46 protein-coding genes and 2 pseudogenes are annotated in these 57,477 nt (G+C 70.4%); 11 read left to right on the forward strand and 37 right to left on the reverse strand.

What is annotated here, in order from left to right; genetic code table 11:
• The 5 genes and pseudogenes from BMW67_RS09020 to BMW67_RS09040 all read right to left on the reverse strand — a co-directional run.
• Positions 1-273, reverse strand: a pseudogene (locus tag BMW67_RS09020) (IS110 family transposase); the annotation flags it as partial.
• 144 nt (positions 274-417) lie between these two features.
• Positions 418-1,601, reverse strand: a pseudogene (locus BMW67_RS09025) (transposase); the annotation flags it as partial.
• 355 nt (positions 1,602-1,956) lie between these two features.
• Positions 1,957-2,634 carry a GntR family transcriptional regulator gene (locus BMW67_RS09030; RefSeq protein ID WP_256598372.1) on the reverse strand — a complete coding sequence of 226 codons (678 nt, stop codon included), beginning with the start codon at positions 2,632-2,634 and terminating at the stop codon, positions 1,957-1,959.
• A gap of 194 nt (positions 2,635-2,828) precedes the next feature.
• The gene (locus tag BMW67_RS09035; RefSeq protein ID WP_072747224.1) at positions 2,829-3,662 is read right to left on the reverse strand and encodes a Gfo/Idh/MocA family protein; all 834 of its coding nucleotides are present in this window, start codon (positions 3,660-3,662) and stop codon (positions 2,829-2,831) included.
• Positions 3,659-4,750, reverse strand: a complete 1,092-nt coding sequence (locus tag BMW67_RS09040) for an isocitrate/isopropylmalate dehydrogenase family protein (RefSeq protein ID WP_072747225.1) — start codon at positions 4,748-4,750, stop codon at positions 3,659-3,661. The genes BMW67_RS09035 and BMW67_RS09040 overlap by 4 nt, the downstream gene beginning before the upstream one ends.
• Positions 4,751-4,885: 135 nt before the next feature.
• Here BMW67_RS09040 and BMW67_RS09045 point away from each other — a divergent pair, with 135 nt between their 5' ends.
• The 7 genes from BMW67_RS09045 to otnC all read left to right on the forward strand — a co-directional run bounded on the left by BMW67_RS09045 (position 4,886) and on the right by otnC (position 11,215).
• Positions 4,886-5,893, forward strand: coding sequence for a Bug family tripartite tricarboxylate transporter substrate binding protein (locus BMW67_RS09045; protein WP_072747226.1), 1,008 nt, complete (start codon positions 4,886-4,888; stop codon positions 5,891-5,893).
• A gap of 87 nt (positions 5,894-5,980) precedes the next feature.
• On the forward strand, positions 5,981-6,733 hold the full coding sequence (locus BMW67_RS09050) for a hypothetical protein (RefSeq protein WP_072747227.1): 753 nt from the start codon (positions 5,981-5,983) through the stop codon (positions 6,731-6,733).
• A gap of 1 nt (position 6,734) precedes the next feature.
• Positions 6,735-8,246 (forward strand): tripartite tricarboxylate transporter permease, encoded by a 1,512-nt coding sequence (locus tag BMW67_RS09055; RefSeq protein ID WP_072747228.1) that lies wholly within the window; start codon positions 6,735-6,737, stop codon positions 8,244-8,246.
• The gene (locus tag BMW67_RS09060) at positions 8,246-8,533 is read left to right on the forward strand and encodes a putative quinol monooxygenase (RefSeq protein WP_072747229.1); all 288 of its coding nucleotides are present in this window, start codon (positions 8,246-8,248) and stop codon (positions 8,531-8,533) included. The genes BMW67_RS09055 and BMW67_RS09060 overlap by 1 nt, the downstream gene beginning before the upstream one ends.
• On the forward strand, positions 8,530-9,342 hold the full coding sequence (locus BMW67_RS09065) for an N-acyl homoserine lactonase family protein (protein WP_072747230.1): 813 nt from the start codon (positions 8,530-8,532) through the stop codon (positions 9,340-9,342). Before BMW67_RS09060 ends, BMW67_RS09065 begins: the two co-directional genes overlap by 4 nt.
• A gap of 8 nt (positions 9,343-9,350) precedes the next feature.
• Positions 9,351-10,568 carry a 3-oxo-tetronate kinase gene (gene otnK / locus BMW67_RS09070; protein WP_342707606.1) on the forward strand — a complete coding sequence of 406 codons (1,218 nt, stop codon included), beginning with the start codon at positions 9,351-9,353 and terminating at the stop codon, positions 10,566-10,568.
• Positions 10,565-11,215 carry a 3-oxo-tetronate 4-phosphate decarboxylase gene (gene otnC / locus BMW67_RS09075; protein ID WP_072747232.1) on the forward strand — a complete coding sequence of 217 codons (651 nt, stop codon included), beginning with the start codon at positions 10,565-10,567 and terminating at the stop codon, positions 11,213-11,215. The genes otnK and otnC overlap by 4 nt, the downstream gene beginning before the upstream one ends.
• A gap of 488 nt (positions 11,216-11,703) precedes the next feature.
• On the opposite strand, the gene BMW67_RS09085 is transcribed toward otnC, so the two are convergent.
• The 19 genes from BMW67_RS09085 to BMW67_RS09175 form a co-directional block, all read right to left on the reverse strand.
• The gene (locus BMW67_RS09085; protein WP_125459020.1) at positions 11,704-12,918 is read right to left on the reverse strand and encodes a hypothetical protein; all 1,215 of its coding nucleotides are present in this window, start codon (positions 12,916-12,918) and stop codon (positions 11,704-11,706) included.
• Positions 12,845-16,681, reverse strand: a complete 3,837-nt coding sequence (locus tag BMW67_RS15830; protein WP_072747235.1) for a peptidoglycan-binding protein — start codon at positions 16,679-16,681, stop codon at positions 12,845-12,847. Before BMW67_RS15830 ends, BMW67_RS09085 begins: the two co-directional genes overlap by 74 nt.
• Before the next feature lie 358 nt (positions 16,682-17,039).
• Positions 17,040-17,756, reverse strand: coding sequence for an LrgB family protein (locus tag BMW67_RS09095; protein ID WP_072747236.1), 717 nt, complete (start codon positions 17,754-17,756; stop codon positions 17,040-17,042).
• Positions 17,753-18,106: a CidA/LrgA family protein gene (locus BMW67_RS09100; RefSeq protein WP_072747415.1), complete on the reverse strand. Its 354-nt coding sequence runs from the start codon at positions 18,104-18,106 to the stop codon at positions 17,753-17,755. Before BMW67_RS09100 ends, BMW67_RS09095 begins: the two co-directional genes overlap by 4 nt.
• Before the next feature lie 266 nt (positions 18,107-18,372).
• Complete coding sequence (locus tag BMW67_RS09105; RefSeq protein ID WP_072747237.1) at positions 18,373-19,134, reverse strand: XdhC family protein; 762 nt, start codon at positions 19,132-19,134, stop codon at positions 18,373-18,375.
• Positions 19,135-19,147: 13 nt separating this feature from the next.
• Positions 19,148-20,329 carry a vWA domain-containing protein gene (locus BMW67_RS09110; RefSeq protein WP_177174498.1) on the reverse strand — a complete coding sequence of 394 codons (1,182 nt, stop codon included), beginning with the start codon at positions 20,327-20,329 and terminating at the stop codon, positions 19,148-19,150.
• Positions 20,329-21,195, reverse strand: a complete 867-nt coding sequence (locus BMW67_RS09115) for an AAA family ATPase (protein WP_072747238.1) — start codon at positions 21,193-21,195, stop codon at positions 20,329-20,331. The genes BMW67_RS09110 and BMW67_RS09115 overlap by 1 nt, the downstream gene beginning before the upstream one ends.
• 81 nt (positions 21,196-21,276) lie before the next feature.
• Entirely contained in the window at positions 21,277-23,697 is a 2,421-nt protein-coding gene (locus BMW67_RS09120; protein ID WP_072747239.1) for an aerobic carbon-monoxide dehydrogenase large subunit, read from the reverse strand.
• A complete protein-coding gene (locus BMW67_RS09125; RefSeq protein WP_072747240.1) occupies positions 23,694-24,188 on the reverse strand; it encodes a (2Fe-2S)-binding protein in 495 nt (164 codons plus the stop codon). The genes BMW67_RS09120 and BMW67_RS09125 overlap by 4 nt, the downstream gene beginning before the upstream one ends.
• Positions 24,189-24,199: 11 nt before the next feature.
• Positions 24,200-25,033, reverse strand: a complete 834-nt coding sequence (locus BMW67_RS09130; protein WP_072747241.1) for an FAD binding domain-containing protein — start codon at positions 25,031-25,033, stop codon at positions 24,200-24,202.
• A gap of 144 nt (positions 25,034-25,177) precedes the next feature.
• On the reverse strand, positions 25,178-26,368 hold the full coding sequence (locus BMW67_RS09135) for an MHYT domain-containing protein (RefSeq protein ID WP_342707607.1): 1,191 nt from the start codon (positions 26,366-26,368) through the stop codon (positions 25,178-25,180).
• A 441-nt stretch (positions 26,369-26,809) separates the two neighbouring features.
• Positions 26,810-28,357: an acyl-CoA synthetase gene (locus BMW67_RS09140; protein ID WP_072747242.1), complete on the reverse strand. Its 1,548-nt coding sequence runs from the start codon at positions 28,355-28,357 to the stop codon at positions 26,810-26,812.
• A 3-nt stretch (positions 28,358-28,360) separates the two neighbouring features.
• Complete coding sequence (locus tag BMW67_RS09145) at positions 28,361-29,377, reverse strand: zinc-dependent alcohol dehydrogenase family protein (protein WP_072747243.1); 1,017 nt, start codon at positions 29,375-29,377, stop codon at positions 28,361-28,363.
• 3 nt (positions 29,378-29,380) lie between these two features.
• Complete coding sequence (locus BMW67_RS09150; RefSeq protein WP_072747244.1) at positions 29,381-30,550, reverse strand: acyl-CoA dehydrogenase family protein; 1,170 nt, start codon at positions 30,548-30,550, stop codon at positions 29,381-29,383.
• Positions 30,547-31,503, reverse strand: a complete 957-nt coding sequence (locus BMW67_RS09155; RefSeq protein ID WP_072747245.1) for a branched-chain amino acid ABC transporter permease — start codon at positions 31,501-31,503, stop codon at positions 30,547-30,549. Before BMW67_RS09155 ends, BMW67_RS09150 begins: the two co-directional genes overlap by 4 nt.
• Positions 31,503-32,360, reverse strand: a complete 858-nt coding sequence (locus BMW67_RS09160; RefSeq protein ID WP_072747246.1) for a branched-chain amino acid ABC transporter permease — start codon at positions 32,358-32,360, stop codon at positions 31,503-31,505. Before BMW67_RS09160 ends, BMW67_RS09155 begins: the two co-directional genes overlap by 1 nt.
• Positions 32,361-32,485: 125 nt before the next feature.
• Positions 32,486-33,709: an ABC transporter substrate-binding protein gene (locus tag BMW67_RS09165; RefSeq protein ID WP_245728501.1), complete on the reverse strand. Its 1,224-nt coding sequence runs from the start codon at positions 33,707-33,709 to the stop codon at positions 32,486-32,488.
• A 31-nt stretch (positions 33,710-33,740) separates the two neighbouring features.
• Positions 33,741-34,451, reverse strand: coding sequence for an ABC transporter ATP-binding protein (locus tag BMW67_RS09170; RefSeq protein WP_072747247.1), 711 nt, complete (start codon positions 34,449-34,451; stop codon positions 33,741-33,743).
• A gap of 1 nt (position 34,452) precedes the next feature.
• Complete coding sequence (locus tag BMW67_RS09175; RefSeq protein ID WP_072747248.1) at positions 34,453-35,220, reverse strand: ABC transporter ATP-binding protein; 768 nt, start codon at positions 35,218-35,220, stop codon at positions 34,453-34,455.
• 139 nt (positions 35,221-35,359) lie between these two features.
• On the opposite strand from BMW67_RS09175, the gene BMW67_RS09180 reads away from it, so the two are divergent.
• Positions 35,360-36,259, forward strand: coding sequence for a LysR substrate-binding domain-containing protein (locus BMW67_RS09180; RefSeq protein WP_072747249.1), 900 nt, complete (start codon positions 35,360-35,362; stop codon positions 36,257-36,259).
• Positions 36,260-36,759: 500 nt separating this feature from the next.
• On the opposite strand, the gene BMW67_RS09185 is transcribed toward BMW67_RS09180, so the two are convergent.
• The 12 genes from BMW67_RS09185 to BMW67_RS09240 all read right to left on the reverse strand — a co-directional run bounded on the left by BMW67_RS09185 (position 36,760) and on the right by BMW67_RS09240 (position 52,513).
• On the reverse strand, positions 36,760-39,225 hold the full coding sequence (locus BMW67_RS09185; RefSeq protein ID WP_072747250.1) for an arsenate reductase (azurin) large subunit: 2,466 nt from the start codon (positions 39,223-39,225) through the stop codon (positions 36,760-36,762).
• 14 nt (positions 39,226-39,239) lie between these two features.
• Positions 39,240-39,764: an arsenate reductase (azurin) small subunit gene (locus BMW67_RS09190; protein WP_072747251.1), complete on the reverse strand. Its 525-nt coding sequence runs from the start codon at positions 39,762-39,764 to the stop codon at positions 39,240-39,242.
• Between the two features lie 148 nt (positions 39,765-39,912).
• Entirely contained in the window at positions 39,913-41,130 is a 1,218-nt protein-coding gene (locus tag BMW67_RS09195) for a sigma-54-dependent transcriptional regulator (RefSeq protein WP_072747252.1), read from the reverse strand.
• Positions 41,127-42,536: an ATP-binding protein gene (locus tag BMW67_RS09200; RefSeq protein ID WP_072747253.1), complete on the reverse strand. Its 1,410-nt coding sequence runs from the start codon at positions 42,534-42,536 to the stop codon at positions 41,127-41,129. Before BMW67_RS09200 ends, BMW67_RS09195 begins: the two co-directional genes overlap by 4 nt.
• A gap of 3 nt (positions 42,537-42,539) precedes the next feature.
• Positions 42,540-43,385 carry a substrate-binding domain-containing protein gene (locus tag BMW67_RS09205; RefSeq protein WP_072747254.1) on the reverse strand — a complete coding sequence of 282 codons (846 nt, stop codon included), beginning with the start codon at positions 43,383-43,385 and terminating at the stop codon, positions 42,540-42,542.
• 134 nt (positions 43,386-43,519) lie between these two features.
• On the reverse strand, positions 43,520-44,305 hold the full coding sequence (locus tag BMW67_RS09210; protein WP_072747255.1) for an ABC transporter ATP-binding protein: 786 nt from the start codon (positions 44,303-44,305) through the stop codon (positions 43,520-43,522).
• A complete protein-coding gene (locus BMW67_RS09215; protein WP_072747256.1) occupies positions 44,302-45,165 on the reverse strand; it encodes an ABC transporter ATP-binding protein in 864 nt (287 codons plus the stop codon). Before BMW67_RS09215 ends, BMW67_RS09210 begins: the two co-directional genes overlap by 4 nt.
• Positions 45,162-46,082, reverse strand: a complete 921-nt coding sequence (locus tag BMW67_RS09220; protein ID WP_072747257.1) for an ABC transporter permease — start codon at positions 46,080-46,082, stop codon at positions 45,162-45,164. The genes BMW67_RS09215 and BMW67_RS09220 overlap by 4 nt, the downstream gene beginning before the upstream one ends.
• On the reverse strand, positions 46,079-47,092 hold the full coding sequence (locus BMW67_RS09225; protein WP_072747419.1) for an ABC transporter permease: 1,014 nt from the start codon (positions 47,090-47,092) through the stop codon (positions 46,079-46,081). The genes BMW67_RS09220 and BMW67_RS09225 overlap by 4 nt, the downstream gene beginning before the upstream one ends.
• Before the next feature lie 198 nt (positions 47,093-47,290).
• Complete coding sequence (locus tag BMW67_RS09230; RefSeq protein WP_072747258.1) at positions 47,291-48,895, reverse strand: ABC transporter substrate-binding protein; 1,605 nt, start codon at positions 48,893-48,895, stop codon at positions 47,291-47,293.
• Positions 48,896-48,955: 60 nt separating this feature from the next.
• Complete coding sequence (locus BMW67_RS09235; RefSeq protein ID WP_083581273.1) at positions 48,956-50,170, reverse strand: dipeptidase; 1,215 nt, start codon at positions 50,168-50,170, stop codon at positions 48,956-48,958.
• A gap of 429 nt (positions 50,171-50,599) precedes the next feature.
• Positions 50,600-52,513, reverse strand: coding sequence for an alkaline phosphatase PhoX (locus BMW67_RS09240; RefSeq protein WP_072747259.1), 1,914 nt, complete (start codon positions 52,511-52,513; stop codon positions 50,600-50,602).
• A gap of 250 nt (positions 52,514-52,763) precedes the next feature.
• Here BMW67_RS09240 and BMW67_RS09245 point away from each other — a divergent pair, with 250 nt between their 5' ends.
• Both BMW67_RS09245 and BMW67_RS09250 read left to right on the forward strand, forming a co-directional pair.
• Positions 52,764-53,477, forward strand: a complete 714-nt coding sequence (locus tag BMW67_RS09245) for a GntR family transcriptional regulator (protein ID WP_072747260.1) — start codon at positions 52,764-52,766, stop codon at positions 53,475-53,477.
• A 99-nt stretch (positions 53,478-53,576) separates the two neighbouring features.
• Positions 53,577-54,521: a dihydrodipicolinate synthase family protein gene (locus BMW67_RS09250; protein WP_072747261.1), complete on the forward strand. Its 945-nt coding sequence runs from the start codon at positions 53,577-53,579 to the stop codon at positions 54,519-54,521.
• Positions 54,522-54,716: 195 nt separating this feature from the next.
• On the opposite strand, the gene BMW67_RS09255 is transcribed toward BMW67_RS09250, so the two are convergent.
• A complete protein-coding gene (locus tag BMW67_RS09255; RefSeq protein ID WP_072747262.1) occupies positions 54,717-55,748 on the reverse strand; it encodes an Ldh family oxidoreductase in 1,032 nt (343 codons plus the stop codon).
• Between the two features lie 117 nt (positions 55,749-55,865).
• On the opposite strand from BMW67_RS09255, the gene BMW67_RS09260 reads away from it, so the two are divergent.
• Positions 55,866-57,380 carry an aldehyde dehydrogenase (NADP(+)) gene (locus BMW67_RS09260; protein WP_072747263.1) on the forward strand — a complete coding sequence of 505 codons (1,515 nt, stop codon included), beginning with the start codon at positions 55,866-55,868 and terminating at the stop codon, positions 57,378-57,380.
• Positions 57,381-57,477 lie beyond the last annotated feature (97 nt).

The raw sequence follows: 57,477 nt of genomic DNA on the forward strand, positions 1-57,477 counted from the left end.
GTCGTTCTTCTGACGCTTGACGAACGGTTTTACATAGGCGGCCGGGACAAGCCGCACCTCGTGGCCATGTCGTTGAGCCACCCGGCCCCAGTGATGGGAAGTTGCGCAAGCCTCCATGGCCACGATGCAGGTTGGCTGTTCGGCCAAAAGTGCGGCCAACCGTGTCCGCGATAGCGCCCGATCGTATAGAACCGGCCCATCCGGCCCGACCGCACAGACCTGAAAACTGCCCTTCGCCAAGTCGATCGCCAGCATGCTGATCTTCGTCGTCATCGATGTGCCCTCCAAAATTGGTTCCGATAGAACCGTCATGGCATACAAGATGCCGTTGGTGGGGGCATCCACCGCATCAATTCAGCCCCATTGGGTGGTCCTCCTTTCCCTCTATCGAACGAAAAGAAGGTTAAGGGAACACCCAATGTAGGCCGGCACGTCGTCGCGGGAGGCGTCCATCAGGGTTCCGAGCTTCGGATGCTTCTCGCGCAAGGGTGAACGGGGACCGTGGCCGCCGTGCGGCCGCGAAAGCCCCGTGAACGCCACGATTTCCCGCTGGGCTTGGGCTTCGGCCTTGGTCTCCTGGGCGAAGATGGTCTTCAGCATCGCCTGCCACGGCGGTGCGCTGCTTGGCCGGGGCATGGGCCGGCGCATTCCGCATCCAGTGAATGCGACGCCCCTGGCGGGTGGCATTGAAGACCCGGCGCGCGGCCGCCCGCAGCCCCTTGTGGTCGTCCATTGCCCGGCAGGCGATCCGGCTGTGCCGGATCTGCCGGGAGGGGGCGATCACCAGCTTGACGCCGCGCAGGCCGCGGTCTGCGAGGGAGCGGAGGAATTCGGTCCAGAACGTTTCGGCCTCGGAAGGGCCGGTGGCCACGCCCAACGCCTCCCGCTTGCCATCCTCGTTCACGGCGACGGCCAGTGTCGCCGCTCGGCCGACGAGCGGCCCACCTTCGCGGACCTTGAGGCAGGCGGCGTCAAGCCAGAGGTAGGGCCGGCCGTCGACCGCGCCGACCGTCCACTGGACGGTCGGGAAATCGGTCCGGTGGACCGATTTCATGCGGATCGACCCCTCCAGCGGCCGCGAGAGGAAGGCGTTCGCCCGCTCGTCGATCTCGGCGCAGAGCCGACTGACCTGGCTCCTGGACATGCCGCGTTCGTCGGGGAAACGGTCCACCGGACGGTTTCCTGATCCTTCTCGCCCCATGGCCTTGACCAGATCGTCGACCGACCGCGTCGAGATGCCGTGGACATAGGCCTTCTGGATCACGGCCACGAGCGCCTTCTCGGCCGTCCGGCGGGGCTCGAGGAAGCTCGGGAAGCGGCTGCCCTTGCGCAGCTTGGAGATCGCCGGCGCGATCCGCCCGGCCCGGGCGCCCCGGTCGCGGCCCCGGCATCCGTTGCGCCAAACCTCGCGCATTGGCAATCGCGCGCCTTCAGCCGCGCCGGTCCGGGCTTCCGCCTCGGCTTCCATGAAGCGCTCGGCCGCAAAGGCCAGCATCTCGCCCACGAGGTCGCCATCGGGGTTCGGGGCCGCGCTCGAACCGGTGGCGCGCTGGCCCTTAACTCTCGACCAGCTCGATCCGAGCCATCCTCTCTTCGGTCATCGTCCTCTACGTCGTCGTCGGTTCCAGGTCTTGCAACCCGAACCTTCTCCGAAGAACGGCGATGACCGCCAGCGTCGCCCACGGCCGCGCGCTGCGCTACGCCGGGGCTCCGCGCGCGGCCTCCTGCACCGCCAGGTCGGGCGCTACCCTGGTTCGTGGCGTGATCTCTCTGGCGGTTGCCGCCGCTGGTTGGGTGGGGGTTGGTTCGCCCGGAGATTGCGCCGCCATCAGATTTCGACCAACTCCGCCACACGACCGGCGGAGCACCTTCAGGGGGCTGCCCCGCGGTGAAATCGGGGCACGGTCAGAGAGGCGGCGCGGCTCGACAGGGCTTGTCGGGCGCGTCGGTCGCAATCTACAGGCTGCTCAGCCGGTGGCGCTCCAGCAGGCTCACCATCATCTCCCGCGCGCGCTCGCGGTGGGCGCGGTGCAGGCGGCGCGCGGCGTCCGCGTCGCCGCGGCGGATGGCGTCCAGCACCTCGCGGTGATCGCTGTTGGATTGCGTCGGCAGCGGGCGGATGTAGAGCGTGACGGCCTTGGCCCGGCGCACCTGATCGCCCATCATCGCAACGATGGCCGCCACGCGGCTGTTGCCGCCCAGTCGGACGAGCTCGCCGTGGAACCTGTCGTCGGCCTCGGCCCAGGCTTCGCGATCCTCCCTGGCCAGCGCGGCGTCCATGTCCGCGATGGCGCGTTCGAGCTGGGCGAGATCGTCGGCACCCGGCTTTGCCCGCGCCGCGCGCTCGGCGGCGAGGCTTTCCAGCTCGGTCAGCACTTCGTAGATCTCGCGCATGTCTTCGGGCGAAACCGGCAGGATGCGCACGCCCTTGCGCGGCCGCATCTCCAGCAGGCCCTGGCTTTCCAGCATCAGCGCCGCCTCGCGCACGGGCGTTCGCGACATGCCGAGCCGCTCGGCCAGTTCGCTTTCCAGATGGTCCGATCCGCCCGGCAGCTCGCCGGTGAAGATCATGCGCCGCAATTCCTGCAGGGCGCGCTGAGTGTTGGACAGGGGTTTTTCTGGCCGGGCCGCCACGGTTGCTCCAATCGGATTTTTGCCTGCGCTCGCGCCGAAGCGTAGATCGCCTCCTCGATTTCGATCACTTTAAGGTAGTCTCGGGCAATGTTTTCAAGGGGCGATCCGTCGCGGATGCCCGCGATGACATGCGCCTGCAACGCATGGACGCAGTCTCAGCCGAAGCCCTCCGAGCGGTCAGGCGGCAGGATTTCCTAGGTCTCGAGCCGGCCGAAGGGGCGCAGGTGGACGGAGCCGTCGCCCAGGAGCGTGAGCGTGCCCTTGTCGCCTTCGAACCAGGCTTCGCCCATGGTGCGGCGGTGGTTGTCGGCGGCGTGGTCGAGGCTGCGGTTGCCGTCGAACAGCGCGCGAACGCCGCCCGGGTGGTCGAAAAGGATGTAGCCCGCATCCTCGCCCGCGATCACGGGATTCACCTTGCGCAGATCGGCATAGACGGCCTCGGGTTCGCCCATCAGATAGCGGAAGGTGTCGATCCAGTGAACGGCCGTTTCGTGGACCAGGAAACGCTCCATCCGCTGGAAGTAGGGCTGCCGGTCCAAGTAGGCGCGGGGGCCCTGGCCATCGCCGGGGCGCAGCCGGAACGTCGCTTGCAGGAGCGCGCCGACGCGCCCCGCTTCCAGCACGGCCTTGATGGCGCGATACCAGGGTTGGAAGCGGAAGTTTTCGTGCACCACGATCGTGGCGCCCGCCGCCTCGACCTCGGCGCAGATGGCCGTGGCTTGCGCGAGGTCGTCGCAGAAGGGTTTCTGGCAGACGATCCATTTCACCCCGCAGTCAAGCGCGGTGCGGATCGCTTGCGCATGGGCGACGGGGGGCAGGATGATGTCGAGCAGATCGGGCTTCTCGGCCTCGAGCATCGTGCGCAGGTCGTCATAGGCGGGCAGGCCTGTCGCACGGGCCTTGGCGATGTCGCGGTCGCAGGAGGCCGCCAGCGTTGCGCCGGGCATGCGCGCCCAGCTGTCGCGGTGGAACTGGCTGAAATATCCCGCGCCGAGGCAGGCGACGCGCACCGTGCCGAGGGCGCTCATGCCACGAACAGCGTGTCGAGCACGGCCGCGGCCGCTTCTTCGGTGCCCGCCTTGCCGCCCAGATCCGGGGTCAGCGCCTTCCCGCGGGCCACCACTTCTTCGACGGCCTGGCGCAGGCGGTTGCCGTCGGCGACCATGGCGGGCACGCCGTGCCTGACGCCGAGCCAATCCAGCATCATCGCGGCCGAGAGGATCATCGCGAAGGGGTTGGCCACGCCTTGCCCGGCGATGTCGGGCGCGGAGCCGTGACAGGGCTGGAACAGGGCGTGCCGTTCGCCGATGTCGGCGGAGGGGGCAAGCCCGAGCCCGCCCATCAGGCCGGCGCCGAGATCGGAAAGGATGTCGCTGAACATGTTCTCGGTGACCATCACGTCGAATTCCCAGGGTTTCTGGACCATCCAGAGCGCGGCGGCGTCCACATAGGCATGGTCGGCCTTCAGGTCCGGGCGTCTGGCGGCTTCGGCATCGAACAGCGCGCGGAAGAAGGCGAAGGCGCGAAAGACGTTGGCCTTGTCCACGCAGGTGACGCGCCCCTTGCCGCGCCCGGCCTTCTTTCGGGCCGCGGCCAGATCGAAGGCGAAGCGGAAAAATTTCTCCGAGATCTCGCGCGTGATCAGCATGGTTTCGCGAGCCTCGTTCTCGGTCACCTCGCCTTTGCCTTGCGTGTGGAACAGACCTTCGGTGCTTTCGCGGATCAGGACGAAATCGATTTCCTTTCCTTCGGGCAGGGCGAGCGGCGTGCGCTGGCCGGCCTTCACCGTGACGGGCCGCACCCCGGCAAACAGCGTGAGCGCCTTGCGCAGTTCGATCTGGGGCGAGATCTCGGTGCCGTCCGGGTAGCGCACATCGGGCAGGCCCATGGCCGAGAGCAGGATGGCATCGGCCCGCCTAGCGATCTGCATCGAGCTCTCCGGAAGGGATTCGCCCGTCTTGGCGTAGTGGGCCGCGCCCGCAGGGGCATTGGCGAAGACGAGCTCGTAGTCGGGCGAGGCCGACGCCATGCGCTTGAGGATCCCGACCGTCGGCGCGGTGATCTCCGGCCCGATTCCATCGCCTTCGAAAACCGCGATCTCGAATGTCTTCTTCATGTTGGCTCCTGCCTTCGTCCCGACCTGAATCGCATGGCCGCCAGATTTTTTCATCTGAGCGTTGACAACGCATCCAATAACGCATACACAAAAAAATAGCAATAAAAAATGCACCATGCCGGGAGGAGAAATCACATGCGTGTGCGACTGAGCAAGCTGGCCGCCGTCGCGGCTCTGGCGCTGTGCGTCGAAGGCGCCGCCCAGGCGCAGGAATACCCCTATCGCGACATCACCACGGTCGTCGTCTGGGGCGCCGGCGGCAGAACCGATACGATCAACCGCATGATCATGGCCGAGATGGAAAAGCACCTTCCGGTCTCGATCAAAGTGATCAACCAGACCGGCGGCGTGGCCGGCTCCAACGGCATGGTCTACGTGGCGAACCAGCCCGACGACGGCTACACGCTCGTGGGTCTCTCCGAATCGAACGTCACGGCCGCCGTGCTGGGCGGCTGGGACAAGAGGTTTGATTTCTGGCATCCGTTCATCGTCGGCGGCTCGCCCGATCTGATCTCGGTTCCCGCCGGCAGCCCCTACGACACCCTGCAGGAGCTGGTGGAGGCCGCCAAGGCCGCGCCCGGCACGATCCCGGCGGCGGCGTCCGTCGCGGGCTCCATCCACCACCTGAACCTTCTGGCCATCGAGCACGGCGCCGGCGTTCGCTTCAAGTTCGTTCCCTACAAGGGCTCCGCGGCGGGGCAGGAGGCCGCGATGGCCGGCGAAGTGGCGCTGGTCGTGACCTCTCTGGCCGAGCAGGCGCCGCTGATCGAGGGCGGCCAGCTCAAACCCCTGGCGATGCTCACGCCGGAGAGCGTCGAGATCGCCGGGATGAAGGCGCCCTCGGCCTTCGACATCTACGACGGCCTCGACAAGCACCTGCCCCTGAAGCAGGCCATCGGCTTCGCCGTGCGCAACTCGGCCAGCGACGAGGTGAAGGCCGTGCTGGGCGCCGCCTTCGAGAAGGCGATGGCGTCGGACGCCGTGGCCGAATGGGCCAGGGCCAACCACTATGACGTGGGAGGCCAGTATGGCGCGGAGGCGCAGAAGATCTTCGCCACGCTTGAAAGCACATTCGCCTACACGCTGAAGGAGCTGGGCGCGGCCGTGGTGGATCCGGAAAGCCTCGGCATCCCCAGGCCCTGAGCAGCCGCGGAGCCTGCGGCCCCGATGCAGGCTCGGGAAAAGGGGGCGCAGAGGCGCCCCCTTCGCCACATCTGCGGGAGAATTCAATTGGCCACCCAATCAGCTGACAAGGCCGTGCTGCGGGCACGGGATTTCTGGGCGTCGCTGGCGCTGATCGCCCTGTCGCTCTTCTTCCTCTGGAAGACATCCGCCATCCCGTTCCTGGGCGAGAACCGCGCCGGGGTGAGCGGCGCGGGCTGGTATGCCTCCGCCGCGCTGGCGCCGCTGGGCATCTTCGGCGGGTTGCTCATCCTGTCCCGCGTGTTGCTGGCCATTTCCATCCGCTCCGGCGGAGCGGCCCATGCGCTGAGCGCGGTCGGCATCGGCTGGAATCGCGCCGAGGCGCTGCGCTTCGCGACGATCGCGGCGATGCTCTTCTTCTACATCGCCGGCCTCGTGCCGCGCGTGGATTTCATCCTCGCCAGCGGGTTGCTGATCACCGCCTTGATCTACGGCTACCACGGCGGCCACGCGCGGCGCGCGCTGCTGGCCTCCGCCGTCGTCGCGCTGGCCGGCGGCTACGCCTTGATCGCGAACGGCCCGCAAGCCGCCTGGAACCGCCATGGCGACGATTGGCTCGCGCTGGCGTGCTGGCTTGGCCTCACGCTGCCGGTCCTGCGCGCGGCGCGGCAGGAGCGCGCGCTGCGCGTCGTGCCGGCGCTGGCCTTCTTCGCTCCCTTCATCCTCGTCTGCGCCATGGCCTTCGGCTTCCGCCAGAACGTCCCGGCGCGGGGCGGGCTGATCTTCAAGCAGATCGAACACCAATACTACGTCACCCTGCGCCCGCTCTGGAAAGACTGACATGGATTTCGCGCTCTCCCAGCTCGCCGGCTTCGGCCACGCCTTCTGGGCGCTGGCGGTCGATCCGGCGACCTATCTCTACCTCGTGGCCTCCGTCTTTCTCGGCATCGCCTTCGGGGCGTTGCCGGGGCTGACCGCCACGCTGGCGGTGACGATCCTCACCGGCTTCTTCGGCAACAAGATCCCGCTCGACTATGCGCTGATCGCCCTTCTGGGCGCCTATGTGGGCGCGATCTACGGCGGCAGCTACCCGTCGATCCTTCTCAACATCCCTGGCACGGCGGCCTCGGCGGCCACTGCGATGGACGGCTACCCGCTTGCCAGAGCAGGGCGGGGCGGCGAGGCGCTCGGGCTCACCACCACCGCCAGCTTCATCGGCACCGTGATCGGAACCTTCGCTCTGCTGATCTGCGTCTGGGCGCTGTTGCTGATCAGCAAGAGCATCGCCAGCCCCGAGAAGGCGCTGCTTGCGCTCTTCGGCATCCTGCTTTCGGGAACGCTGATGAGCGAGGACCTGGCGATCAAGGGGTGGATCTCCGGGCTGATCGGGCTGGGGATGGCGATGGTCGGGCTGGATCCGCTGCTCTCCGAGCCGCGCTACACCTTCGGCTGGTCCTACCTGATGAGCGGCTTCCAGGTGGTGCCGGCGCTGATGGGGGCCTTCGCCGTGCCTCAGATCATCGACGGGCTGCGCCATGTGGAGCTGGGCCAGCTGGCCGAACTGAAGGGACGCATCCTGCCCAACTGGCGGGCCATGCGTCGCTACATGCCCGCGATCGCCCGCTCGGGCGTGATCGGCTCCGGCGCGGGCGCGCTGCCCGGCGTCGGCGAAGACGTGGCCGGCTGGGTCTCCTACGGGGTGGGCAAGGCCGTTTCCAGCGAGGGGCGCAGCTTCGGCAAGGGCAGCGTCGAGGGGCTGCTGTGCAGCGAAACCGCCAACAACGCCTGCATCGGCGGCGCGCTGATCCCGCTGCTGGTGCTCGGCATCCCCGGCTCGCCCCCCGCCGCCGCGCTCATGGGGGCGTTCAAGATCAACAACGTGATCCCGGGCCCCACGATCGACCCCGAGATCATCCTGCGCGTCGTGGCCATCCTCGTGCTTGCAAGCTTCACCATGTTCGTCATGGGGCTCTTCACCGCGCGCATCTTCATCAGGATCCTGAAGATCCCGCAGACGGTCTTCCTGCCCGTCGTCATGGTGCTCACCGCCATCGGCTCCTTCAGCGTGGGCGGCGGCGTCAACGATCTCTACCTGATGCTGGGCGTCGGCTTCGCGGCCTATTTCATGAACCTGATGAAATACCCCATCGCGCCGCTGGTGATCGGCGTGATCCTGGGCGGCCTGTTGGACGAAAGCCTCCGCCGCTCGCTCTTTCTGTCGGACGGCGATCTCTCGGTCCTTGTTTCGCGCCCCGGCGCGGCCATTCTGGCGGCGCTGAACCTGGCGCTGATCGTCAGCCAGGTTCCGGCGGCCAAACGGGCCTTCGCCCGCGTGAAAGGAAAGATCGCCTGATGTATGCCGTGACAGTGACCTTCCGCATCAAGCCGGGGCGGATGGACGCCTTCCTGCCCCTCATGCTGGCGAACGCCCGCACATCGCTGGCCGAGGAGCCGGGCTGCCTGCAGTTCGACGTCTGCCGCGCGCCGGGCGAGGACGTGGTCTTTCTCTACGAGATCTACGCCGACCGCGCCGCCTTCGACGCCCATCTCGCCAGCGCCCATTTCAAGGCCTTCGACGTCGAGGTCGCCGCAATGGTGGAGGACAAGCGGGTGGCGCTGTTCGAGGAGGTGCTGCGATGAGCGAATGGGAGGTCCATGCCGTCAAATACGCCGAGCGCAACGGGCGGGTGCGCGGCGACAGCTTCATCTTCGACGACAACCACGATGCGCCCCACGCGATGGATTACTTCATCTGGGTTCTGCGGCAGGGCGATCGCGCGATCCTCGTCGACACCGGTTACGACGGCGAGGAGGCCGCCAGACGGGGGCGTCCGATAGGCATGGATCCGCGCGAGGCGCTCGCGCCCCTGGGCATTGCGCCCGAGGCGGTGGAGCAGGTGATCGTCACCCACCTGCATTACGACCACGCCGGGGGGCTGCATCTCTTTCCCAATGCCACGCTGCACCTCCAGACGGCGGAGATGGCCTACGCCACCGGTCCCTGCATGTGCCATGACGCGCTGCGGATGCCTTGCACGGCAGGCCATGTCTGCGAGGCGGTGCGACGGCTCCACGCCGGCCGGCTGCGGTTCCACGAAGGCGACGGCGAGGTGGCCGATGGCGTCATCGTCCACTGGATCGGCGGCCATAGCCGGGGGCTGCAATGCGTGCGCGTGCGCACGCAAGCGGGCTGGTTGGTGCTGGCCTCGGACGCGGCCCACTACTACGGGAACGTTTTCAAGCGAAAACCCTTCCCCATCGTGGTCGATCTTCAGAACATGCTCGACGGGTTCGCACGGCTTGAGGCCCTGGCCAGTTCGCGCGGCCTCATCGTGCCCGGCCATGACCCCCTGGTGCGCCGCCTTTTTCCGCAGGGCCCCGCCGCCCATATCGTGCGCCGCGACGCAGGCCCGCAGGACGAAGCCCTCTTGACGGAGATCCTTTCATGAAGATCGGAGTGATCGCCGACGATTTCACCGGAGCATCCGACATCGCGCTCGCTCTGGCCGAAGGCGGCATGGCGGTGAGCCAGTTCATCGGCGTGCCCGATGCCGCCGCCGATCCGGCGCTGGACGCCGGCGTGGTGGCGCTGAAATCGCGCACCGCCCCGGCGGCCGAGGCCATCGCGGACTCGCTCGCGGCGTGCGAGTGGCTGCTCGGGCAAGGCTGCGAACAGATCATCTTCAAGGTCTGCTCCACCTTCGATTCCACGCCGCAGGGCAACATCGGCCCGGTGCTCGACGCGCTTGCCGACCGGCTCGGCGCGCAAGGGGTGACCACCTGTCCGGCCTTCCCCGAAAACGGCCGCAGCGTCTACATGGGGCATCTCTTCGTCGGGGATGTGCCGCTGAACGAAAGCGGGATGCAGAACCATCCGCTGACCCCCATGACGGATTCCGACCTGCGCCGCGTGCTCGCCGCGCAGTCGTCCCATCCGGTGGGCCACGTGCCCGTCGCGACGGTGATGGACGGGGCCGCCGCGATTCGCGCCGCGCTGCCGCGCGAAGGCCATGCGATCGTGGATGCGATCCGCGATGCGGACCTGGTGGAAATCGGCAGGGCCGCGAAGGGCGCTGCGCTGCTGTGCGGCGCTTCGGGCATCGCGCTGGGCCTGCCCGCGAACTTCGGTCACCGCCCCGCCGCGCCCGCCTGGGAGCCGGTGAGGGGCCCCGGCGTCGTGCTCTCGGGCTCTTGCAGCCGCGCCACGCGCGCCCAGGTCGCGCGCTACAGGACCATCGCGCCTCACCGCGAGGTGACGGCGGCGCAGGCCGTGCGCGGCGAGGTGACGGCCGAGGAGTTGGCCGATTGGGCGCTGGCGCAAGACGTGCCGCCGCTCGTCTACTCTTCCGCCGATCCGGAGGTGGTGAAGGCGGCGCAGGAGACCTTCGGCAAAGGTGTGGCGGCGCAGGCCATCGAGCGGCTCTTTTCGGATCTGGCCGCCGCCTTGGCGGCGCGGGGCGCGACCCGCATCGTGGTGGCCGGGGGCGAAACCTCGGGCGCGGCGGTTCAGGGCGTGCGGGCGAAGACGCTGCGCATCGGCATGCGTCTGGCCGCCGGCGTGCCGGCGGTGCGCGTCGAGGGCGAACGCCCGCTGGCGATGGCGCTGAAGTCGGGCAATTTCGGCGGCCCGGATTTCTTCGCCGAGGCTCTCGCGCTGCTGGCAGGTGAGGCATGAGCGCGGAAGCGAGGTTGCGCGAGCAGATCTGTCTGCTGGCCAAATCCATGTTCGACCGGGGCCTGACCGGCGGCGCTTCGGGCAACATATCGGCCCGCACCGAGGATGGCGGCCTGCTCGTCAGCCCCACGGGCGCGAGCCTGGGGCGGCTCGATCCGGGCCGGCTGAGCCGGTTCGACTCGCGGGGCGTTCTGGTGGAGGGCGACGAGCCGACGAAGGAGATGCCGCTGCACAGCGCCTTCTACGAGACGCGCAGCACGGCGGGGGCGGTCGTGCATCTGCATTCGTGCCATGCCGTGGCGCTCTCCATGCTGCCCGAGGCGGATCCGGACAACTTCCTGCCGCCGCTCATGCCTTATGCCATCCTGAAGCTGGGCAAGGTGAAGCTTCTGCCCTTCTTCCTGCCCGGCGATCCGGCGATGGGCGCGGCCGTGCGCGGGCTTGCGGGCAAGCGCAGCGCGGTGATGCTGGCCAACCACGGCCCCGTGGTGGCCGGAAAGGACGTGGAGGCGGCCTGCAACGCGATCGAGGAGCTCGAAGACGCCGCCCGGCTGGCGCTGCTGACCCGCGGCATGAACCCGAGGGCGCTGTCGCAGGCGCAGGTGCGCGCGCTGGTGACGAAATTCGGTGTCGAGTGGGAAGACTAGGCGCTGCGGAGGAACCGCCCCCTGTCGAGAAGGGGGTTCCCGCGGGCGTTCTTGGCGCCTCGCGGGAGATCCACGAAATCGCGCGAGAGCGTCGATGCCGGCCAGGATGAACGAGACGGGCCCGGATCTTGCGCCGGAGGCGTTCAGGGTCTGCCTGCCTCGCCGCGGCGCCAAGGCGCGCGATGACCGGTTGTTTCGCGAAGCGCTCCACCACTTCGCCGTCACGACAGCGCCTGGCGCGCCTTGCCTGAACGGCATGGCGGTTGGAAAAGCGTCTGGAAGCGCTTCGACCGGCTCGGCAAGGCGGGCGTGTTCGAGGACGATTTCGCCATGCTGGCGGCGCCGAGCGAGACGGCGCCGGCGCATCGGGGGCAGATGTCCGACTCGGCGGCGATCCTGGCGCTCGGGCGACCGAGCAGCGTCCGGACGGCTGGGTCCCTCCCTTCTCGCACTCGCTCTCGACAGGCGTCCGTCCTGCCGCGGGTCGTTCAAAGCTCGATCTTCGAACGTCCTTCCCCTTCCGCGGGCGGCGCGGCGCCTTGCGGTCCTGCGCGGAGGGTCTCGAGATAGGCGTGGCCGTAGGTCTTCGGGTCCTGCAGGACGAAGATGATCTCGATTCCGACATCCTCGGGTCTTGAGGCCGGTCCTGAGGCGGGGCGGGTCCGCATCTCGACGGTGAGGCCGGGACCGCACGCGCCGCGCAGCTCCGACTCCAGCTGGCTGAACGCAGCTGCGCCGTTCGTGGCAGCCTGCTCGCCCAAACTCGAGAGCCGATACGATCCCGGACCCGGGAAATAGCGGTTCTCGACGAACGCCCCCCTTTGGGACGCGCCGCTTTCGAAGGCCCAGATCCCGGTCTGATGACTCATGGAAATGTCGAGACAGCCGCCCTCCGGCTTGAAGGCCGACCAGATGAACGATATGCGGCCGTGGCCGTTGGCCTTTGTCTCGACGGGCGCGCCGTATTTCTCCTCGAGCTGGGTCTTCAACGAAGCGGCGTCGATCGTTCCCGCCGGCAGGCGCAGCATCCGCCAGATCGCCATGACCCGGTCGGGGGCCGCGGGCGGCTCGTTGTAGATGGCGATCAACTCGGTCTCGTCGTCCGAGACGAAAAGCTTGCCCGAGGAATACGGCTCGGGCGCGCCGGCGATCGCCTTCGTCTGCATCGCGCGATCCGCCGTCAGAACCTCGCCCGAGGGCAACCTTTTCCGAATGGCCGCCTCGGCTTCGGAAAATGGCATCCCCAGCGTCAGCCCGACGACGTCCCAGGCATCGGCCCGGGGCGGCTCGGCCTCCTTCAGCGCGTCGAGGGGCAATGGCGGAGGCGGCGCCAGCGCAAGCTCCTCGACCAGCGCGCCGCTCCGGTCGATGATCCGCGCCGACAGGGCCTTCGCCTCCCAGCGCAGGGCTCCCGTCGGCGCGCGGGGGCGCTCGCCTTCGGCGAAGAGGCCGCGAAAGCCTCGGTCGATGCCGGCGTTCATGGCGAAGGGCCTTGCGGCGCGAATGGCGGCTTGCCATGCGGTGTCGGGCCAGGTCTCGAGCTGTTCGACTCCGGTGATCTCCAGCTCGATGGACAGCGAAGCGCCGGGCAGGGTCCCGTAGCGCTGCGGGTCGATCCGCGGCGTCCGGTCAAGCCGGACGAGATCGGTCGGCATGATGACCTGTCCGTATGCGTCGGTTTCGACGAGGCCGGCGAACTTCATCGCGTCCGCCATGTTCCTGCAATAGAAATCGCCGCCGCACGCGCCGCGGGGGCCGCGCGGCCGAAACGGCGTCCGCGCGCCCGCGAAGGGGGGCGTCGGCTTCGAGAAAGAGGTGATCGTCCGGAACGTACCACGCCTTGCGCAGGTAATCGCACAGCATGGCGCCGGCCTCGGCCTTCCGGGTTTCGGCCTGATGGCGCCGCGCCATGTCGCGGCACGCAGATTTCAGCTGCGCGCCGGAATCTCCACGCCGGATGAAGCTCGAAATCCCGGCATGCAGAGGCAGATTGACGGTCAGGCGGGTCGGAACGGCCTTGGCCCGCGCCATGATCCATGCCTTGAAGGCCGGCAGTTGGGCCGCGACCGCATCGGCGTCGAGCCGACCGTCGGCCGCGACGAAGAACCTGCCCCATTCCGGCTCCTGCCCGCGCTGGGACAGCCGGCGTTCATAGGAATGCCGCGACAGCATCATCCGCGCGTAGTGACGATCATCGAGACTCTCGGGCAGCATCCTGACGTGCAGAAGGTCGGTGATCTCGGCTGTCATCGGCGCGCCGGGCGGCGGTGGCGACAGCGGCAGCTCGGCCGCCGAACGAGGCGCGCTGGCGGCTTGCTGTTCGGCCTGGGTCGGCCGCGTCGAGAAATCGAAGTCGGCAAGGACCGCGCCGTCCGACTTCCAGCGGAGCACGACCCGCTTGAGATCGGCTTCGATGATGGCGACGCCGGCCTCCGCAAGCCGCACATCGGCGACGTCGAGGATGACCTCCGCCTCGATCTCGTCCCTGCGTGCGCCGCCTCCGAAGCCGCGGCGGACCGCCTCTTCCACGGGCAGGTCGAGGACGTCTTCGCGCAGCGTCTTGTCGAGAAGGAATGCGGTCTGGAACAGCCCGTCCGCGACGAACGCGCCGAAGAGGGGCGGCCGATCTTGGGCGGCGCGTCGGGCGCCGAAATCGAGCATCGCCGGAACGAAGATCCTGCCGCCCTTCGCGCCCGACTGCGATTGCCAGGCCGCCGGCGGTCCGTAGTGGACCTTCAGCTTGCCGTCATGCGCGGTGTAATGAGCCGAGGTCGTCGAACGGAGCGAGACCTGCATGGGCAGGCGCAGGCTCGCCTTGCCGAGCGCCGCCAGCAGGGCGTCGCGATGCCGCGACACGACGACCGCAGGGGGGCGGTCGCGGATCTCGGAAAGCGGGAGCGGCAGGTCGGACGGCGTCCGCCCCGAGGCGATCAAGGATTGCGCCTGTCTTACGGCGTGTTCGAGCCTTTGAAAGACGCGCGCCTCGTCATCGATCCGGGAGATCAGCGGCAGGACCATGCGTGTCGCAAGCTCCGGCGTCAGCGGTTGGATGCCGCCTTGCGCCGGGACGGCGGCATCCTCTTGCGGCGTGGAGTCGGGGCGCCGGACGACGCCAAGCGTCTCGCCGCTTTCGGCGCTGCGGAATTCGACCGACACGATCTTGCCGGGAAGCGGGCCGGGACCCTGAGTCTCGCGCGGCCCGAACCTGACCCGCGCGACGACGGTGACGCTGCGCACGCCGGCGGCCAGGATCGCGCGCGCCTTGTCCTCGGCGATCGGCAGCGTCGCGGCCCAGGGCGCGCCGTCGTGGCGGACATGCAGCCCGTCCAGGTTCAGCCATTGCCCGCCCCCGCCGCCGCCGTTCAGCCGCGCCAGGTGGCGCGCCGCCAGCGTCGTGATGCCGAGCAGGTTCACCTTGCAGCCGGTGACGACGTCGCCCGCAAGCGCAAACGCGCCTGGCTCGACGACGCCCTGGATCCAGCCCGACCATTCGAACGTGAAGGCCTGCCGCGCGAAGTCGTATTGGCCGAGCGGCATTGGGCGTTCGATCGCGAACTCCCGTTCAAAGGGACCGTTCGCCGCTTCGATCTCGGGCAAGGCCGCCTCGAAACGCCTGGCCGCCTGCGCAAGGTGGTCGCGGATCGCGAACTGGTCGTTGGATCTGATGATGCCCCGCGTTCGCCGGCATGTCTCCTCGTCGTTGTCGGCGGCTTCGAGCACGAGGCCGTTCAACTCCGGCGCGCGACGGTATGCGTCAAGATCGGAGCGGAATGCGATCAACGCGTAATCGCGGATCGTTCCCTCCGCCACGCCGTCTTGCGGAGCGGGCGGCTCGGGGGACGCCTCGTGCAGCAGGGCGCCGGTCTGGCCGTCGTGGATCCGCACGGCCAGAACCCTGGCGGGCAAGGCGGCGAAGGGATTGACGGGTCCCGCAAGCTCGACCGCCAACGCGATGTTGACGAACGGCGCCGCCGAACTGGCCCGGTATCGTTCGACAAGGGCCTGCGCCTGCGCAGGCGCCATCGGAAGAAACGCTTTCGCGTCAAGCGGCTCGATGCTGGCTTCGAGGTAGGGAAGGCGGGTTCTGTTCAGCCTCGCGCCTGATTCTCCGAGAGATTGCAGGATCCGGCCGATCGCGTAACTGCCGGCCTTGGTGCAGGGCGGCGCCTCGGCGTCACGCTCGGCAAGGCGCATCCTGACGGCGCGCAACCTGGTGTCTGCGGCCCCCAGGAAGGGCGCATTGTTGATCGGAAATCCCGACGACGCGAAATCGTAGGGCCCGAGAGAGCTTCTCACATGAAGGACATGCGTCGCCCTCTTCGGCTTGGCCGAAGCGGCGGCGAGCGCCGACCGGAACTCCGGCGTCCAGCGATCGAGCGTGGCGCGCGCAAGGAAGGCGTCGGCGGCCATGGCCTCGATCTCTCGGGCGAGCGAGGCGCAGGTCGCCGGGTCCGCGGTCGCCAGCTTGTGGTCGATGACCGCGGCGGGCCCGAGATCAAGGTAAGCCCGAGCGTGGTCCTGAAGAGCGAGCGCCACGGCGGCTGCGTAGTCGCTGGAGGCGGCGAAAGGTTGTTCGGCGTTCGCATCGGAGCCAACGGCCGACGCGCCGCGCGCGGTCAGGGCCGTCGATGATGCGCCGCCCGGCCGCGACGCCTGCGCGCCGACGCCGGCCGTCGCGGCCAGCGTCGCAATCCGCTCTTCCATCCGCATGCCGATGCACGAAGCGTCGGCGCCGCACCGGTCGCGTCGCGTCAGCCACGCCTGCTGCTCGGCGCGAAGGGCGCCCGCGCGGGCGGCCCCGGCGCCGGCGATCGCATCGCCGTAAAGGCGCGTCAGTTCAAGGTCGCGCGCGGCAAGGCGGGGATCGGCGCATATGGCGCGTTCGGACAGCGTGGCCGCGCGCGTGCAATCGAAGCTCGGGCCAAGCGCCGCAGCGCCCGCCGAAGGCTTGCCGGCGCGCGATGCGAGATTGTAAGCCGTCTGCACGGCCGCTGCGGTCGCCTTGTTCGCGGCGCCCGTCCGGGCAAGCCCATTATCTCGCTGAAACGCGATGATGGCCCTGCGGGTCCTTGGACCCATCGCGCCGTCGACAGGACCGGGATCGTATCCCAGTTCGGCAAGCTGCGCCTGGATTCGCGCCACCGTGGCCCGATCCGCGCCGGAGCGCGCGGCGTCCGGCTGGCGCTGCTCTTGCGCCTTTCTGGCTCTGGGCGCCGGCTTCTCGGTCTGTTGTCGGCGATTGATCCTTTGCTGGCGATCGATCTCCTGAAGAATGATCCCGACGCCGCCTCGCAGCAGGTCGTTCAGCTCTTGCGCATTGGCCGCGCTCCTGGGGCCGAGCGCGCCGAAGGCGCCGGCCGCGAAGACCGCCGCCGCCAGGCCTGGCCGAAGCCAGCGACCCATGGCATTTCCGGCGGTCAAATTGCTGCGATAATTGCGCTTCTTGTTTCCCTTGAGCCCAAACATCCGGCCGTCTCCCTGATTTCGATGCAGAAAGAAAGCCGATGCATGGCAAGCAAAAAGAACTATAAAATGCCATTTTAATTGATTCCTTGTCTGCGCGTCAATTTTGCTGCCAGGCCTGTTCATCTCGGCCCGTCAGGCCCATCGGCGCAAGACGCCTCGCAGGAAAGCTGGTTCCGGCGACCGGGGCGCTGGGCGATGCCCGTCGCCGCGCAAGGCGATGCGGGGCAGCCGGCGCGGATTTCCTGCGGCGCATCTTGCGCGCGCTTGCGCAAGCGGCGGGGCGGCGCAAGGCGCGGGCGGGCTGGCCCATGTCGCTGGCCCATGTCGGTGCGGCGCTGGCCGTGGTCGCGCGACCGTTTCAGATGAGCCACGACACGAAAAGCGGCACGAGCAGGCTGGTCAGCAACGCATTCAACGCCATGCCGACGCCGGCATAGGCCCCGGCCGTTTCGTTGACCTGGAACGCGCGCGCCGTGCCGATCCCGTGCGCGGCCACGCCGACGGCGAATCCGCGCGCCCGCCAGTCGCGTATGCGCAGCAGGTTCATCAGCGGCGTGACGATCACGGCCCCGATGACCCCCGTCAGGATGACCAGGACAGCCGTCAGGCCGGGAATGCCGCCCACCGCCTCGGATATGCCGATCGCAACCGGGGCGGTGGTGGATTTGGGGCTCAGCGACAGGATGACCGGCTCGGGCAGGCCGAACGCCTGCGCGAGCGCAACCGCGGAAAGGACCGCGACCGACGAGCCCACGATCAGCGCCAGCAGGATCGGCGCCGCGAGGCGGCGGATCGTGCCGCGATTGTCGAAAAGCGGCGCCGCCAGCGCGACCGTGGCGGGGCCGAGCAGAAAGTGGATGAACTGCGCGCCCTCGAAATAGCTGTCGTAGTCGGTTCCGCCAAGCCACAGAACCGTGGCGATGATGCACACCGAGACGAGCACGGGGTTCGCCAGGGGCGAATGGCGCAGGGCGCGGGACAGGATCGAAGCGCCCAGAAAGGCAAGAAGCGTGACCGTGAGCCAGGTCAGCGGCGCCGCGGCCAGGTAGCTCCACAAGGCGGGCGAGCCGCTCATGCCTCGTCTCGCCGCAAAAGCCGCAGCGCGGCCAGGAATGCGCCGACCGCGGCCAGCATCGCAAGCACGGTCGAGAGCGCCAGAACCGCCAGGATCGCCGGCCAGTCCGCCGACAGAACGTCGAGATTGGCCACGACGCCGACGCCGGCCGGCACGAAGAACAGCGACAGGTTCGCAAGAATGATCGCCGCCGTCGGCCGAATCGTTTCGATCAGCGAAGGCCTCGCGACCAGCAAGGCCAACAGCATGGCCAGGCCGACGACGGGCCCCGGCAGCGGCAGACCGGCGCCGCGCGTGACCAGCTCTCCCGCCAATTGACAGGTCAGAAGCAGGCTCAGAGCTGACAGCATGCGCGGCGCCAAGACCAGGCCTTTCGACGGAAATTCCGATCCCGCGGCAGTATCGCGCCGGCCGCGGACGACTTCAATGGCGGCGTGCGCCGCGTCAGCCTTGACGCCGGCATGGGCGCCCCAGCGCGCGTCGGCGAGGCGGGAGCCGCATCCGGCTTTCGTTTTCTTCGGCGGCGCGGGGCGCTCAAGGCCGAAGGCCGTCGGATCTTCGGCGCCGGCTGCGCGAGGACGGGCGCGGTCGTGTCGGGCGCCTGCGCGGCGCCTGGTCAGGCCGTGCGTTCGCCGCGCGCCGCGGCCTTTCCCGCGGCGTTGCGCCAGGCGATGACCTCGGCAAGGATCGAGACGGCGATCTCGTGCGGATCGACCGCCCCGATGTCGAGGCCCGCGGGCGACTTGAGCCGCTCGAGGCGCGCGCGCTCCATGCCGGCGGCGGCAAGCTTGTCGCACAGCGCCCTGGCCTTTCGCCGGCTCGCCACCATCGAGACATGGGCCGCCGGGCTTTCCAGCGCGGCCCTGAGCGCGTCGCCGTCGCCCGCGCCCTGGGTCGCGACCACGACGAAATCGCCCGCCTCGGCCTCGCCGATCGCCTCGCCGCCCAGGGCGCGCAGGCCCGCAAGCGCCGCGTGCTCGCGCAGGGCGGCGGCGATCGGCCCGTCGCCGAACACGACGAGGCGCGGCGGCAGCCGCCAGGGCTCGATGAGAATGTCCACCGTCCCGCCCGAGGGGCAGCCGCTCTTGAAGGTCTGCACGCCGTCGGGATCGGCCAGGCCCACGACCTTGTCCGAGGGTTTGACGCGGATCACCCTGGGCGCGCCGCGCTCAAGCGCCTCGGCCGCGGCGGCGCGGACCGCGCGCTGCACGCAGGCGCCGCCGAGATGGCCGATGATCGCGCCCTCGGCGGTGACGGCGGCCTTGGCGCCGGCCTTGGCCGAAGTGGCGTCGGCGGTGCGCAGCACCGTCGCCACGCAAAACGGCGCGCCCTTGCGGCGCAGCGCCATGATCTCGTCGAAGATGTCCTGGCGGGGCATGGGGTCCTCCCTCTCACAGCCGCGAGAATTCGTCTTCCAGCGCGGCCAGCGCCTCGAGCGTGTTGGCGGGCAGCGCGGCATCGAGATGCGGGCGGGCGGCGGCCATGGCGCGCGCTGCGGGGGCGTGCTCGCGCCAGCCGCCCAGCGGGTTGAGCCAGACCACGCGGCGCGCCTTGCGCCTGAGCTGCGCCATCGCCGCGCCGAGGCGTTCGGGCGGCGAGGTGCAGTAGCCGTCCGAGACGATCATCACCAGCGTGCGGCGGCCCAGCGCCCGGGCGCCGTGGCCCTGCATGAAGCGCTCGAGACAGCCGGAAATGTCGGTGCCGCCGCCGAAGCCCTCGGCCATGAGCGAAAGCCGCGACGCCGCGCGCAGCGTGTCGTGATCGCGCAGGGCGTCGGTGACGCGCATCAGCCGCGTGTGGAAAAGATAGGCGTCGGCGTCGGCCGCGCCCACAAGCCCGCGCAGAAAGGCCAGAAAGACGCGGGCATGCACGCTCATCGAGCCGGAAACGTCCAGCAGCGCCACGATCCGCATGGGTCGGGGCGGGCGGGCGCGGCGGTGCAGCTCCAGCGGCTCGCCGCCGCGCGCGAGGCTCTTGCGCATGATCCGCCGCATGTCCAGCGCCTGACCCCGCGCGGCGGCCCTGCGGCGGCGCGACAGCCGGTCGCGGATCGCGCGGGCCAGGGCCAGGGCGGCGGCCTCGGCGCGGGCCAGGCTTTCCTCGTCCATCAGTTCGCGCAGGTCGCGGCGCAGAAGGTTCTGCGCGCGCGTGGCGACGAGGCGCCCCTCGGCGCCCTGCGCGTCGCCCGCGCCGCCGTCGGCCTCGTCCGGCTCGGCGCCGGCGCCGTCGTCCTGGCGCTGCTCGAAATGGGGCTGCCACAGCTTCGGCCGCGCGGCTTGCGCGCGCGGGCGCGGCGCGGGGGCGTGGCGCGTGCGGGCGCGCCCGTCGTTGAACCAGTAGGCGTCGAACAGCTGGTCGAACTGGCGCCATTCCTCGGCGTCGCCGGCCAGAAGCGCGGCCAGCGCCATGCGCGCCTGGGCCGCGTCGGTCGCCTCGATGGCCGCGAGCGCGGCCAGCGCGTCGATGGTCTCGCGCGGGCCGAGCGACAGCCCGTTCATGCGCAGATGGGCGATGAAGCCGGCCATGCGGTCGGCGATTCCCTCGGCGCGGGCGGGAAAGCGGGTGGCGCGCATCAGGCCACCTTTCCGATCAGGCGGTCCATCACCTCGGGCGGGGCGGCGGTCGCGTCGGCGGCGGTCTTGAGCAGGCAGACGAGGGTGGCCTGGACCTCTTCGCGCGCGCGGGCAAGGTCGTTGACGCCAAGCCCCGCAAGGGCTGCGGCCCAGTCGAGCATCTCGGCGACGCCGGGGGTCTTTTCCAGCTCTTCGCGCCGCAGCGCCTGCACCACGCCGACGATCTGGCGGGCCAGCCCGGCCTCGATGTCCGGCATGCGCGCGCGCAGGATGGCCAGCTCGGTCTCGCGGTCGGGGTAGTCGATGAAGGTGTAAAGGCAGCGCCGGCGCAGCGCGTCCGACAAATCGCGCGTGCCGTTGGCGGTCAGGATCGCCAGGGGCCGCGAGCGGGCGCGGATCGGGCCGATCTCGGGAATGGTGATCTGGAAGTCGGAGAGGATCTCGAGCAGATAGGCCTCGAATTCCTCGTCGGCGCGGTCGATCTCGTCGATGAGCAGAACGGGGGGCTTCTCGCGGCTGATGGCCTCGAGCAGGGGGCGGCGCATCAGATACGCCTCCGAGAACAGCGCCGCTTCGTCGAGACCGCCGCGCGCTTCGGCGGCGCGGATGGCCAGAAGCTGGCGCTGGTAGTTCCATTCGTAGATGGCGTGGCTGGCGTCGAGCCCCTCGTAGCACTGAAGCCGGATCAGCTCCGTCTCCATCGCCCCGGCCATGGCGCGGGCGACCTCGGTCTTGCCCACCCCGGCGGGGCCTTCCAGAAGCAGCGGCCGGCCAAGGCTTTGCGCCAGGTGCAGCGCCATGGCCAGCCGGTCGTCGGCGACGTAGCCCTGGCGGGCCAGCGCCGTCTGAAGCGTCGCGATGCTCACTTGCGTCGTCCTCCATTGCCCTTGCGCGGCGCGCCGGGGCGGATCGGCCCGGCGCGCGGGCGCCGGGCCGGCGGGCCGGGATCAGCCGTGCAGCCCGAGGTTTTCGGCGATGCGCCAGATGCGCCAGTGGTCGTGCGGCATGTGCGCCTGGCGCAGCCCGAAGGCGCGGAAGGCGTCGTGCACCGCGTTCGAGAAGGCCGGAACCCCGCCGACATTGGGGCTTTCGCCCACGCCCTTGGCGCCGATCGGGTGATGGGGCGAGGGCGTGACCGTGTGATCGGTGACGTAGTTGGGCGTCTCCCACGCGGTGGGGATGAAGAAGTCCATCAAGGTGCCGGTCTTCACGTTGCCCATTTCATCATAGGCGATCTCCTGCCCCATGGCGATGGCCAGCGCCTCGGTAAGGCCGCCATGCACCTGCCCCTCGATGATCATGGGATTGATCCGCGTGCCGCAGTCGTCGAGCGCGTAGAACTGGCGCACCTTCCACTCGCCCGTGTCCACGTCGATCTCCATGACGCAGACATAGGCCCCGAAGGGGTAGGTCATGTTGGGCGGGTCGTAGTAGCTGACCGCCTCGAGCCCCGGCTCGAGCCCAGGAATGGCCTGGTTGTAGGCGGCGAAGGCGATCTCCTTCATGGTCTTGAAGCGCTCGGGCGCGCCCTTCACCACGAAGCGGTCCACGTCCCATTCGAGGTCGTCGTCATGCACCTCGAGCAGCCAGGCCGCGATCATCTGCGCCTTGGCGCGGATCTTGCGCGCGGCCATGGCCGTGGCCGCCCCCGCGACCGGCGTCGAGCGCGAGCCGTAGGTCCCCAGCCCGTAGGGGGCGGTGTCGGTGTCGCCTTCCTCGACCGTGATGTCCGAGGCGGGGATGCCAAGCTCGCTGGCCAGGATCTGCGCGAAGGTCGTGGCGTGCCCCTGTCCTTGGCTGATCGTCCCGAGCCGGGCGATGGCGCTGCCGGTGGGGTGGATGCGGATCTCGCAGCTGTCGAACATGCCAAGGCCGAGAATGTCGCAGTTCTTGACCGGTCCGGCGCCGACGATCTCGGTGAAATGCGACAGGCCGATGCCCAGCAGCTTGCGCGTCCGGCCGGCCTTGAAGTCCTCGATGCGCCGGGCCTGCTCGCGCCGGAGCCACTCGTAGTCGACGGCCTTGAGCGCCTTGTCCCAGGCCGTGTGATAGTCGCCCGAGTCATACTCCCAGCCCAGCGCGGACGCATAGGGGAACTGTTCCTTGCGGATGAAGTTGATGCGCCTGAGCTCGGCGGCGTCCATGTTCAGCTCGATCGCCAGCAGCTCGACCATGCGCTCGATGAAATAGGCCGCCTCGGTGACGCGGAACGAGCAGCGATAGGCGACGCCCCCCGGCGCCTTGTTGGTGTAGACGCCGTCCACGCAAAGATAGGCCGTCGGGATGTCGTAGCTGCCGGTGCAGATGTTGAAGAAGCCGGCGGGGAATTTGGTCGGATCGGCGCAGGCGTCGAAGCCGCCGTGATCGGCCGTCACATGGCACCACAGCCCGGTGATGCGGCCGTCTTTCGTGGCCGCGATCCTGCCCTTCATCCAGTAGTCGCGGGCGAAGGCGGTGGACATGAGGTTTTCCATCCGGTTCTCGATCCACTTCACCGGCCGGCCGGTGACGATCGAGGCCACGACCGAGCACACATAGCCCGGATAGGCGCCCACCTTGTTGCCGAAGCCGCCGCCGATGTCGGGCGAGATGATGCGGATGTTGTGCTCGGCGATGCCCGAGATCAGCGACACCACCGTGCGGATCGCATGCGGCGCCTGGAAGGTGCCCCAGACGGTGAGCTTGCCCGTCGCCTTGTCCATCGAGGCGACGCAGCCGCAGGTCTCGAGCGGGCAGGGGTGCGTGCGGTGGTAGTGGATCATCTCCTCGACCGTCACGTCCGCCTCGGCCAGCACCTTCTCGGTCGCGTCGCGGTCGCCCTGCTCCCAGGTGAAGATGTGGTTGTGGTGCCTGCGCGGGCCGTGGGCGCCTTCCTTCTGGTCCTTGATGTCCTCGCGCAGCACGGGCGCGTCGGGCTCGAGCGCCTTGAACGGGTCGGTGACGACGGGAAGCTCCTCGTATTCGACCTCGACCAGCTCGACGGCGTCGGCGGCGAGGTAGCGGTCCTCGGCGACGACGAAGGCCACCTCCTGCCCCTGGAACAGCACCTTGCCGTCGGCCAGCACCATCTGCTTGTCGCCGGCCAGCGTGGGCATCCAGTGCAGCCCGAGCGGGGCCAGATCCGCGGCGGTCAGCACCGCGACCACGCCGGGCAGGGCCTTGGCCGCCTCGGCGTCGATGCTCTTGACGCGCGCATGGGCGTAGGGCGAGCGCACGAAGGCGCCGAACAGCATTCCGGGCAGCTTGACGTCGTCGACGTAATTGCCCTTGCCCTGGGTGAAGCGCACGTCCTCGACGCGCTTGCGCCGGCAGCCCATGCCTTCGAGGCTGGCGGCGCGTTCTTCGGGGGTCATGGTCTGGTCGGTCATTGCGCGGCCTCCTTCGCGGCGTTGAGCTCGGCCGCCGCCGCCATGATCGCCTTGACGATGTTCTGATATCCGGTGCAGCGGCACAGATTGCCGGCGATGCCGAAGCGGACCTCCTCTTCGGTCGGGTTCGGGTTCTCCTGCAAGAGCCTGTGCGCGCGCGTGATCATGCCCGGCGTGCAGAAGCCGCATTGCAGGCCGTGATGCTCGCGGAACTTCTCCTGGATGACGCCGAGCGAGCCGTCGGGGTTGGTCAGCCCCTCGACCGTGACGATCTCGGCGCCGTCGGCCTGGGCGACGAAGACGGTGCAGGACTTGACCGAGCGGCCGTCCATGTCGACCGTGCAGGCGCCGCAATGGCTGGTCTCGCAGCCGATATGAGGGCCGGTGATCCCGAGCTCTTCGCGCAGGAAGTGGACGAGCAGCATCCGCGGCTCGGCAAGGCCCTCGACCTGGCGGCCGTTGACCTTGAGCTTGACGTGCATCTTCGACATCTGGTCCTCCCTCAGGCGCGGCGCGCCTGCGCGCGCGCGATCGCCCGGCGCAGCGCCGCGGCGGCGGCATGTTTCTTGAACGCGACCGGGCCGCGGTTGTCCTCGGCGGGGTCGATGGCCTCGAGCATGGCGGCGACGCAGCCCTCGACGTCGCCGGCGGCCAGCGCCCGGCCCGCCGCTTCGCACCAGACGGGCGTGTCGGCGAGGTTGGTCATGGCGACCGAGGCGAAGCCCTCGCCCAGCATCACCGCGGCGGCGGCGGTGGCGTAGTCGCCGATCTTGCGCTTGATCTTCTCATAGGCCCAGCCCGCGCCGGCCGGCGGGCGCGGAACGATGACGCGGGTCAGGATCTCGTCGTCCTCGCGCGCGGTGAAGTAGGCCGACTCGTAGAACTCGCGCGCCGCGACCTCGCGCTCGCCGCCGGGGCCGACCAGCGCGAAGCGCGCGTCGAGGCACTGCATCAGCCCGGGCATGTCGTTGCCCGGATCGCCGTTGGCGAGGTTGCCGCCGATCGTGCCCATGCTGCGCACCTGCGGGTCGGCGATCTGCAGCGCCGCCTCGCGGATGATCGGCAGGGCCTGCGCCAGCCCCTCATGGGCGATCAGATCGTGCTGGGCGACCATGGCGCCGATGACGACGGCGTCGTCGCCGATCTCGATCCGCCCGAGCTCGGCGATGCCCCGCAGGTCGACGAGATGGGCGGGCGCGGCCATTCTGAGCTTCATCATCGGGATCAGGCTGTGCCCGCCGGCCAGCACGCGCGCCTCGTCGCCGTGCCGGCCGAGGATGGCGACCGCCGACGCCACATCCGTCGGCCGGTGATACTCGAACCCGGCTGGTATCATGTTCGTGTCCTCCCTGGATCGGCCGCCCCGTGCGGCGACTCGATGCCCGAGAGTCCAGCGCGCAGGCGGCGCCGCGCTCAATGGCGGCCGAACGGGCTGCGCGGATGGCTGCACGAGTTGCGCAATGCGCGCACGAGCTGCGGATCAGACCCCGAGCGCCTCGCGCACGATCGGCAGGCGCGAGCGGCTGACCGGCACGCGTTCAAGCCCCGGCGCGCCCCCCAGATGGCACAACCCCTTGTCGCGCGTCCGCTCGAAACGGGTCACATGGGCGGGGTTGATGAGATAGCTGCGATGGGCGCGCAGAAAGCCCGAGGGCTTCAGGCGCGCCTCGGCCTCGGCGATGGACCAGGGGCAGAACAGCTTTTCGCCGTCCATGTAGAGGATGGTGTAGTGGCCCTCGGCGCGCACCGCGGCGATGCGCTCGCGCGGGGCGAACAGGGTCCGCCCCTCGCGCTCGTAGGGAACGCCGGGCAGGATCGGGGGCGGGGGCGGGTCCGCGGCGGGCGCGGGCGGCTCGTCCTCGGGCGCGGGGGGCGCGGCGATGGGGGCGGCTTGCCCGGCTTGCCCCGGCTGCGCGGCGGGGGCGGCGCTTTCGGCTGGGGCTGCGCTCTGCGTTCGGGGCTCGAAAAAGCTGACCCCGGTCAGCACGAAGCCGCCGCAGATCACGAAGACCGCCAGGGTCACGCCCATCGCCAGCGCCTCGTTCGACAGCGCCGGGCCGGCCGCGGCGGCCTTGCCCGTCGCCGCGAAATCGGTCAGCGACATCGCGGCGAAGTGCATCGTCGCCACCGCCGCCGCGAAGCACACGGCGCCGAGCAGGATGTTGCGCTGCGTGCGCGCGCCATAGGCGACCGCGATCGCCGCCGCCGACAGCGCGACCGAGACGGCCGAGGAAAGCGCCACGTCCCACGCATCGTAGACCGCGCGGCAGATGCGCATCGCCTCCATGCCGATGAAGTGCATCGCGACGATGCCAAGGCCGACCAGCGCCCCCGCGCCCAGGATCACCCGCGGCGTGCGCGGCAGGAAATGCAGCATCAGCAGCGCCACCCCGACGACCAGGATAGCCACCAGCGCCGAGATCAGCGTGACCAGCGCGTCGTAGTAGAACAGGATGGGCAGCTGCAGCCCCAGCATGGCGACGAAATGCATCGACCAGATGCCGCCGCCCAGAATCGCCGAGGCAAGCGCCACAACCAGCTTGCGCCGTCCCGGCGGCAGCGCCGAGGCGCCCCGGGTCAGCGAAAGGCCGGTGAATCCGGCCATGAGCGCCACGGCGAAGGCGGCGATGACGAGCCAACCGTTGTGGCTTACCTCCAGCATGGCCTGCATGCTACTGCGCCGCGCGCGCAGCGCAAGCCCGGCGCGGAGGAGGCCCCCGCCGCGGCGCGGGTCGCGCGCGATCGCTCCGAACAGGCGGCCGTCAGGGCTCCGGCGCCCGGCGGCGGATGGCTGCCGCTGACGGGCGCAAGGCCGGCGCCCGTCGCGCGGCGCGAGGCGTGGCGGGGGCTGACGGGCGCACGGGCGGCGCCCTTCGCGCGGCGGCGCCGGGGCGGGGGCGGCGATTGCCGCGCGGCGGTGCCCGGCGGCGGGGGCGATCGCCGGGGCGGCGCCGGGGGCCGCGAGGCGCGCCGGGGTCCGCGCGGCACGAAGGGGGCTGCGCGGCGCGTCGGCAAGCCCGCGCGATCCTCGACGCCGCCCGGACGCCGCCCGGCGATCGGCGCTCGACGCGCGGCCTTGCCGGGGCGCGCCATCGCGGGCGCCGCCCCGCGCTCAGCCGCGCCGCAGGTATTCGTCGCGCAGAAGGCGCTTGTAGAGCTTGCCCGTGGGCGTGCGCGGCAGGCGCTCGCGAAACTCGATGCTGCGCGGGCGCTTGATCCGCGACAGACGGGCCCGGCACCAGTCCATCAGCTCCTCGGCCAGCTCCGGCGTCGGCGCGTGGCCCGGCGCGGGCTGCACCACCGCCTTGACCTCTTCGCCGAATTCCTCGTTCGGCACGCCGAAGACGGCGACGTCCATCACCGCCGGGTGGCCGACCAGCGCATCCTCGATCTCTTGCGGATAGATGTTCACCCCGCCCGAGATGATGACGAACGACTTGCGGTCGGTGAGGTACAGGTAGCCCTCCTCGTCCAGCCGCCCGATGTCGCCCAGCGTCGTCCAGCCCTGCGCGTTGCGGCTGGCGGCGGTCTTCTCGGGGTCGTTGTGATAGGAAAAGGGCTGGCCGCTTTCGAAATAGACCTCGCCCTCGGCGCCGACCGGCAGCTCGCGCCCGGTTTCGTCGCAGATGTGGATCACGCCCAGCCGCGCGCGCCCGACCGATCCGGGATGGGCGAGCCACTCGGCGCTGTCGATGGCGGTGAAGCCGTTGTTCTCGGTGCCCGAATAGTATTCGTGGATGATCGGGCCCCACCATTCGATCATGCGCCGCTTGACCTCGATCGGGCAGGGCGCCGCGGCATGCACCGCCATGCGCATCGAGGAAAGGTCGTATCGCGCCCGTGTTTCGGGCGGCAGCTTGAGCATCCGCACGAACATGGTCGGCACCCACTGGCTGTGGGTGATGCGGTGGGCCTCGATCAGGCGCAGCGCCTCTTCGGGGTCGAAGCGGTCCATCACGAAGACGCTGCCGCCGGCCTTGATGGCGACCATCGAATGGCGCAGCGGCGCGGCGTGATAGAGCGGCGCGGGGTTGAGGTAGCGCGTCTCGGGGCCATAGCCGAACAGTCCCGTCAGCAGGTCGATCAGCATGTCGCGCCGGCCGGGCGGCGCGTCGGGCAACGGCCACTTGATGCCCTTGGGCCGCCCGGTGGTGCCCGAGGAATAGAGCATGTCGAGCCCCTGGCGCTCGTCGGCGATGGGCGTGTCGGGCATGGCGGCCAGCGCGGCGGCCAGGCTTTCGCCCTCGGCGGCCCCCTCGCCGGCGAGCAGAAGCGGCAGGCCCGCCATCTGGGGGCGCAGCGCCTCGATCAGCGGCGCAAGCGCGGTCGATCCGATCAGCAGCCGGGCGCCGCAGTCGCGCAGGATGTAGGCGATCTCGGCGGGCGTCAGGTGGGTGCTGATGGTGGTGTAGTAGACCCCGGCGCGGTCGGCGGCGAAGCAGGTTTCGAGAAACTCGCGCCGGTTCTCCATCAGGATGGCGATGTGATCGCCCACCCCGATTGCGCGCCGGCGCAGCAGATGCGCGCCCTGGTTGGCGCGCGCCTCGAGGGCGGCGAAGCTCACCTCCTCGCCGGTGGCGCAGATGCGGAACGCCGTCTTGTCCGGGGTCGCCTGCGCGTGGCGGCGAATGTGAAACGGGGCGGGAGCGGTGTCGGGCATGGCTCAGAAACGGATCAGCGTCTTGCCGAAGCGGTCCTTCTCGCGCAGATGCGCGAGCGCGGCGGGGAAATCCTCGAAGGCGAAGACCTCGCCCAGGACCGGGTGGATGTCGTGCTGCGCGACGGCGCGCAGCATCGCCTCGAACCCGTCGCGATGGCCCACCGTCACCCCCTGCAGGCGGATCTGCCGCGCCACGATCGGCCCGAGCGAGGTTTCGGCCGTCAGCCCCGACAGCACGCCGATCATGGCGATGGTTCCGCCCGGACGCACCGCGCGCAGCGACAGCGGCAGCGTCGCGGCGCCGCCCAGCTCGACGATCAGGTCGAAGCCGCCGCGGTCGGCGGCGATCTCGCGGCTGGCGCGGGCCCAGTCGGGCGCGTCGCGGTAATTGAGGACGGCGTCGGCGCCCATCTCGCGCACGCGGGCCAGCTTCTCGTCGCTGGACGAGATCACGGTGACATGCGCGCCCTGCGCCTTGGCGAAGGCCAGCGCGAACAGGGCCACCCCGCCCGTGCCCTGGATCAGCACCTTGCGCCCCGCCGCGACGCGGCCCAGGGTGACGATGGCGCTCCAGGCGGTCAGCCCGGCGCAGGGCAGCGTCGCGGCCTCGGCGTCGGACAGATTGTCGGGCGCGCGCACCACGCCCTCCTGCGACAGGCAGACGAGCTCGGCCATCACCCCGTCGAGCGGCCCGCCAAGCGCCGAGGCCAGGCGCTCGGGGGTCGGCTCGCCGGCGATCCAGTTCTGGAAATAGGTCGGGCAGACGCGGTCGCCCACGCGCACGCGCTCGACCCGCTCGCCCACCTCGACGACCTCGCCCACCCCGTCCGAGACCGGAATCAGCGGCAGCTCGCCCGTCGCCCGGCCATAGCCGCGTTCGGGCACGATCAGGTCGCGCGCGTTGAGCGCGGCCATGCGCATGCGGATCAGCACCTCGGTCGGCCCGGGCCGGGGGGCCGGCCGCTCGGCCAGGCGCAGATTGCCGATGCCCCAATCGCCCTCGATCTGGAAAACCTTCATGCCTCAGCCCTCGTCCTGTTCCGTTGCGGCGGCGCGCGCGGGCGCCTCGCGCAGTCTGAGCCGCGCCGCGCGCGCGCGCAGAAGCCATGTCGCGCCATCGGCCAGGCCCGCCATCTGCGTCGCGGCCAGGTGGCGCGAGAACGGCTGGTCGGCCTCGAGCCCCTTCGCCCCCATGGCGTGCAGCAGCTCGGGCAGCGCGCGCTGGCAGGTCTCGACCGCGACGATCTTGGCCTCGGCCGCGACAAGCTGCGCATCGCGCCCGGCCGCGACCGCCTCGACGGCGCGCGCGGTCAGCGCCCGCGCCGCCTCGAGCGCGGCGGCGGCGCGCGCAAGCTCGGCCGCCCAGGCCGGGTGCGCGCGCAGCGGCTTGCCGAAGACGCGGCGCGCGGCCCCGTGGGCGGCGGCGCGATCAAGCGCCTCGGCCAGCATCCCGCAGCACATCGCCGCCACATAGGCGCGCGCGCCGTTGATCTCGTTCATGATGGCGCCGAAGGCCGCGCCCGGCGGCAGCAGCAGGTGATCCTCGGGCACGCGCACGCCCGTCAGCGCGATGGCGCCGGCGCCGATGCTGGTCAGCGCGAAGGGCGCGTCGATGGCGCGGCGGCGCGCGCCCTCGGCCGCGAGATCGACGGCGAAGGCGCCGATCCCGGCCACGTCGCCGGGCGCGCCGCATTGCGCGAACACGATCGCCAGCCCCGCTCGGCGGGCGTTCACGATCCAGCTCTTCTCGCCGTCGAGCCGCCAATGCGCGCCCTCGCGCGTCGCCACCGTGCGCATCGCCGCCAGGTCCGAGCCCGCGCCCGGCTCGGTCAGCGCGGTGCAGGCGTGCAGCCGCCCGGCCAGAAGCTCGGGCAGCCAGCGCCGGCGCAGCGCCTCGGGCGCGCTCGCCGCCAGGCGCAGGCCGACATTGTGGGTGTTGATCACCGACATGGCGAAGCCGAAATCGACCCGCGCAAGGCGTTCGGCCAGCGCCGCCTTGACCTTGAAGGAAAGCCCGAGCCCGCCCTCGGCGCGCGGGATCTCGACCCCGAACAGCCCCGCGCGCCCGGCCTCGGCGAACAGCGCCGGGTCGGGCTCGGCGCCCATGGACCAGCCGGGCGCCGCCGGCGCCACGCGCTCGTCGGCCAGGCGCGCGGCGCGCGTCAGCAGCGCCTCGTCCGCCGCGGCGCTCATTCGCGCCCCCGCCGGATGCGGGCCCACAGATCGCTCGCGACGCCGACGATGCCGCGCGGCATGAAGATCGTCGCCAGGATCAGCGCCAGCCCGTAGATGATCAGCCGGAAGGCGTCGGCGAAGCGCAGGTATTCGGGCAGGAAGACCACGAAGAAGGCGCCGATGAACGGTCCCGCGATGGTGCCCGAGCCGCCCACGATCACCGCCAGGATGGCGTCCAGCGACTGCGCAAGGCCGAAGACCTCGGGATTGATGAAGCTTTGGTAATGGGCGTAGACGGCCCCCGCCAGCCCGGCGAAGGCGGCGGCGGCGACGAAGGCGAAAAGCTTGTATTTCCAGGCCGGGATGCCGATCGCTCCGACCAGATCCTCGTTCTGGCGGATCGCCCGCAGCGTCTGCCCGATGCGCGAGCGCGCGATCAGCCACGCCAGGCCCGTCATCGCGCCGGCCAGGATCAGCGTCAGGTAATAGAAGGTCGCCCGGTCGCGGAAGTCGAACCATCCGTCGGGGCCGCCGGGCTTGGGGATGCCGGTGATGCCCGCCTCGCCATGGGTCAGGCTGGTCCAGTTCGTCAGCACGATGAAGATGACCAGGTTGTATGCCAGCGTGACGATGGCGAAGTAGTGCCCCTTGACGCGCAGGCTGGGATAGCCCGCCGCCAGCGCGAACAGGGCGGTGACGAAGGGCGCCAGCAGCATGGTCAGCCACACCGGCAGCGCGAAATGCATGCCCAGAAGCGTCGTTCCGTAGGCGCCGATGCCCATGAAGCCCGCCTGCACGATCGAGACGTAGCCGGCATGACCCTGGATCAGGTTCTGACCCTGCGCCGCGATCGTCCAGATCAGCGCCAGGATGGACAGGTGCAGGTAATACTTGGCGCCGATGATCTGCGGCAGCAGCACGAGCCCGACCGCCGCCGCGGCCAGCGCCAGATATGCGGGACGAAACTGCATCACGCCTTCCCCATCAGTCCCTGCGGGCGCATCAGCAGCACCGCGATCATCACCGCGAAGGCGATCAGGTCCTTGTAGGCAGACGAGACGAAGCCCGCCGCCAGCGCCTCGGTCACGCCCAGCACCATGCCCCCGATCACCGCTCCCGGGATCGAGCCCAGCCCGCCCAGGATCAGCACCGCGAAGCCCTTGACCACCAGCCATTCGCCGATGCCCGGCGCGATGGCGAAGAGCGAGCCGACCATGACCCCCGCGCACACGCCCAGCGTGGTCGAGATGCCGAACACGATCAGCGGAATGGCCTGAACGTTGACCCCCATCAGGATCGCCGCCTCGCGGTTCTCGGCCACCGCCCGGATCGCCTGCCCGGTCTTGGTGCGCTCGACGAACAGCGTCATCGACGCGATCAGCGCTGCCGCGGCCAGGATCACGTAAAGACGCAGCTCGGGAATGGTCACGCCGCCGATCTCGAAGACGCGGCTCAGCCCGGTGGGGATCACCACCTGTTCATGGCCGAAGAGCTGAAGGTTCAGCCCCTCGACCATCATCGTCAGCCCCAGCGCCACGATGAAGGCGTTGATGTGGCTGGCGCTGCGCACCGGCCGATAGGCCAGAAGCTCGATCGCCACGCCCAGGACGAAGCCGACCGCCATCGCCGCGGCGATCGCCGCAAGCAGCGGCAGGCCCGCCGAGACGGCCAGGAACCAGGTCAGGTAGCCGCCGAACATCGACACCGAGCCATGCGCGAAATGCGCGATGCCGAGGATGCCGAAGACGGTGGTCAGTCCCAGCGCCACCAGCACATAGACGCCGCCGATGGCAAGACCGTTGAGGATCTGTTGCACAAGTTCGATCATGTTGGCGGAACCTTTCGCCGCGGCTTTCGCTGCGGGCGCCGGGGGCGCCGCGCCGGGGCGGCCGACGGTGGAGGGAAGGCCGGGGCGGGAAGGACGCGGCGCGCGCGCCGCGTCCGGCGGCCATGTCAGCGAAGACTGGCGAGGAACTCGGAATAGGCCTTGGCGTCCGAGGGCAGCTCCTCGACATAGACCCACTTGCCGCCGCGCCACTGGAAGGCGCCGTTGGCGGTGTAGGCCTGGCCGTTGCGGTCGAACATCTTGCCGTCCACGGGCAGATACTGCATCACCGCTTCGGGCGGCGGCGCCAGCTCGCGCAGGGCGCGGGCCACGGCGCGCGTGTCATCGACCGTGCCGGCCGCCTCGATCGCGTGCTTGAGCGCATAGACGTTGTCATACGCATAGGGCGAGCTGGGCGAGGGGGGCATCCCATACCGCTCGGTGTAGTTGCGGTGATAGGCCAGCCCCGTCTCGGTGGCCGATTGCAGCGTCAGCTCGGTCGGACGCAGATCCCACACGCCCTCCATCTGCTCGGAGGTGGCGACGCGCAGGAACTGCTCCTCGCTGCCCGAGGTGAAGCCGTAGCGCGGGATGTCCATGCCCAGCTCGACCGACTGGCGGTAGATGAAGGCGGCCGGTTCCACATAGCCCACCACCAAAAGCGCGTCGGGGTTCATCTCGCGGATCTTGGTCAGCTGCGGGGTCATGTCGCGATCCTTCAGGCCGAAGGATTCGCGGGCGATGATCTGGCCGCCGGCCTTGTTCAGCTCCTTCTCGAAGGCGTCGACGTAAAGCGCGTAGAAGCCGACGTCGAGCGCGCCCAGAACGGCGACCCGCTTGTGCCCGCGCTTGCCCACGAAGGCGCCCGCCGCGGCGCCGGTGTAGTCGGCCGGCGGACGGGTGCGCACAAGGTTCGGGATCCCGCGCGCGGTGATCGAGCGCTCGGCGGCGTTGCCCACCAGCATCACCGCGTCCTCGTCGGCGATGAACGAGGCCACGGCGCTGGCGGCGCCCGAGCAGCAGAAGCCGAGAATGTATTTCACCTCGTCGAAATCGATGAGCTTGCGCACCGCGTTGGTGGCCTCGGTCGGGTTGCCCTTGTCGTCATAGGCGATGACGTCCAGCATGTAGCTGTCGCCGCCGACCTTGACGCCGCCGGCGGCGTTGATCTCGTCGGCGGCCATCTTGATGGCGTTGGCCTGCGGCAGGCCGTAGACCGAGGCGCCGCCGGTCAGGGCGTCGCTCACCCCGATCCTGAGCGTTCTTTCCGCCGCCGCGGCCGACGAGCCGCCCAGCGGCCCGGCGATCGCGCCGGCCAGCGCGGCGGCGGCCAGCGTCAGTTTCCTCATCATCGTCTTTCCTCCCTTGACGTCTTTGTCGTTTTCAGTGCCCGAGATAGGCGCGCGCCACCTCGGGGTGGGCCTGGAGCTCCTCGCCGGAGCCCGACAGGACGATCTCGCCGGCTTCGAACAGGTAGGCGCGGTCGGCCAGCCGCAGCGCCATCGAAGAGTTCTGCTCGACCAGCAGGATGGTCTTGCCCATGGCCTTGATGCGGGCGATGGTCTCGCCCACCTCGGCCACGATCCTTGGCGCAAGCCCCAGCGAGGGCTCGTCGAAGATGCACAGCCTGGGCCGCGCCATCAGCGCCCGCGCGATGGCCAGCATCTCCTGCTCGCCGCCCGACAGCGTTCCCGCCGGCTGGTGCGCGCGCTCGCGCAGGATCGGGAACATGTCCATCATCGCCTCGAGGTCGCGCGCCTGCTCGTCGTCGCTGCGCGCATAGGCCCCCATGCGCAGGTTCTGCAGCGTGGTCATCTGCGGAAACACCTGCCGGCCCTCGGGGCACATGGTGATGCCGGCGCGCACGATCCGGTGGCCGGGGGCGTTGGCGATCTCGCGCCCGTCGAAGCGGATCGAGCCGGCGCGCGCCGGAACGAGCCCGCAGATCGCCCTGAGCGTCGAGGACTTGCCCGCGCCGTTGGCGCCGATCAGCGCCACGCATTCGCCCTCTCGCACCTCGAGGCTGACGCCATGCACCACCTCGACGCCGCCATAGGCGACGCGCAGGTCGCGGATGCTCAACAGCGCGTCCATCTCAGGCCGCCTCGCCCAGATAGGCGTCGATCACCGCCTTGTCGTTGCGGATTTCCTCGGGCGCGCCCTCGGCGATCTTGGCGCCGAAGTTCAGCACCACGATGCGGGTGCATATCTCCATGATCAGGCCCATGTGATGCTCGATCACCAGCACCGCGACGCCCGAATCCCGGATCTCGCGGATCAGCCGGCCCAGCTCCTTGCGCTCATGCGCGACCAGTCCGGCGGCGGGTTCGTCGAGCAGCACGACCTTGGGCCGCGCGGCCAGCGCCATGGCGATCATCAGGAAGCGCTGCTGCGCCGACGAGATGGCGCCCGTCTTCGTCTCGGCGACCGGGCGCAGGCCGGTCATGTCGAGAAGCTCCTCTACATGGGCCGCGACCGCCTCGTCCTCGGCCGAGCGGCGGCCGAAGGCGAAGACCGACGACAGCGGGTGCGAGCGCCGCGTGACCTGCGCGCCCAGCGCGATCTGCTCGCGCACCGTGAACTCGGGAAACAGCCGCGCGGTCTGGAACGTGCGCGCCAGGCCCAGCGCGACGCGCTCGTATTCGGGCAGGGTCTGGACATGGGCGCCGTCCAGCACGATCTCGCCCGCGCTGGCGGCGTGGACGCCGGCCAGCGTGTTGACCGTGGTCGACTTGCCCGAGCCGTTCGGCCCGATCAGCCCGAGAATGTCGTGCGGATGGACCTGAAAGGACAGATCGCGGATCGCCTTCACGCCCCCGAACGACTTGCTCAGCCCCTTGACCTCCAGCACCGGAGCGGTCATCGCATCCTCCCTCGCGCGCCCCTGCGATGAATGAAGCCTAGCCAAGGGCGGGCGGCGCGAAAAATTGAAATATTCTTACGGGTCATCGAATTTTTCGATAAAATCCGGTGCAGGGATCGCTGCGCCGGAGGATGGCGGCATGGGCCGCACGATCAGAAATCTGAAATCATTTCAGGTGTTTGAGGCGGCTTTTGCGGCGCGGAACGTGACCCGCGCGGCGCGCGCTCTGAACATCACGCAAAGCGCGGTGAGCTACCACATAAAGAAATTGGAAGACGAGATCGGCGCGCCCCTGTTCCGCCGCACCCCGAGCGGGCTCGAGCCGACCGAGGCCGGCGACGAGCTTGCGCGGCATGTCGCCCGCGGGCTCGAGATCATCCGCACCGGCATCGAGCGGCTGACCGAGCGCCCGCGCACCGTGCGCGTGGCGCTGCTGCCGATGTTCGCAAGCCGCTGGTTCTCGTCGCGGATCGGGGCGCTGCTCGAGGCCAGGCCCGATCTCAACCTGTCGATCCAGAACCACAACAACAGCTTCGCGCGCATGGCCGCGCCCGAAAGCTTCGCCGACATCGGCTTCCAGTGGGGGCGCGGCGCCTGGAAGGGCTTTCACGTCCGCCGCCTGTGGCCCGAGCGGTTGGCGGTGGTGTGCAGTCCCGACTACCTTGCCCGTCACCCGATCTCGCGCCCCGAGGATCTGGCGGCGTGCACGCTGCTGCATGTCGACGACACCCGGATGTGGGACGAGTGGTTCGCCGGTCGGGGGTTGCGGCTGTCGCCCGACCAGCCCCAGATGATGCTCGAGGATCGCCACTTCCAGCTCAGCTCGACCATCAACGGGCTTGGCGTGTCGCTGTTCGCCGCCTGGCTGGTCGCGCCCGAGATCCGCAGCGGCGCGCTGGTCAATCCCTTCGGGCGCAGCTTCGAGACGAGCTTCGCCTATCACGTCATCATGCCCCGATCGGTGGCGCCGTCCGAGGCGACCCGGGCCTTTCGCGACTGGCTCGACGCGCAGTGCCGCGAGGCGCCCGCCGAGGCGTGAGCCGGGCGGCGCGCCCGCGCGGGCCCGAGCCGCGCGCGGCGGACCCGGCCGCGGGCGCGCGGCGTCGGCCGACGCCGGCGGCGCCCGGGGGCTGCCGGGCGGCGACTGGACGGCGACTGGGCGGCGACTGGCGTTGAGCGGCGTTGACTGGGCGTTGACCGGGCGTTGACCGGGCGGCGCGGGCGCGGGCGCGTCGCGCGATCGCCTTCGCCGCCTTGCGGCGGCGCGCGCTCTCGGGCCATGGCCGGCCCGATGCCGTCGGCGCACAAGGCCCTGCGGCGCGGGGCGAATGCGCCGGCCTCGGGCGCCGCAAGTCACGAGGGGGCGTCGCGCGCCGGGCCGCGGTTGCGGATCGTTTGGCGGGGCAGGGGCGGGGCCGCGCGTCGGCCCGGGCGGCGCGGGGCGTCGGGCATTGCTGCCGGGGCGCTTCGTCCGGCGCGGCGCAAAGGCGAAGGGGTCATGGCGGGCGCCGCCCGCCATGACCGTTCTTTCCGGCGGTCTTACAGGACCGCTTCGTGCGATTTGAACGAGATCGCGCGCGTCTCGGGCGTGGCGTCCGAGATCTTGCGGATGTCGCCCCAGGTGTGCTTGTAGTCCGGCAGGACCAGCTCGTTCACGCCGGGGTTGACGACGTTGCCCTGGCTGCCCGCGGGCGAGCCGAACACCATCGCCACCGTGTTGCGCTTGAGCGTGGGCATCGGATAGGCCATGCCCTGCGTCACGCCGTTCTCGTTGACGATCTCGATCAGGTCGCCGGGGTTGATGCCCAGCTCGACCATGTCGTCGGGATGCATCTCGACGAACGGGTGCGGGTAGCGATCCTGGATGAACTCGTTGTCCTGATCCAGGAACTGGTTCTGCCAGAAGATGTTGGCGCGCACGTTGTTGATCCAGAAGCGATGGCTCGCCTTTTCGCGCGCCTTGCCGGGGGCCTGCCAGCCGCGCCAGGCGCCCGCGCAGAACAGCGCCTTGCCGTCCTCGCGCCCATGGCGGGTGAAGCGGCCATCGGCGTAGAGGCGCTTGGTGCCCACCAGCTGGCCGTTCTCATAGCCCACGACGGGCTCCTGCACGCCGTTGGTGCCCATGGCGCGCAGGCGCTCGTAGGTCACCTCGGGGTTGGCCGAGTGGTAGCCGTCCATGAAGGCGTCTTCCTCGGTCTTCCAGTCGAAGCCCTTGAACTGGTCGGCATAGGCGTCGTGCCCCATCTCGCGCAGCACGCGCTCCATGTGCTGGGCGATGCCCGCGGCGATCAGGCAGTCGGGGCGCGAGTTGCCATACGGGTCCATGTATTTCTCGGACAGGCGCAGCCGCCGCTCGCCGTTCATCGAAGTGAGGTTCATCTCGTTCGATTCGCAGGCGGGCAGGATGACATGGGCGTTCTGGCCGATCTGGCTGTGGATGATGTCCACGTCCACCACGAACAGGCCGCCCGCGTTGATGGCGGCGACGATGGCGTCGACCAGCTGCTCGCGCGTGCCGCCGGCGGCGGCGTCGATCGCGTCCTTGACCATGTCCGAGCGGCGCTTGTGCACGCGCTTGAACTCGCTGGCGTTGAGCGTGGTCTTGTAGTGGTCGCAGGCCCAGATGTGATGCACGCCGCCCAGTCCGCGGATGAGGAACTGGTCGACATACTCGGCCGGTCGGCCCACATGCGCGTCGGACGGGCGGAAATACCCCTCCTGATGGCCGCCCAGACGGCAGACGCCGCCGCCTTCTCGCCCGATGTTGCCGGTGGCCAGTGCGATGTTCACCAGCGCGCCGACGGTGCGGTAGTTGTCGTTGCCCCAGATCACGCCCTTTTCATAGGCGGTGACGCACTTGCGGCGGCTGCCGTCCTCGTGCGGCCTGGCGATCCACTCGGCGGCCTTGACGATGTCGGCCGCCGGCACGCCGCAGATCTTCGACGCCTCCTCGACCGACATGCGCACCTGCTCGAGCGCATGCTCGAAGCTGCCGAGGCTGGCGGGATAGGCCTCGTTCTGGCGCACGGCCACGCCGTCTCGGAAGGTGGACTTCTCGATGAACTCGCGGTCCACCCAGCCCTGATCGGCGATGTAGGTGAACAGCGCGTTCAGCAGCGCAAGGTCCGTGCCCTCGTTGATCGGCAGGTGCAGGACGTTCTCCTTGCCGGCGTATTGCTCGGCCGAGGCCACGGTGATCGAGCGGCGCGGATCGACGACGATCATCTTCGCGCCGTTCTGCAGACCCTTGACCATGTGGTTGAGGAACAGGTTGGTCTGCGTCTCCATCGGGTTGGCGCCGACGATGAAGATCGTGTCGGTCAGCTGGTAGTCCTCATAGGCGTAGTTCAGCTCGTCCACGCCCATGTCGCGCGACGAATGCACCTCGGAATTGTAGGCCGGGCGGTTGTGGATGCGCGCGTTCTTGACCTTCATCGCGCCGAAATAGAGCTTGCCCGTGCCCCAGGTGTTCTCGTAGCCGCCGGCGCTGCCGCCGTGGTCGAACATCGAGACCACCAGGTCGTCCTCCGAACCTTCGGTGATCACCCGCGCCGTCACGCGCGCCACCAGATCGAGCGCATCGTCCCAGCTGGTGGGCTGCCAGGTGCCGTTGCGCCACACCAGCGGATCGGTCAGGCGCTGCTGCTGCGAGCCGGTGATCCTGGAGGGGCGGTTTTCCGCCATGCGCGCGCCGCGGATCGAGCCGAGGCCCGAGTTGACCACGCAGTTGGAGTCCGGCTTGACCACCAGATGCACGTCGCGGCCGTTCTGCTTGACGATGTTGTACATCGAGGGCGCGTACCACGCCTCGGTCTCGATGTCCTGCTGCCGGCCAAGATCGACGCCGAACTTGTTCTCGTGCGGCGCCGGGCCGCCCTGCTTGTTGATCGGCCAGGTGTAGGCCTTGTAGCCGCAGCCGACGATGCAGTAGTGGCAGACGACGTTGAATTCCTGCGCATCGGCGGGGATGATCGGCAGGCGGTCGGTTTGTCTCTTGTAAGCCATCCTTCTGACCTCCCTTACGACTCGAGCACGTTGGACAGGCGGCCGTAGATCAGCTCGTCGACGCCCTCGGCGTAGATGTCGCCCTTGTCGTCCACGCGCAGAAGGAACTGCGGCAGGTTCTGCGTCGCGTGGCCCCAGATCTGCTGGCCGCCCGCCTCGCAGTCGAAGCGCGAGTGATGGCCGGGGCAGTTCAGGGTCTTGTCCTCGGCGTTGTAGGTCATCGGCCAGCCCTTGTGCGGGCACAGCACCGAGAAGGCGACGATGTCGCCGTCGGGGCCCACGCCGCCCTCGACCGGCTGGCCGAGCTTGAGCAGCACGCCCGGGCTGTCGGGGTCGGGATAGGCGATGTCCATCGGTTCGTTGACCGCCAGGTCGGCGATGTTGGCCAACCGGTTCGACGGGTAGTCGATCCGCGCCAGAGACCGCGCCTGAGCCTGCTTGGCGGGCAGAACGGTTGCGGCGGCGGCGCCGGTCGCGCCGACGATGCTGCCGCGCAGGAACTGGCGTCGGCCGACATCGACCAAACGTTTGCACTTCATGGCGGGTTCCTCCCATTGCTTCGGTCCCGCAAGCCTATCGCAAAGGGGGCGACCGAGAAGGCGCGGGAAGGGCCCGTTTCCGTGCGACAAGATTTTGAAATGAAACCATTATTTGCCATGTCCGGATTTCCGGACATGGCGCGGGCCGCTACAGGCCCAGCTTGCGCATCTTTTCCCACAGCGTCGTGCGGGAAACGCCCAGAATGGCGGCGGCCTCGCCCACGCGCCCGTCGGTGCGCGCCAGCGCGCGCAGGATCTGCCGCCGCTCGGCGCGCTCGCGCGCTTCGGTCAGCGTTTCGACCTGGTCGGGCTGGGCGTAGAGTTCGGGGAACAGGTCGGCGGGGCCGATCCACTCGGCCGCGGCGGCCTCGACCGCGCGGCGCAGCCGCGCGCGCAGCTCGCGCCCGTTGCCGGGCCAGTCGTGATCGCGGATGGCGGCCAGCGCCAGCTCGGACAGGCCGCGCAACGGGGTCTCGCGCCGGCGGTTGAGGGCCTCGAACATGCGCCCGGCCAGCCAGACCGCGTCTTCGGGCCGCCGGGCAAGGGGCGGCACGACGATTTCGCGCCCGGCCAGCGCATAGAACAGATCGGCGCGAAAGGCGCCCGCCTCGACCTTCTCTTCGATGCGCGCGCCGCAGGCGGCGACCAGGCGCAGCGGCGCCGTGCGCAAGGCGTCGAGCAGGCGCGCCTGCGCGTCGGCGTCCAGGCGCCCGACCCCGTTGACGAACAGCGTCCCCTCGCCGGCGCCGGCGATCGCGTCGTCAAGCTCGGCGACGCCGGGCGGCGCGCGCATCGCGTCGAGCGGGACGAAGGGCGCGGCGCGGCGCTCGGACCGGGCATGGATCGCCTGCGCGATCCGCCCCTTGCCCAGACCCGGCGCGCCGCGGATCAGCAGCGGATCGTCGCCCGAGGCCAGCTTCGACAGCTGCGCCTCGATCTGGCGCGCCTGCGCCGACACGCCGATGCGGGGCTGGGGGTCCTCGGCCTCTGCGGGGCGCAGGATCAGCGCCAGCCGCGCCAAGAAGTCGGCCATCTCGAACGGTTTGGTCAGATAGTCGCCCGCCCCGGCCTTGAGCAGGCGCACCGCCTGGTCGATGTCGCCCTGGCCGGTGATGAACAGGAAAGGCGGCGGCGCGGCGCGTTGCGATACGGTCTGGAAGATCTGCTCGCCGCTGCCGTCGGGCAGGCGGATGTCGCAGATCACCGCATCGACCGGCTTGCGCGGCGTGCGCACCGCCGCCACGCCGCGCACGGCCTGGCGCACCCAGGTCACCTCGGCGCCCTCCAGTTCCAGCCGCTGGGTCAGCGAGCCGCCCATGAAGGCGTCGTCCTCGATCAGCACAAGATAGCGCCCGCTCAGCGTCATGCCTCGGCCCTCGCCGGCAGCCGGATCTCGATCACGGTGCGCCCGTCCATGCGCGCGCAGTCGATCGCGCCGCCCAGCCCGCGCGTCAGCTCGCGCACCAGGCGCAGCCCGACGCCGCCCCCGGGCTCGAGCGGCGCCTCGGACATCAGCCGCGCCCGCGCCGCATCGGACAGCCCCGGGCCGTCATCGCCGATGCGCAGCGTCAGCGCCGCGCCGTCCGCCTCGGCGCTCAGCCCCACCACGCCCCCTTGCGGCGCCGCGGCGGCGGCGTTCAGCAGAAGGTTCAGCGCGATCTGCCGGACGGGCGCCGAGGGAAACGCCGCCAGGTCGCGCTCGTCGCCCTCGACCCGCCATTCGAGGCGCTGCGCGCGCCGCCGGGCCTCGGGCGAGAACAGCACCCGCAGATCCTCGAAATCGGCCCGCGACAAGGGGCGGCCGGCGCGGTCGAGGCGGTGCTCGTCCAGCATCGCGCGGCTCACGTCGCGAAGGTGCCGAAGGCCGCGGTCGAGCAGCTCGGCCGACTGGCGCACCACCTCGGGACGGTCGGCGTAGGCGCGGATCGTGTCGGCGGCGTTGAGCAGCCCGCCCAGCGGGTTGTTGATCTCGTGCGCCAGCGACGAAGACAGCCGCCCGAGGCTGACGAAGCGCTCGCGCTCGGCCAGGCGCCGCTCGGCCTGCGCGCGCGCCTCGATGGCGCCGGTCATGGCGTTGAAGTTGCGCAGCAGCCGCGCAAGCACGTTGTCCGAGCGGGGGATCATGCGCTCGGGGATCGGGTGGGGCGCGTCGCCCGCCTCGCCCATGTGGCGGGCCAGCAGCTCGACCGGCCGCAGCAGCCGCGCCACCGCCAGATACCCCGCCAGCACCAGCAGCGCCGTCGCCGCCCCGTTCCCGGCCAGAAGCGCAAGCGTCGCCCGCCTGCGTTCGGCCGCAAGGTCGCTGACGTCCAGCTCGGTCACGATCCGCCCGACGCGGCGGCCCTGATATTCGAGCGGGGCGGCGATGCGCACCACCTCCTCGGCCCCGTCGGCGCTGACCGACCCAAGGGGCGAGGCCCCCTCGGCGAAGCGGGCGAGGGCGCTGCCCACCGGCGCGCGCAGCGGATCGGTCGCGGCCAGCACGCGGCCCTCGTCGTCGGCGACGACGGTGAAGCGGATGCGCCCCGCGCCGCGCGCGCGGTCGAGCGTGTCATAGACCTCCCACACATCCTTGTGCAGCACGAAGGGACCAAGGGCCACCGCCAGACCTTCGACATGCAGGCGCGCGATTTCCTGCAGGCGGGCGTCCTGCAGCCGCCCGAGCGTCGCCAGCACCTGCTGCGAGGCCGCCAGCCCGAGCAGGATCATCAGCCCCGCCGCGGCGGCGCCGACGCGCACGGTGATCGGCCATGAGCGCGGATCGGCGCGCATCGCTCAGCGCCCTTGCAGCGCGGCCATGCGCGCGGCGATGCCGTCGTAGAGGGCCGGCTCGCCCGGCCCGATGCGGTCCAGATGCAAGAGCCCCAGCGCCTCGCGCCCCGCCGGGTCGGCGTCGAGGCCGCGCAGCGCCCGCGCGAAGGCCCGCATCCCGAGCTCGGCCATGCGGTCGGCGCGCGCGGCGAAGGGCGGAAAGCCCAGCCATTCCGAGCGCGCGACGACGCGCGTGCGCGCGGTCAGCGTCGGCTCGACCTGAGCGAGCGTCTCCCAGACATAGCCGTCCACGCTGCCCGAGCGCGTCAGCCCGCCGGCCACGGCGCGCACCCCGTTGCGGTGGCCGTAGGTGAAGATCGTGCGGGCGAAAAAGCTTTCGGGCGTCTCGTTCATCCGCGCCAGATCCGAGGCGGTGACCAGGTAGCCCGAGTTGCTGTCCGGGTCCGAGAAGGCGTGCAGCCCGCCGCGCAGATCGGCCAGGCCGGCGGCCGGATCGTCGGCGCGCGCGATCAGATAGGACTGATAGAGCGGCCGGCCGCGCCACACCGGGATGCCCAGCAGCGCCAGCGCGTCGCGGTGCTGCAGATACGGATAGCCGCAGATCCACGCCGCATCGACCGATCCGTCCAGGATCGAGGCGGTGATCTCCTGATAGGTCCGCCGCTGGATCAGCTCGACCGGCTCGCCCAGGGCCCCCGACAGGGCGAAGCGCAGGCGGTCGATCACCGCCGCGTCATTGTCCAGAAAGACCGGCGTCAGGCCCAGCCGGAACGTCTCGCCCGCACGCGCCGCCAGGGGCGCGGCGATCGCGGCCAGGGCCGTCTGCGCCAGAAAGCGCCGTCTGTCCATGCTCTCGATCCCTTTCCGAGGCGCCAGCTTGAACCAGCGCCGCGTCATGGGCAAGAACGGGGGCAAGAACCGGGGCAAGGACCGGGGGCGGGAAACGGCCGCGCGCCGCCGGGTCCGGGCCCGCGGCGCGCCTTTCAGACGGCGGGGGCGGGCGCGCCGCGCGCGCCAAGGTTCAGCCCGATCGACGCCTCGAGCAGCTGGCGCGTGTAGGGGTGGCGCGGCTGAAGGCGGCGCATGGTCTCGACGTCGAGGATCTCGACGATCTCGCCCGTGCGCATGACCGCCGTCGTCTGGCACAGATGCCCGACCACGCCCAGATCGTGCGAGACCATCAGATAGGTCAGGCCGCGTTCGGTGCGCAGATCGGACAGAAGGTTCAGGATCTCGGCCTGCACCGACACGTCCAGCGCCGAGGTCGGCTCGTCCAGCAGCAGGATGCGCGGCTCGGGCGCCAGCGCCCGCGCGATGGCGACGCGCTGGCGCTGTCCGCCCGAAAGCTGGTGCGGGTAGCGAAAGCGGAACCCGCGGCCCAGCCCCACATCCGAAAGCAGCCGCTCGATGCGCGCGTCGATGTCGCGAAACCCATGCAGCCACAGCACCTCGGACAGCATCCGGTCGACCGTATGCCGCGGATGCAGCGAGGCGTAGGGGTCCTGGAACACCATCTGCACGGCGCGGTGGAAGGCGCGGTCGCGCCTGGCGCCCTGCAGGGCGTCGCCCTCGACGGCGATGCGCCCGCTCCAGGTCGGGATCAGCCCGGCGATGGCGCGCAGGATGGTGGACTTGCCCGAGCCGGACTCGCCCACGAGGCCGAAGCTTGCGCCCCGGGGGATGGACAGCGCGGCGCCGCGCACGGCCTCGGCGCGGTCGGGGCCGGCGCCGAACCATACGGTCAGGTTCTCGATCTCTATCGCGTTCATAGAAGGGCGCTCACCGATGGGGCCTCGCGCCAGGCCGGGTCGCGTTCAAGCACCGCCAGGCGCGGGCGCGGGCGCAGAAGGTCGGGCGCCGAGTTCAGAAGCCCGATCGTGTAGGGGTGCCGGGCCTCGTGCAGCTTGCCGCCCTCGCACACCTCGACGATGCGCCCGGCATACATGATGAGGATGCGGTCGCAGAACCTGGCGACAAGGTTCAGGTCGTGGCTGATGAAGATCAGCCCCATGCCGCGCCCGGACACCAGCTTGTCCATGATCTGCAGCACCTGCAGGCGCACCGACACGTCCAGCGCCGAGGTCGGCTCGTCGGCGATCAGGATCTCGGGGCCCGGCGCCAGCATCATGGCGATCATCGCCCGCTGGCCCATCCCGCCCGAGATCTCGTGCGGGTAAAGGTCATAGACGCGCTCGGGATCGCGGATCGCCACCTCGTCCAGCATTTCGAGCGCGCGCATCCGCGCCGCCTTGCGGCCGATGGGGGCGTGGGCGCGCAGGGCCTCGGCGATCTGCTCGCCCACGGTCATCACCGGGTTGAGCGAGAATTTGGGGTCCTGCATGATCATCGCCGCCCGCCCGCCGCGCAGCGCGCGCATGCGCCGCTCGGAGACGCGCAGGATGTCCTCGCCCTTCATCAGCATGCGGTCGGCCGAGATCGTTCCCGGCCGCCGGATCAGCCGCAGAACCGCGCGGCCGGTCATCGACTTGCCCGAGCCCGACTCGCCCACGATGCCCAGGCGCTCGCGCCCCAGGCTGAACGAGATGCCGCGCACGGCCTCGAACACGCCCGTGCGGGTGGGAAAGCGCACCCACAGGTTTTCGACGTCGAGAAGGTGCGGCTCGCTCACCGGGCGCTCTCCTTCGGGTCGAACACGTCGCGCAGCCCGTCGCCGAGCAGGTTGAAGGCCAGCGACACGGTGAAGATCGCGATGCCGGGGATCGTGGCCACCCACCAGTGGTCGAGCAGGTATTTGCGCCCCTCCGAGATCATCGCGCCCCATTCGGGGCTTGGCGGCTGCGCGCCCAGTCCCAGAAAGCCCAGCCCCGCCGCCGTCAGGATGATGCCCGCCATGTCCAGCGTCACGCGGATCACCAGCGACGAGACGCACAGCGGCCAGACATGGCGCGTGACGATGCGCGCCGGCCCCGCCCCCTGAAGGCGGATGGCGTGGATGAAGTCCGAGTTGCGGATGGTCAGCGTCTCGGCCCGGGCGATGCGCGCATAGGGCGGCCATGCGGTCAGCGAGATGGCCAGCACCGCGTTCTCGATCCCCGCCCCCAGCGCCGCGACGAAGGCCAGCGCCAGGATCAGCCGCGGAAAGGCCAGGAAGATGTCGGTCAGCCGCATCAGCAGCACGTCGATCCAGCCGCCGGCATAGCCCGCCACCGTTCCGATCAGCAGCCCCAGCGCCGGCGCCACCAGCGCCACCAGCAGCACGATGTAGAGCGAGATGCGCGCGCCATGGAGCAGGCGCGAATAGATGTCCCGCCCGAGGCTGTCGGTGCCGAAGATGTGCCCCTCCCATCCCGGCGGCTTGAGCCGCTGCGCCAGGTCCTGCGCGAAGGGGTCATGCGTGGCCAGCCACGGCGCCAGGATCGCGCAGACCGTCAGCAGGATCAGGATCGCCAGGCCGATCATCGCCAGCGTGTTCGCGCGCAGCTTGAGCCAGCCCTGATACCAGGCCGCCGCGCGCGCCTGCGCGCGCGAGGTCGGCTCTTCGGCCAGCAGCCACTCGCGCAGCCCGGGTCGCGTCGCGCCGCTCATCGGGCCCTCGGATCGAGAAAGCGGTAAAGCATGTCGGACAGGATGTTGAGCAAGACGAAGATCGTTCCCACCAGCACCGTGCCGCCGAGCACCGAGTTCATGTCGTTCGCCAGCAGCGAGGTGGTGATGTAGCTGCCGATGCCGGGCCAGGCGAAGATGATCTCGGTCAGCACCGACCCCTCGAGCAGGTTCGCATAGGCCAGCGCGATCACCGTCAGCAGCTGCACGCGGATGTTGCGGAAGGCGTGCCCCCACACCACCTGCCATTCGCTCAGCCCCTTGACGCGGGCGGTGGTGACGTATTCGGCGCTCAGCTGCTCGAGCATGAACGAGCGCGTCATGCGGCTGACATAGGCCATGCTGTAATAGCCCAGCAGGCCCGCGGGCAGGATGATGTGCGACAGCGCGCTCTTGAAGGCGGCCCATTGCCCCTGCAGCAGCGCGTCGAGCAGCAAGAGCCCGGTTCTCGGCTCGACCACCCCCTGGTGGAATATGCCGATGCGCCCGGGCCCCGAGACCCAGCCGAGCATTCCGTAGAACACGAGCAGCCCCATCAGCCCCAGCCAGAAGATGGGCATGGAATAGCCGATCAGCCCGACCACCCGCGCGGTCTGGTCGACCCAGCCGCCGCGCCAGACCGCGGCCGCGACGCCCAGCGGCACGCCCAGCAGGACCCCTATCAGCGTGCCCAGCGTCGCCAGCTCGAAAGTGGCGGGAAAGACGCGGGCCAGATCCTCGGACACCGGCTTGCCGGTGCGGATCGACACGCCCAGATCGCCGCGCAGAACGTCGCTCACATAGATGCCGAACTGCGCCAGCAGCGGCCGGTCGAGGCCCAGCTCGCGGTAGGTCTGCTCGTATTGCTCCTGCGTCGCGCGCTCGCCGATCACGGCCAGGACGGGGTCGATGGGCATGACCCGCCCGATCATGAAGGTGACGAACAGCAGCCCCAGCAGCGTGGCCGCCACGCTCGCCAGCGTGCCCGCCAGCTTGCGCGTCCAGCGGGGCAGGCGCGGTCGTCGCCGCGATGGGGCGGGGCAGGCCGGTTCATCCGTCACGGGGGCGCGGGCTCCTTGAAAGGCGGCAGGACGGGACGGCGCCGCACGCGGCGCGCTGGGGCGGGAGGGCGCCGCGCGCGGCGCGCCGGGACGGGCGGCGCAAGGCGCGCCAGGGGCGCGGCGACGGTCTCGCCGCGCCCCGCAGCGGGGTCACTTCGTCACGACCCAGTAGGAAACGGCGGTGGTGGCGCCGCCGGCGACGAAGTTGTTCACGTTCGCGCGCATCGCGTTCTGCTCGATCTTCTGGAACATGATGCCGAAGGGGCTGATGCGCTGATGCTCGCGCTGCAGCTCGAGATACATGGCGCGCCGCTTGTCGGTGTCGTTCTCGACCACGGCGGCCAGGGTCTTCTCGTTCATCCCGGCCGGCACGGCCCAGGCGTTGCGCCAGGCCAGCAGGCCGGTCAGCCGCGCCTCGTCCGAATTGTCGGGGTTGAAGGCGAAGGTGCCCGCATTGGTGTGCGGGTCGGGATAGTCCGGCCCCCAGGCGCCCAGATACACGTCATGCTCGCGCGCGCGGTAGCGGTCGAGCGTCTGCGCCCCCGTTCCGACGATCAGCTCGACCTGGCAGCCCAGCTGGCTCCAGGTGTTCTGCAGCGACTGGGCGATGTCGATGCGCTCTTGCGCGTCGCGCACCGAGATCTTGATCGGCCCGCAATCGGGATGGGCGGATTCGGCCAGCGCGGCGCGCGCCTTGTCCATGTCGAAGCGCCAGGGCTTCTCGTCCAGCGCGCCCAGGAAGGTCAGCGGCAGGAAGGCCTGGTGCACCGTATACTGGCCCTTGAGGAACGAGTTGGCCATGCCGTCGTAATCCGTGGCCCATTTCAGGGCCTCGACCACCTTCGGATCGGACAGAAGCGGGTTCTTCTGGTTGGCCGACCAATACATGAGGCGGCCGCGCAGCTCGTCCACCACCTTCACGTCGGGATCGTCGCGCAGGCCGGCCACGTCCTCGGGGCTGAGGTTGCGCGCCACGTCGATGTCGCCGCGGCTGAGCAGAAGCCGCTGCGTCGCGCTTTCCTGGATGTGCTGGACGATCACCCGCTCCATGGCCGGCCTGGGGCCGTGGTAGTGGGGGTTGAGGTCCATCAGCACCGACTCGTTCGGCTTCCAGGCGACCACCTTGTAGGGGCCCGAGCCGGCGGTGTTGGTCCGCAGCCAGGCGTTGCCCATGTCGCCGTCCACCTCGTGCGCCATCGCCTCTTCGCGATCGACGATGCCGCCGACCGTGGCCGTCAGGCAGTTGAGCACGAAGGACAGCGCGTAGGGCTTGTCGAGCGTCAGCCTGAGCGTGCGGTCGTCGGTGGCGACGATGGTCTGCTCGACGTTCTCGGGGGTGAAGCCGAACTGCGTCAGGATGAAGGAGGGCGTCTTGTTCAGGATCACCGCCCGGCGCAGGCTGAACTCGGCGTCCCTGGCCGTGACCTCGCGCCCGGTCGAGAAGCGATGCCCCTCGGCGATCCTGAAGGTGATGGTGCGCCCGTCGGCGCTGATCTCCCAGCTTTCGGCCAGCTGCGGGCCGAAGCCCGCGTCAAGGTTCAGCGGGTCGAAGTTGACCAGCTTCTCATAGACGTTGCGGCTGACGTCGGCGCCGGCGAACTCGAAGCTTTCGGCCGGGTCGAAGGTCTTGATGTCGTCGATGCGGTTGGCGATGACCAGCATGTTGGGCGGCGTCTCGGCCGAGGCCGGGGCGAGCGGCGCCGCCGCCGTCAGCGCGGCGATGGCCGCTGCGATGAATCCTGCGCGAATCTTCATCTTGAATGCTCCCTGTTGGCGTTTTCGTCGCCGCGGGCCGCGTCGCGGCCCGCCGCCGGCTCATTCGTCCCAGGTCTTGCGCAGAACGCGCAGCCAGTTCTCGTGCGCCAGCTTGCGCATGAGCGCCTCGTCGTAGCCATGCGCGCGCATGGCCGCGGCCAAGGCGGGCAGCCCCGCGCAATCGCCGATCGGCTTGGGGACCAGGGCGCCGTCGAAATCCGACCCGATGCCCACCCGGTCCTCGCCCAGGATCTTTATCATATGGTCAAAATGCCGAAGCATCACGTCAAGCCCGAAATCGCCGTCCATGCGTCCGTCGGGCCGCAGGAAGGCCGAGGCGAAGTTGATCCCGACCATGCCGTCGCTTTCGGCGATCATGCGCAGCTGGCGGTCGGTCAGGTTGCGCGCATGGGGGCAGACGGCCCAGGCGTTCGAATGGGTGGCCACCAGCGGCGCGTCGCTGATCGCGGCGACGTCGTCGAAGCCTTTCTCGTTCAGGTGGCTCAGATCGATCATGACGCCCAGCGCGTTGCACGCGCGCACCAGCGCCTTGCCCGCATCGGTCAGGCCCGGCCCGACGTCGGGGCTTGCGGGAAAGCGGAAGGGGACGCCGTGGCCGAAGACGTTCGGCCGGCTCCACACCGGCCCGAGCGAGCGCAGCCCGCGCGCGTGCAGCTCCTCGAGCCCCTCCAGATCGGGGCCGATGGCCTCGGCCCCCTCGAGATGCGCGACCGCGGCCATGCGCGGCCCGCCCAGCGCGGCGGCGATCTGGGCGGCGCTGCGGCAGATGACGACGGCGCCCGCCGCCTCGAGCCGCTCGAGCGCGTCGAAGCCCGCGCGCGTGACCTCCAGCGCCGTCTCGCGCGGGATCGGGGCGGGCAGGGGCACGTCGTAGGGCGGCGCGCGCATGGCGTCGTCATTCAGCCCGCCGCCGTCGGGCGAGGGGACGAAGACGGCGAACAAGCCCCCGCCGAACCCGCCCGCGCGCGCGCGCGGCAGATCGATGTGGCCGCCGATGTGGCCGCCGATGGGCCCGCCGCAGCCCGGCTCCCGACCCGTTTCGCCGCCCTGTTCGCCGCCCTGTTCGCAGCCCGAGCCGCTGCGCCCGTCGCCGCGCCCGTCGCCGTCCGCGCCGTTGCGCGCGCCCGCGCCCGCGCCCGCGCCCGGGGCGCGGCCCCGGCGCACGCCGCGGGCGACGTCCTCGGCGTCGATCGCGCCGCGCACAAGGCGCAGGATCAGGTCGTTGTGGCCGTCGAAGAATACGGTTTCGGGCATCGGTCCTCCGCCGCCGGGGCGCCGCGGCCCCGGATGGAATCATTTGCGCGGCCGATGTTAGCGGGCCTGACGGCTTGAAAACACGCACAATCTTCGCCCGCCGCGATCCCGGCCCGGCGGCGGGGGCGGCGGCGGGGGGCTGCGCGCGGGTCTTCGCGCCCGGCGGCCGGCGGACCGATGCCGGACGCCCCCCGCGGGGCGGCGTCGATGCGCCGTCGATCAGGATGGCGGGCGAAGGATCGAAGGAAAATGGATCGCGGCGGCCGGGCCGGGCCCCGTCGCGCAAGAGCCGCAAGCGCCGCGCCGTCCGGGCCCGAGCGCAGGGCCGTCCATGCGATCGCCGCCGCGCCCGAGCGGCGCGGCGGGCCGTGCGGCGCAAATCCGCCCCGCCGCCCCTTCCTTGTCCGAGGCGGCGGGGCGGCGGCGGCCTCACTCGGCCTTGGCGGGCGCGGCCGGCAGGCCCTTGACGTAGCCGATCGGCGCCAGCGCGCGATCGGCCCACAGGGCCTTGACGACCTCCATCAGCTCGGCGCGGCGGGGGAACTTGTCGTCCAGCCGGAAGTCGCCCACATGCTGCGCGTTGGTCAGCGCGTAGGCATGGCCGCCGATGTTTTCATGGATGCGCAGGCCGGTCAGCTCGGCCCCGGCCGGCGCGGTCAGCAGCCGCACGGGCTTGTCCATGCCGTCCTGCCAGGCCCAGAGCGCGTTGTTGAGGTGCATGCGCGCGCTGTCCTCGCCGATGAACAGCGTCCTGTAGGCCGAGGACCAGTAGAGGTTGTCGGCATTGGCGATGCGGTCGATGTCGGCGGCGTTGCCCCAGGCGTCGGGCGTGTCCAGATCCTTGCCCATCAGACCCCGCGGCACGCTCATCGCCACGGGGACCAGCGCGCTGTCGATCGGCCGGCCGTCGGCGTCGGTCCGCCCGTCGGCCAGCGTCAGCGCATAGACCGCGCCGGCCTTGACCCTGGGCAGGCGGATGTGGTCGCCCGCGGCGCCCGTTCCCTTGCCCTCTTCCATGCCCTTCGAGATGTCGGTGATGGCGAGGAACACGCGCTTGCCCTCGGGGTCGTAGGCCAGCCCCTCGGCCTTGTTGAACTCGGTCGTGGCGCCCTTGAGGGCGGCGTAGCGCATGGTCTCGAGGAAGGCGGCGGCCTTCTCGTTCTTCGCCTTCAGATATTCGGGCTTCTTCGAGCTGCCGGCAAAGACCTCGACGAAGCCCTCGCGCGGTTCGTCCGAGACCTCGAAGATGTCCGAGAAGCTGACGCCCCCCTCGACCATGGCGCGGATCTCGTCGTCGCTCGCATGGCCCAGACGCACCCATTTCAGATCGAAGCTGCCGCCGTTCTCGGCGCTCTTCTGCTCGAGGCGCGCCGCATAGAGCGTGCCCGAGGACAGATCGCCCGGGCGGTCGGCGACGAACATCGTCAGATGGCGGTTCTCGCCGTCATGCGCGGTGATGACGGTGCGCTGATCGGCCAGGACCTGGCCGAGCTCGAAGGTGCCGCGGCCCATGGCGAAATGCTTGGTCACCTCGGCGCCGCCGTCGGCCTTGACGCGGATCTCGGGCGCCACGCCGCGCCAGTAGGGCGAGGCCAGCTTGCGCCCGCCATGGTAAAGATGGGTGAGCCCGCCCAGATCGTCGCTGCGCCCGCTCGGGTCGGCCTTGCGGTCGGCCTCGATGCGGCGGGCGTCGACGCCGTAATTCTCCTCGGACGACAGGAAGGTGCCCCAGGGCGTGGTGTTGGCGTTGCACGCCCAGACCAGCCCGCCCACGCCGGAAAAGTCGACCGGGCGCTGGGCGACGGGGGTCAGGCGGCCGGTCTCGGGGTCCTGGCGCATCTCGGTCAGCACCATGGTGGCGGGCAGGTTCGCGCCCCAGTTGCCCTTGGACCCGTCGGCATGCTCGAAGGCCCAGCCCTTGTGCCGCCGCGCGGTCGAGCCGTCGGCCAGCAGCCAGTCATATTCGAACTGGTTCGCCAGATACAGCTTGCCGCCGACATTGAGCAGCGCCGAGCCGTCGGGCTGTTCCGAAACCAGCGTCTGCGCGGGGTCCGTCGGGTCCGGGATCGGGCGCATGGCGTCGTCGTAGAGCGTGCCGGCCGGGCTGGCATTGGCGCCGATGCGGCTGCGGTTGGTCATGACCATCTCGTAAGACAGCGGCGACTCGACGACCGAACCGTCGGCATAGGTGGCGCGCACGCGCGCGGTCGAGAACATCCGGGCCATCTCGCCCAGCGTCTCGGGATGCTTCGAGGCGATCCATTCGACTCTTTCGATCGACTGCGCCAGGGCGCCCGTGGCCAGAGCGGATGTTGCGAGAAGCAAGGGGGCGAATGTCTTCATGGAAGCCTCCGTGTCTGTTCGGCGCGATCTGAGTAGCAGGTTTTCATGACCCCATGGCGACGATCCGCGTTCGTTTCGCCTTCGCCCGGCGTCTGCGCGGCTTTCGCGGGACTTGCGCCCGAAACATGCGCCCGAAGGCCCCGCGCGCGGCAGACGCAGCGCGGGTCTTGCGACGCGGGCGTTGAACGGCGCGCGCGCGGGGGGCTATGAGTTGCGCACATCTTGCATTCCCGCATGTCGGAGGTTCGCCATGACCGCGCCCGCAGACGCCCCCCAGCACGAACGCAAGCGCGGCTCGGGCGCGCGCATGGTCTACGAGATGCTGCGCGACGAGATCCTGACCCTCGCCCTGCCGCCGGGCCAGCCCATCGACGAGGTCCAGCTGGCCGAGCGCTTCGGCATGTCGCGCACCCCGATCCGCGAGGCGCTGCTGCGCCTGGCGGGCGAGGGGCTGGTGCAGACGCTGCCCAATCGCTCGGCCATCGTCGCGCCGCTCGACCTGCTCAACCTGTCGGCCTATTTCGACGCGGTGACGCTGATGTATCGCGTGACCACGCGCCTTGCCGCCCGCAACCGCAAGGACGAGGACCTGGCGCGCATCCGCGCCCTGCAGGCCGACTACGTGCGCGCGGTCGAGGCCGAGGACCCCCTGGGCATGATCGCCCTCAACCGCGATTTCCACGCCGCCATCGCCGAGGCCGGGCGCAACCCCTATTACGCCGCGCTGACGATGCGCCTGCTGGACGAGGGGCGGCGCATCCTGCGCATCTATTACCAGTCCTTCAACGACCGTCTGCCGCGCGAATACGCCGACGAGCACGAGGCCATCATCGACGCCATCGCCGCGCAGGACGTCGCGCTGTGCGACCGGCTGGCGCGCGCGCATGCGGATCAGATCGTGCGCCAGATCCAGAGCTTCTTCAGCCGCGACCGGCGCGATGACGTGTCGCTGGATCCTGCGTGAGATTCTTGTCGACAAAAATAATGCAATGATTAGGATGCCGCGCAGAGCCGCCGCCCGCGCGCGCCGCGGCTTGCGCATCCGCATCGCAAGGAGCTTTCGATGGATACCGCAGTCTTCAAGGGCGTGATTCCCGCGCTGATGACCCCCTGCAAGCCCGACCGCACCCCCGATTTCGACGCCCTCGTGCGCAAGGCGATCGCGCTGATGGACGCGGGCATGTCCGGCGTCGTCTATTGCGGCTCGATGGGCGACTGGCCGCTCCTGACCGACGAGCAGCGCATGGAGGGGGTCGCGCGGCTGACCGCGGCGGGCGTTCCGGTGGTGGTGGGAACGGGCGCGGTCAACACCGCCTCGGCCGTCGCGCTGGCGGCGCATGCGGCCAGGGTCGGCGCGGCGGGGCTGATGGTCATCCCGCGCGTGCTCTCGCGCGGGGCCTCGCCCGCGGCGCAGCGCAACCATTTCAAGGCCGTGCTCTCGGCCGCGCCCGACCTGCCGGCGGTGATCTACAACAGCCCCTATTACGGCTTCCAGACCCGCGCCGATCTGTTCTTCGCCCTGCGCGCCGAGCACCCGAACCTGGTCGGCTTCAAGGAGTTCGGCGGCCCCGAGGCGATGACCTACGCGGCCGAGCACATCACCGGCGCGGATGACGGCGCGCTGCTTCTGGCCGGGGTCGACACCGGCGTCTATCACGGCTACGTGCGCTGCGGCGCGGCGGGAACGATCACGGGCATCGGCAACGCCCTGCCGCATGAGGTGCTGCGCCTGGTCGAGCTGTGCAAGGCCGCCGCCGCGGGCGACGCGCGCGCTCGCCGCCGCGCGCAGGAGCTGTCCGAAGCGCTGGCGGTGCTGTCCTCGTGGGACGAGGGCTGCGACCTCGTGCTTTACTACAAGCACCTGATGACCCTTCAGGGCGACGAGGAATACCGCCTCAACATCAACCCCGACGACGAGCTGACCCCCAGTCAGCGCGCCTGGGCCGAGCGCCAGTTCGCGCAGTTCAAGGCCTGGTATGCCGAGTGGAGCGCCGCGGACGCCGGCTGACCCGGCGCCCGCCCTGCGGCCCCGGACGCGTCGCCGCCTCCAACGCCCCGCGGCCCGGCCCGAACGGCCTTCGCCGCAAGGCGCGCATCGGCCGTCGGGCGGGAGCGGATCGGAAAGGGCAGGGGGCGGCGCTCGCCGTCCCGCCCCGGCCCCCATCCCCGGCCCCGATCCCCGTCCCGGCGGTCGCGGCGCGCCTCAGGCGACGGCGTCCAGCCCCAGCTCTTCGAAGCGGCCGAGGGCGGCGCGTTCATCCGCGCTCAGCGCGACGCCCTCGGCCAGCGCCCGCGCCCGCGCCGCGTAGCGCCGTTCCGAGGGCAGGCGCGCGCCCTGGGCCTTGATGGCGGCGAACAGCGCCTCGGCCCGCGCGAACGGATCGCCCGGGCGGCCGGCGGCGAAGGCTTCGGGCGACAGGGCCAGGATCAGCTCGCCATGCGCGGGGGCGAGCGTCGTCGTGCCCAGCGCCTCGAGCGCCTCGGGGCTGGTCAGATCGCCGATCATCACCCCGGCCAGCAGCTCGATCATCGTCGCGATGGCCGAGCCCTTGTGCCCGCCGAAGGTCAGCATGGCGCCGGCCAGCGCGGCTTCGGGGTCGTCGGTGGGGTTGCCCTCGGCGTCGATGGCCCAGCCCTCGGGCAGCCTCTGCCCGGCGCGGCGGCGCAGCTCGATCTCGCCGCGCGCGGCCACCGAGGTCGCGAAGTCGAACACATAGGGGTCCGCGCCCGGGCGCGGCCAGCCGAAGGCCAGCGGGTTGGTGCCCAGCAGCGGCTTGGCGCCGCCCGCCGGGGCGACGGCCGCATAGCTGGGGCACATGGCCAGCGCCGCCAGGCCGTGGGCGGTCAGGGCCTCGATCTCGGGCCAGAGGGCGGCGAAATGGGTGCAGTCGTTGATCGCCATCGCCGCCAGCCCGTGTTCGCGCGCCCGCTCGACCAGCGTGGGCAGGCCCAGCTCGAAGGCCGGGTTCGAGAAGCCCCCGCGCGCGTTCACGCGCACGATCGCGCCCGCGGCGCCGGGTTCGAGCGTCGGTTCCGCGTCGCCGCGCACCTTGCCCGCCTTGAGCGTGCGCAGCACGCCCTCGATGCGGTAGATGCCGTGCGACTTGCAGCCGTCGCGCTCGCCCGCCGCGATCACGCGCGCAAGGGCGCCGGCCTGGATCTCGTTCATGCCCGCGCGGCGGAAGATGCGCGTCACGGCGCGCTCAAGCTCGTCCACCGTCATCGTGCTGGTCATGCGGCCCCTCCTTTCATCGGGTCGGCTGGTTGGGTTGACGTCTTGCATACACTACGCATACAAGACGGGCGCAAGGATAATCGCCGCGCCAGCCGCGCTTCAAGGAAGGACAGGCTGATGAGCTACACCCCCCATGGCAAGCACCTGATCGCCGGAGAATGGGTCGGCGCCCGCGAAAGCTTCGCCTCGGCGCCCGCGCACGGTCCAGGCCGCGCCTTCGCCGTCGGCGAGGCCGCCCATGCCGACCAGGCCATGCGCGCCGCCGAAGAGGCCTTCTGGACCTATGGCTGGAGCGCGCGCGCCGAGCGCGCCGCCTTTCTGCGCGCCATCGCCGACCAGATCGAGGCGCGCGGCGCCGACATCACCGCGATCGGGACGCAGGAAACCGGCCTGCCCGCGGCGCGGCTCGAGGGCGAGCGCGCGCGCACCACGGGGCAGCTGCGCCTGTTCGCCGACCATATCGAGAAGGGCGACTATCTCGACCGCCGCCACGATCCCGCCTTGCCCGACCGCCAGCCGGCGCCGCGCCCCGATCTGCGCCTGATGCAGCGGCCCATCGGGCCGGTCGCGGTGTTCGGCGCCTCGAACTTCCCGCTGGCCTTCTCGACCGCAGGCGGCGACACGGCGGCGGCGCTGGCGGCCGGCTGTCCGGTGGTGGTCAAGGGCCATCCCGCCCATCCCGGCACGGCCGAGATCGTCGCCGACGCCATCCTCGCCGCCATCCGCGAGCGCGGCGTGCATCCGGGCGTGTTCAGCCTGATCCAGAGCCCCGACCACAAGCTGGGCGTCGCGCTGGCGCAGCATCCGCTGGTCAAGGCGGTGGCGTTCACGGGCTCGCTGGCCGCGGGGCGGGCGCTTTACGATCTGTGCGCCGCGCGGCCCGAGCCGATCCCCTTCTATGGCGAGCTGGGCTCGGTCAACCCGATGTTCCTGCTGCCGGCGGCCATGGCCGCGCGCGGGGCGCAGATCGCGCAGGGCTGGGCGGGCAGCCTGACGCTGGGCGCGGGGCAGTTCTGCACCAATCCGGGGCTGGCGATCGTCATGGCCGAGCAGGCCGACGCGCTGGCCGAGGCCGCGCTGGCCGCCCTGCGCGAGGCCGAGCCGCAGACCATGTTGACCGAGGGCATCGCCCAGGCCTTCGAGCGCGGGCGCGCGCGCGTGGCCGCCGCGCGCGGGGTGCGCGCCCTTCTGGCCCAGCGCTGCGGCCCCCGCGAGGCGCGCCCGCAGCTGTTCATGGTCGCCGGCCGCGACTGGCTGGACGACGCCGTTCTGCACGAAGAGGTGTTCGGCCCGCTGGGCGTGATCGTCGCCGCGCGCGACGCGGACGAGATGCTGCGCATCGCCCATGCGCTCGAGGGCCAGCTGACCGCCACGCTGCACATGGACGAGGCGGACGCGCCCCTTGCGCGGCGTCTGGCGCCGGTGCTCGAGCGCAAGGCGGGTCGGCTGCTGGCCAACGGCTATCCGACGGGGGTCGAGGTGTGCGACGCCATGGTCCATGGCGGCCCCTGGCCGGCCAGCACCAATTTCGGCGCGACCTCGGTCGGCACGCTGTCGATCCGGCGCTTCCTGCGCCCGGTCTGCTGGCAGAACATGCCCGAGCAGCTTCTGCCCGAGGATCTGCGCGGGTGAGCGCGCGCCGGGCCCGCAATCTGTATACTGTTTGTATTTTTCGATTGCGCGGCGGCCCGGCGGGTGGGATAGTCGAAGGCGCTGAATCGCGCGGACG

The sequence above is a fragment of the Oceanicella actignis genome, assembly GCF_900111545.1.
In the GTDB taxonomy this organism is placed as follows: Bacteria; Pseudomonadota; Alphaproteobacteria; order Rhodobacterales; family Rhodobacteraceae; genus Oceanicella; species Oceanicella actignis.

Bases quoted from the DNA above. Each gene is read 5' to 3' on its own strand.
- BMW67_RS09105 (WP_072747237.1), bottom strand. From the start codon at position 19,134: ATGCCCCGCCAGGACATCTTCGACGAGATCATGGCGCTGCGCCGCAAG.
- BMW67_RS09160 (WP_072747246.1), bottom strand. From the start codon at position 32,360: ATGATCGAACTTGTGCAACAGATCCTCAACGGTCTTGCCATCGGCGGC.
- BMW67_RS09220 (WP_072747257.1), bottom strand. From the start codon at position 46,082: ATGAGCGGCGCGACGCGACCCGGGCTGCGCGAGTGGCTGCTGGCCGAA.
- BMW67_RS09240 (WP_072747259.1), bottom strand. From the start codon at position 52,513: ATGAAGACATTCGCCCCCTTGCTTCTCGCAACATCCGCTCTGGCCACG.
- BMW67_RS09065 (WP_072747230.1), top strand. From the start codon at position 8,530: ATGAGCGAATGGGAGGTCCATGCCGTCAAATACGCCGAGCGCAACGGG.
- BMW67_RS09190 (WP_072747251.1), bottom strand. From the start codon at position 39,764: ATGAAGTGCAAACGTTTGGTCGATGTCGGCCGACGCCAGTTCCTGCGC.
- BMW67_RS09235 (WP_083581273.1), bottom strand. From the start codon at position 50,170: ATGCCCGAAACCGTATTCTTCGACGGCCACAACGACCTGATCCTGCGC.
- BMW67_RS09125 (WP_072747240.1), bottom strand. From the start codon at position 24,188: ATGTCGAAGATGCACGTCAAGCTCAAGGTCAACGGCCGCCAGGTCGAG.
- BMW67_RS09260 (WP_072747263.1), top strand. From the start codon at position 55,866: ATGAGCTACACCCCCCATGGCAAGCACCTGATCGCCGGAGAATGGGTC.
- BMW67_RS09170 (WP_072747247.1), bottom strand. From the start codon at position 34,451: ATGGACGCGCTGTTGAGCATCCGCGACCTGCGCGTCGCCTATGGCGGC.
- BMW67_RS09120 (WP_072747239.1), bottom strand. From the start codon at position 23,697: ATGACCGACCAGACCATGACCCCCGAAGAACGCGCCGCCAGCCTCGAA.
- BMW67_RS09180 (WP_072747249.1), top strand. From the start codon at position 35,360: ATGGGCCGCACGATCAGAAATCTGAAATCATTTCAGGTGTTTGAGGCG.
- BMW67_RS09085 (WP_125459020.1), bottom strand. From the start codon at position 12,918: ATGAAGTTCGCCGGCCTCGTCGAAACCGACGCATACGGACAGGTCATC.
- BMW67_RS09055 (WP_072747228.1), top strand. From the start codon at position 6,735: ATGGATTTCGCGCTCTCCCAGCTCGCCGGCTTCGGCCACGCCTTCTGG.
- BMW67_RS09210 (WP_072747255.1), bottom strand. From the start codon at position 44,305: ATGAACGCGATAGAGATCGAGAACCTGACCGTATGGTTCGGCGCCGGC.
- BMW67_RS09205 (WP_072747254.1), bottom strand. From the start codon at position 43,385: ATGGACAGACGGCGCTTTCTGGCGCAGACGGCCCTGGCCGCGATCGCC.
- BMW67_RS09175 (WP_072747248.1), bottom strand. From the start codon at position 35,220: ATGACCGCTCCGGTGCTGGAGGTCAAGGGGCTGAGCAAGTCGTTCGGG.
- BMW67_RS09200 (WP_072747253.1), bottom strand. From the start codon at position 42,536: ATGCGCGCCGATCCGCGCTCATGGCCGATCACCGTGCGCGTCGGCGCC.
- BMW67_RS09040 (WP_072747225.1), bottom strand. From the start codon at position 4,750: ATGAAGAAGACATTCGAGATCGCGGTTTTCGAAGGCGATGGAATCGGG.
- BMW67_RS15830 (WP_072747235.1), bottom strand. From the start codon at position 16,681: ATGTTTGGGCTCAAGGGAAACAAGAAGCGCAATTATCGCAGCAATTTG.
- BMW67_RS09045 (WP_072747226.1), top strand. From the start codon at position 4,886: ATGCGTGTGCGACTGAGCAAGCTGGCCGCCGTCGCGGCTCTGGCGCTG.
- BMW67_RS09255 (WP_072747262.1), bottom strand. From the start codon at position 55,748: ATGACCAGCACGATGACGGTGGACGAGCTTGAGCGCGCCGTGACGCGC.
- BMW67_RS09135 (WP_342707607.1), bottom strand. From the start codon at position 26,368: ATGCAGGCCATGCTGGAGGTAAGCCACAACGGTTGGCTCGTCATCGCC.
- BMW67_RS09140 (WP_072747242.1), bottom strand. From the start codon at position 28,357: ATGCCCGACACCGCTCCCGCCCCGTTTCACATTCGCCGCCACGCGCAG.
- BMW67_RS09245 (WP_072747260.1), top strand. From the start codon at position 52,764: ATGACCGCGCCCGCAGACGCCCCCCAGCACGAACGCAAGCGCGGCTCG.
- BMW67_RS09230 (WP_072747258.1), bottom strand. From the start codon at position 48,895: ATGAAGATTCGCGCAGGATTCATCGCAGCGGCCATCGCCGCGCTGACG.
- BMW67_RS09150 (WP_072747244.1), bottom strand. From the start codon at position 30,550: ATGAGCGCCGCGGCGGACGAGGCGCTGCTGACGCGCGCCGCGCGCCTG.
- BMW67_RS09110 (WP_177174498.1), bottom strand. From the start codon at position 20,329: ATGCGCGCCACCCGCTTTCCCGCCCGCGCCGAGGGAATCGCCGACCGC.
- BMW67_RS09250 (WP_072747261.1), top strand. From the start codon at position 53,577: ATGGATACCGCAGTCTTCAAGGGCGTGATTCCCGCGCTGATGACCCCC.
- otnC (WP_072747232.1), top strand. From the start codon at position 10,565: ATGAGCGCGGAAGCGAGGTTGCGCGAGCAGATCTGTCTGCTGGCCAAA.
- BMW67_RS09185 (WP_072747250.1), bottom strand. From the start codon at position 39,225: ATGGCTTACAAGAGACAAACCGACCGCCTGCCGATCATCCCCGCCGAT.
- BMW67_RS09195 (WP_072747252.1), bottom strand. From the start codon at position 41,130: ATGACGCTGAGCGGGCGCTATCTTGTGCTGATCGAGGACGACGCCTTC.
- BMW67_RS09130 (WP_072747241.1), bottom strand. From the start codon at position 25,033: ATGATACCAGCCGGGTTCGAGTATCACCGGCCGACGGATGTGGCGTCG.
- BMW67_RS09060 (WP_072747229.1), top strand. From the start codon at position 8,246: ATGTATGCCGTGACAGTGACCTTCCGCATCAAGCCGGGGCGGATGGAC.
- BMW67_RS09100 (WP_072747415.1), bottom strand. From the start codon at position 18,106: ATGCTGTCAGCTCTGAGCCTGCTTCTGACCTGTCAATTGGCGGGAGAG.
- BMW67_RS09095 (WP_072747236.1), bottom strand. From the start codon at position 17,756: ATGAGCGGCTCGCCCGCCTTGTGGAGCTACCTGGCCGCGGCGCCGCTG.
- BMW67_RS09155 (WP_072747245.1), bottom strand. From the start codon at position 31,503: ATGCAGTTTCGTCCCGCATATCTGGCGCTGGCCGCGGCGGCGGTCGGG.
- BMW67_RS09165 (WP_245728501.1), bottom strand. From the start codon at position 33,709: ATGATGAGGAAACTGACGCTGGCCGCCGCCGCGCTGGCCGGCGCGATC.
- BMW67_RS09035 (WP_072747224.1), bottom strand. From the start codon at position 3,662: ATGAGCGCCCTCGGCACGGTGCGCGTCGCCTGCCTCGGCGCGGGATAT.
- BMW67_RS09145 (WP_072747243.1), bottom strand. From the start codon at position 29,377: ATGAAGGTTTTCCAGATCGAGGGCGATTGGGGCATCGGCAATCTGCGC.